Origin of the sequence: Pseudomonas sp. NPDC078700 (assembly GCF_044542375.1) — a bacterium.
In the GTDB taxonomy this organism is placed as follows: domain Bacteria; phylum Pseudomonadota; class Gammaproteobacteria; order Pseudomonadales; family Pseudomonadaceae; genus Aquipseudomonas.
In genome coordinates this window covers 692,060-749,730 of sequence record NZ_JBITUI010000002.1, presented here as the reverse complement: position 1 = coordinate 749,730, position 57,671 = coordinate 692,060, and the positions used below count along the sequence as shown (strand labels likewise).

At 55.2% G+C, this 57,671-nt stretch carries 48 protein-coding genes (2 of these 48 running past the window's edge); 24 read left to right on the top strand and 24 right to left on the bottom strand.

Features of this window, described 5'->3' with window-relative positions; genetic code table 11:
- The 5 genes from ACIGCM_RS09225 to ACIGCM_RS09205 form a co-directional block, all read left to right on the top strand.
- A protein-coding gene (locus tag ACIGCM_RS09225) for an SDR family oxidoreductase (protein WP_397501741.1) crosses the window boundary here: on the top strand, window positions 1-549 show its 3' portion. 138 nt of this gene lie to the left of the window's left edge; 549 of the gene's 687 nt are visible here — the last part of the coding sequence; its start codon lies off the left edge, out of view; the stop codon is at window positions 547-549.
- Window positions 550-693: 144 nt separating this feature from the next.
- Window positions 694-2,049: an 8-oxoguanine deaminase gene (locus tag ACIGCM_RS09220; protein WP_397501740.1), complete on the top strand. Its 1,356-nt coding sequence runs from the start codon at window positions 694-696 to the stop codon at window positions 2,047-2,049.
- A gap of 209 nt (window positions 2,050-2,258) precedes the next feature.
- Window positions 2,259-3,329: a BMP family ABC transporter substrate-binding protein gene (locus ACIGCM_RS09215; RefSeq protein WP_397501739.1), complete on the top strand. Its 1,071-nt coding sequence runs from the start codon at window positions 2,259-2,261 to the stop codon at window positions 3,327-3,329.
- A gap of 62 nt (window positions 3,330-3,391) precedes the next feature.
- On the top strand, window positions 3,392-4,366 hold the full coding sequence (locus ACIGCM_RS09210) for a 2-oxoglutarate and iron-dependent oxygenase domain-containing protein (protein WP_397501738.1): 975 nt from the start codon (window positions 3,392-3,394) through the stop codon (window positions 4,364-4,366).
- Between the two features lie 91 nt (window positions 4,367-4,457).
- The gene (locus ACIGCM_RS09205) at window positions 4,458-5,405 is read left to right on the top strand and encodes an adenosine deaminase (RefSeq protein ID WP_397501737.1); all 948 of its coding nucleotides are present in this window, start codon (window positions 4,458-4,460) and stop codon (window positions 5,403-5,405) included.
- Window positions 5,406-5,534: 129 nt separating this feature from the next.
- Here ACIGCM_RS09205 and ACIGCM_RS09200 read toward each other — a convergent pair whose 3' ends face one another.
- From ACIGCM_RS09200 to ACIGCM_RS09185, 4 genes are all read right to left on the bottom strand, one after another.
- Window positions 5,535-6,002 (bottom strand): copper chaperone PCu(A)C, encoded by a 468-nt coding sequence (locus ACIGCM_RS09200; RefSeq protein WP_397501736.1) that lies wholly within the window; start codon window positions 6,000-6,002, stop codon window positions 5,535-5,537.
- Between the two features lie 59 nt (window positions 6,003-6,061).
- On the bottom strand, window positions 6,062-7,474 hold the full coding sequence (locus ACIGCM_RS09195) for a PepSY-associated TM helix domain-containing protein (protein WP_397501735.1): 1,413 nt from the start codon (window positions 7,472-7,474) through the stop codon (window positions 6,062-6,064).
- Between the two features lie 119 nt (window positions 7,475-7,593).
- Window positions 7,594-7,983 carry a DUF2946 family protein gene (locus tag ACIGCM_RS09190; protein WP_397501734.1) on the bottom strand — a complete coding sequence of 130 codons (390 nt, stop codon included), beginning with the start codon at window positions 7,981-7,983 and terminating at the stop codon, window positions 7,594-7,596.
- Window positions 7,984-8,056: 73 nt separating this feature from the next.
- Window positions 8,057-8,974: a LysR family transcriptional regulator gene (locus ACIGCM_RS09185; RefSeq protein WP_397501733.1), complete on the bottom strand. Its 918-nt coding sequence runs from the start codon at window positions 8,972-8,974 to the stop codon at window positions 8,057-8,059.
- Between the two features lie 125 nt (window positions 8,975-9,099).
- On the opposite strand from ACIGCM_RS09185, the gene ACIGCM_RS09180 reads away from it, so the two are divergent.
- The 3 genes from ACIGCM_RS09180 to ACIGCM_RS09170 all read left to right on the top strand — a co-directional run bounded on the left by ACIGCM_RS09180 (window position 9,100) and on the right by ACIGCM_RS09170 (window position 10,845).
- Window positions 9,100-9,393, top strand: a complete 294-nt coding sequence (locus tag ACIGCM_RS09180; protein ID WP_397501732.1) for a putative quinol monooxygenase — start codon at window positions 9,100-9,102, stop codon at window positions 9,391-9,393.
- 25 nt (window positions 9,394-9,418) lie between these two features.
- On the top strand, window positions 9,419-10,435 hold the full coding sequence (locus tag ACIGCM_RS09175) for a zinc-binding alcohol dehydrogenase family protein (RefSeq protein WP_397501731.1): 1,017 nt from the start codon (window positions 9,419-9,421) through the stop codon (window positions 10,433-10,435).
- Between the two features lie 230 nt (window positions 10,436-10,665).
- Window positions 10,666-10,845, top strand: coding sequence for a hypothetical protein (locus ACIGCM_RS09170; protein WP_397501730.1), 180 nt, complete (start codon window positions 10,666-10,668; stop codon window positions 10,843-10,845).
- Between the two features lie 87 nt (window positions 10,846-10,932).
- Here the strand turns inward: ACIGCM_RS09170 and ACIGCM_RS09165 are convergent, their stop codons facing one another.
- The 3 genes from ACIGCM_RS09165 to ACIGCM_RS09155 all read right to left on the bottom strand — a co-directional run bounded on the left by ACIGCM_RS09165 (window position 10,933) and on the right by ACIGCM_RS09155 (window position 16,525).
- On the bottom strand, window positions 10,933-12,123 hold the full coding sequence (locus ACIGCM_RS09165; protein WP_397501729.1) for a multidrug effflux MFS transporter: 1,191 nt from the start codon (window positions 12,121-12,123) through the stop codon (window positions 10,933-10,935).
- Window positions 12,124-12,218: 95 nt separating this feature from the next.
- On the bottom strand, window positions 12,219-15,368 hold the full coding sequence (locus ACIGCM_RS09160) for an efflux RND transporter permease subunit (protein WP_397501728.1): 3,150 nt from the start codon (window positions 15,366-15,368) through the stop codon (window positions 12,219-12,221).
- An 11-nt stretch (window positions 15,369-15,379) separates the two neighbouring features.
- Window positions 15,380-16,525: an efflux RND transporter periplasmic adaptor subunit gene (locus tag ACIGCM_RS09155; protein WP_397501727.1), complete on the bottom strand. Its 1,146-nt coding sequence runs from the start codon at window positions 16,523-16,525 to the stop codon at window positions 15,380-15,382.
- A 142-nt stretch (window positions 16,526-16,667) separates the two neighbouring features.
- Here ACIGCM_RS09155 and ACIGCM_RS09150 point away from each other — a divergent pair, with 142 nt between their 5' ends.
- Window positions 16,668-17,288 carry a TetR family transcriptional regulator gene (locus ACIGCM_RS09150; RefSeq protein WP_397501726.1) on the top strand — a complete coding sequence of 207 codons (621 nt, stop codon included), beginning with the start codon at window positions 16,668-16,670 and terminating at the stop codon, window positions 17,286-17,288.
- A 72-nt stretch (window positions 17,289-17,360) separates the two neighbouring features.
- Here the strand turns inward: ACIGCM_RS09150 and ACIGCM_RS09145 are convergent, their stop codons facing one another.
- Entirely contained in the window at window positions 17,361-17,915 is a 555-nt protein-coding gene (locus tag ACIGCM_RS09145) for an RrF2 family transcriptional regulator (protein WP_397501725.1), read from the bottom strand.
- A gap of 365 nt (window positions 17,916-18,280) precedes the next feature.
- Between ACIGCM_RS09145 and ACIGCM_RS09140 the strand changes: the two genes are divergently transcribed.
- Window positions 18,281-19,486: an NAD(P)/FAD-dependent oxidoreductase gene (locus ACIGCM_RS09140; protein ID WP_397501724.1), complete on the top strand. Its 1,206-nt coding sequence runs from the start codon at window positions 18,281-18,283 to the stop codon at window positions 19,484-19,486.
- 45 nt (window positions 19,487-19,531) lie between these two features.
- Here ACIGCM_RS09140 and ACIGCM_RS09135 read toward each other — a convergent pair whose 3' ends face one another.
- Window positions 19,532-19,729, bottom strand: coding sequence for a heavy-metal-associated domain-containing protein (locus ACIGCM_RS09135; protein ID WP_397501723.1), 198 nt, complete (start codon window positions 19,727-19,729; stop codon window positions 19,532-19,534).
- Between the two features lie 159 nt (window positions 19,730-19,888).
- On the opposite strand from ACIGCM_RS09135, the gene ACIGCM_RS09130 reads away from it, so the two are divergent.
- The 3 genes from ACIGCM_RS09130 (at window position 19,889) to cueR (ending at window position 23,219) form a co-directional block, all read left to right on the top strand.
- Window positions 19,889-20,281, top strand: coding sequence for a hypothetical protein (locus ACIGCM_RS09130; protein WP_397501722.1), 393 nt, complete (start codon window positions 19,889-19,891; stop codon window positions 20,279-20,281).
- Window positions 20,282-20,368: 87 nt separating this feature from the next.
- Window positions 20,369-22,750 (top strand): heavy metal translocating P-type ATPase, encoded by a 2,382-nt coding sequence (locus ACIGCM_RS09125; protein WP_397501721.1) that lies wholly within the window; start codon window positions 20,369-20,371, stop codon window positions 22,748-22,750.
- Window positions 22,751-22,823: 73 nt separating this feature from the next.
- Window positions 22,824-23,219: a Cu(I)-responsive transcriptional regulator gene (gene cueR / locus ACIGCM_RS09120; RefSeq protein WP_397501720.1), complete on the top strand. Its 396-nt coding sequence runs from the start codon at window positions 22,824-22,826 to the stop codon at window positions 23,217-23,219.
- 34 nt (window positions 23,220-23,253) lie between these two features.
- On the opposite strand, the gene ACIGCM_RS09115 is transcribed toward cueR, so the two are convergent.
- Window positions 23,254-24,705 carry a DASS family sodium-coupled anion symporter gene (locus tag ACIGCM_RS09115; RefSeq protein ID WP_397501719.1) on the bottom strand — a complete coding sequence of 484 codons (1,452 nt, stop codon included), beginning with the start codon at window positions 24,703-24,705 and terminating at the stop codon, window positions 23,254-23,256.
- 265 nt (window positions 24,706-24,970) lie between these two features.
- On the opposite strand from ACIGCM_RS09115, the gene ACIGCM_RS09110 reads away from it, so the two are divergent.
- The 3 genes from ACIGCM_RS09110 (at window position 24,971) to ACIGCM_RS09100 (ending at window position 27,058) form a co-directional block, all read left to right on the top strand.
- Window positions 24,971-25,324 carry a hypothetical protein gene (locus ACIGCM_RS09110; protein ID WP_397501718.1) on the top strand — a complete coding sequence of 118 codons (354 nt, stop codon included), beginning with the start codon at window positions 24,971-24,973 and terminating at the stop codon, window positions 25,322-25,324.
- A 70-nt stretch (window positions 25,325-25,394) separates the two neighbouring features.
- On the top strand, window positions 25,395-25,991 hold the full coding sequence (locus tag ACIGCM_RS09105) for a c-type cytochrome (RefSeq protein WP_397501717.1): 597 nt from the start codon (window positions 25,395-25,397) through the stop codon (window positions 25,989-25,991).
- Between the two features lie 11 nt (window positions 25,992-26,002).
- The gene (locus ACIGCM_RS09100) at window positions 26,003-27,058 is read left to right on the top strand and encodes a c-type cytochrome (protein WP_397501716.1); all 1,056 of its coding nucleotides are present in this window, start codon (window positions 26,003-26,005) and stop codon (window positions 27,056-27,058) included.
- 80 nt (window positions 27,059-27,138) lie between these two features.
- Here the strand turns inward: ACIGCM_RS09100 and hutC are convergent, their stop codons facing one another.
- The 8 genes from hutC to hutI form a co-directional block, all read right to left on the bottom strand.
- Window positions 27,139-27,852: a histidine utilization repressor gene (hutC, locus tag ACIGCM_RS09095; RefSeq protein ID WP_397501715.1), complete on the bottom strand. Its 714-nt coding sequence runs from the start codon at window positions 27,850-27,852 to the stop codon at window positions 27,139-27,141.
- Between the two features lie 341 nt (window positions 27,853-28,193).
- Window positions 28,194-29,729, bottom strand: coding sequence for a histidine ammonia-lyase (hutH, locus tag ACIGCM_RS09090; protein ID WP_397501714.1), 1,536 nt, complete (start codon window positions 29,727-29,729; stop codon window positions 28,194-28,196).
- A gap of 12 nt (window positions 29,730-29,741) precedes the next feature.
- Window positions 29,742-31,280: a histidine ammonia-lyase gene (gene hutH / locus ACIGCM_RS09085; RefSeq protein WP_397501713.1), complete on the bottom strand. Its 1,539-nt coding sequence runs from the start codon at window positions 31,278-31,280 to the stop codon at window positions 29,742-29,744.
- On the bottom strand, window positions 31,261-32,865 hold the full coding sequence (locus ACIGCM_RS09080; protein WP_397501712.1) for a BCCT family transporter: 1,605 nt from the start codon (window positions 32,863-32,865) through the stop codon (window positions 31,261-31,263). The genes hutH (ACIGCM_RS09085) and ACIGCM_RS09080 overlap by 20 nt, the downstream gene beginning before the upstream one ends.
- 77 nt (window positions 32,866-32,942) lie before the next feature.
- Window positions 32,943-34,610, bottom strand: a complete 1,668-nt coding sequence (gene hutU, locus ACIGCM_RS09075) for a urocanate hydratase (RefSeq protein ID WP_397501711.1) — start codon at window positions 34,608-34,610, stop codon at window positions 32,943-32,945.
- A gap of 28 nt (window positions 34,611-34,638) precedes the next feature.
- Window positions 34,639-35,964, bottom strand: a complete 1,326-nt coding sequence (locus ACIGCM_RS09070; RefSeq protein ID WP_397501710.1) for a YjiH family protein — start codon at window positions 35,962-35,964, stop codon at window positions 34,639-34,641.
- A 115-nt stretch (window positions 35,965-36,079) separates the two neighbouring features.
- Window positions 36,080-37,021, bottom strand: coding sequence for a formimidoylglutamase (gene hutG, locus ACIGCM_RS09065; RefSeq protein ID WP_397501709.1), 942 nt, complete (start codon window positions 37,019-37,021; stop codon window positions 36,080-36,082).
- On the bottom strand, window positions 37,011-38,228 hold the full coding sequence (gene hutI, locus ACIGCM_RS09060; protein ID WP_397501708.1) for an imidazolonepropionase: 1,218 nt from the start codon (window positions 38,226-38,228) through the stop codon (window positions 37,011-37,013). Before hutI ends, hutG begins: the two co-directional genes overlap by 11 nt.
- A gap of 276 nt (window positions 38,229-38,504) precedes the next feature.
- Between hutI and ACIGCM_RS09055 the strand changes: the two genes are divergently transcribed.
- The 5 genes from ACIGCM_RS09055 to ACIGCM_RS09035 all read left to right on the top strand — a co-directional run bounded on the left by ACIGCM_RS09055 (window position 38,505) and on the right by ACIGCM_RS09035 (window position 43,949).
- Window positions 38,505-39,107 (top strand): HutD family protein, encoded by a 603-nt coding sequence (locus ACIGCM_RS09055; protein WP_397501707.1) that lies wholly within the window; start codon window positions 38,505-38,507, stop codon window positions 39,105-39,107.
- Window positions 39,108-39,567: 460 nt separating this feature from the next.
- Window positions 39,568-40,407, top strand: coding sequence for a sugar phosphate isomerase/epimerase family protein (locus tag ACIGCM_RS09050; protein ID WP_397501706.1), 840 nt, complete (start codon window positions 39,568-39,570; stop codon window positions 40,405-40,407).
- 13 nt (window positions 40,408-40,420) lie between these two features.
- Entirely contained in the window at window positions 40,421-41,479 is a 1,059-nt protein-coding gene (locus ACIGCM_RS09045; protein WP_397501705.1) for an isopenicillin N synthase family dioxygenase, read from the top strand.
- Window positions 41,480-41,532: 53 nt separating this feature from the next.
- Complete coding sequence (locus ACIGCM_RS09040; RefSeq protein ID WP_397501704.1) at window positions 41,533-42,333, top strand: transporter substrate-binding domain-containing protein; 801 nt, start codon at window positions 41,533-41,535, stop codon at window positions 42,331-42,333.
- Between the two features lie 71 nt (window positions 42,334-42,404).
- Window positions 42,405-43,949 (top strand): amino acid ABC transporter permease/ATP-binding protein, encoded by a 1,545-nt coding sequence (locus ACIGCM_RS09035; protein WP_397501703.1) that lies wholly within the window; start codon window positions 42,405-42,407, stop codon window positions 43,947-43,949.
- Window positions 43,950-44,019: 70 nt separating this feature from the next.
- Here ACIGCM_RS09035 and ACIGCM_RS09030 read toward each other — a convergent pair whose 3' ends face one another.
- The 4 genes from ACIGCM_RS09030 to ettA all read right to left on the bottom strand — a co-directional run bounded on the left by ACIGCM_RS09030 (window position 44,020) and on the right by ettA (window position 49,091).
- Entirely contained in the window at window positions 44,020-45,096 is a 1,077-nt protein-coding gene (locus tag ACIGCM_RS09030; RefSeq protein WP_397501702.1) for a polyamine ABC transporter substrate-binding protein, read from the bottom strand.
- Window positions 45,097-45,126: 30 nt separating this feature from the next.
- Complete coding sequence (locus ACIGCM_RS09025; RefSeq protein WP_397501701.1) at window positions 45,127-45,468, bottom strand: cupin domain-containing protein; 342 nt, start codon at window positions 45,466-45,468, stop codon at window positions 45,127-45,129.
- Window positions 45,469-45,517: 49 nt separating this feature from the next.
- Window positions 45,518-46,924: an NAD(P)/FAD-dependent oxidoreductase gene (locus ACIGCM_RS09020; protein ID WP_397501700.1), complete on the bottom strand. Its 1,407-nt coding sequence runs from the start codon at window positions 46,922-46,924 to the stop codon at window positions 45,518-45,520.
- Window positions 46,925-47,423: 499 nt separating this feature from the next.
- Entirely contained in the window at window positions 47,424-49,091 is a 1,668-nt protein-coding gene (gene ettA, locus ACIGCM_RS09015) for an energy-dependent translational throttle protein EttA (RefSeq protein WP_397501699.1), read from the bottom strand.
- A 539-nt stretch (window positions 49,092-49,630) separates the two neighbouring features.
- Between ettA and ACIGCM_RS09010 the strand changes: the two genes are divergently transcribed.
- Together ACIGCM_RS09010 and glyA are read left to right on the top strand one after the other, a co-directional pair.
- Entirely contained in the window at window positions 49,631-53,800 is a 4,170-nt protein-coding gene (locus ACIGCM_RS09010) for an EAL domain-containing protein (protein WP_397501698.1), read from the top strand.
- A gap of 112 nt (window positions 53,801-53,912) precedes the next feature.
- The gene (glyA, locus tag ACIGCM_RS09005) at window positions 53,913-55,166 is read left to right on the top strand and encodes a serine hydroxymethyltransferase (protein ID WP_397501697.1); all 1,254 of its coding nucleotides are present in this window, start codon (window positions 53,913-53,915) and stop codon (window positions 55,164-55,166) included.
- A gap of 96 nt (window positions 55,167-55,262) precedes the next feature.
- Here the strand turns inward: glyA and ACIGCM_RS09000 are convergent, their stop codons facing one another.
- A complete protein-coding gene (locus tag ACIGCM_RS09000; RefSeq protein ID WP_397501696.1) occupies window positions 55,263-55,769 on the bottom strand; it encodes a DUF3015 domain-containing protein in 507 nt (168 codons plus the stop codon).
- Between the two features lie 243 nt (window positions 55,770-56,012).
- Between ACIGCM_RS09000 and ACIGCM_RS08995 the strand changes: the two genes are divergently transcribed.
- Window positions 56,013-56,384: a PilZ domain-containing protein gene (locus ACIGCM_RS08995; protein ID WP_397501695.1), complete on the top strand. Its 372-nt coding sequence runs from the start codon at window positions 56,013-56,015 to the stop codon at window positions 56,382-56,384.
- A gap of 35 nt (window positions 56,385-56,419) precedes the next feature.
- On the opposite strand, the gene radA is transcribed toward ACIGCM_RS08995, so the two are convergent.
- Window positions 56,420-57,671, bottom strand: the 3' portion of a protein-coding gene (gene radA / locus ACIGCM_RS08990) for a DNA repair protein RadA (protein WP_397501694.1). It continues 113 nt past the right edge of the window; the window shows 1,252 of its 1,365 coding nt (coding positions 114-1,365); the start codon falls outside the window, past its right edge; its stop codon occupies window positions 56,420-56,422.

The window sequence follows — 57,671 nt, the reverse complement described above, 5'->3', positions numbered from 1 at the left end:
GTGACCGGGGTAAAAATCGAAACCCTCGATTTGGACAGTCAGGATTCGCTAACCGCGCTGGCCCAGCGCCTGAGCACTCAGGTCTTTGATCTGATTTTCGTTAACGCAGGTGTATTGGGTCCTGAGCATCAAACAGCCGCCGCCGCGACACAGGAAGAACTGGGTCAGTTATTTATGACCAATGTCACGGCCCCCATTCGCTTGGCTGAGCAGTTTGTCGCGCAACTGCGACCAAACACCGGTGTGCTGGCCTTTATGAGCTCTGTACTGGGCAGCGTAATGAACCCGGAGGGCAATAACTTGGCGCTGTATAAAGCCAGTAAAGCGGCACTAAACTCCTTGACCAACAGTTTTGTGTGCTCGCTACCGGCACCACGTCCGACTGTGCTTTCGCTGCATCCGGGTTGGGTTCGGACAGCCATGGGCGGTCCGAATGGCGAGATTGATGTAGAAACCAGCTGCGCCGGTTTAGTCGCTCAAGTACAGCGTTTTGCCGGTACGGGCGGCCATTATTTTGTGGATTATCAAGGCCAGACCATCGCCTGGTGACAACCGCCTGGCGCGGTTTTGTTGAACAAGACCGCGTTGGCCGTTATCTTATGCAGCAACCGCATTGCATTGCGGTGCACCTGGATCAGCAGACAGGGTTAACACTGAGCTGGCTACCTGAAATCAACTCAGAGGGCCTGCAAGGTGCCTAATTCTTATATCTGGATCAAAAACCCACTCGCCAGTTTCACTGCCAATGGCCTGGATGCCTCAGGCGGTATTGTGGTCGAGCATGGCGTTATCAGCGAAATTCTAAGTGCCGGTCAGCAGCCTGCAAAACCAGGCTATGTGGTCTTCGATGCCCGCGAGCATGTGGTACTGCCGGGCCTGATCAACACCCATCATCACTTTTATCAAACCCTGACCCGTGCATGGGGCCCAGTGGTTAACCAGCCGTTGTTTCCCTGGCTGAAAACCCTGTACCCAGTGTGGGCGCGCCTGACCCCGGAAAAACTTGCCCTGGCCAGTAAAGTGGCGTTGGCTGAGCTACTGCTCTCTGGTTGCAGCACCGCTGCCGACCACCACTATCTGTTCCCGGGTGGTCTGGAAAACGCCATTGATGTGCAGGTCGAAGCCGTTCGCGAGCTGGGCATGCGCGCCATGCTCACCCGTGGCTCCATGAGTCTGGGTGAAGCCGATGGTGGCCTGCCGCCACAGCAAACTGTGCAGCAAGGCCAGGTCATTCTTGAAGACAGCCAACGCTTGATCAATGAATATCACGAACGCGGCGAAGGGGCACAAATCCAGATTGCCCTGGCACCTTGCTCACCCTTTTCGGTGACCCAGGAGATCATGCGAGAAAGTGCTGATCTGGCTGAAAAGCTGGATGTCCGCCTGCACACTCACCTGGCTGAAACCTTGGATGAAGAAGACTTCTGCCTCCAGCGTTTTGGCCTGCGCACCGTGGATTACCTCGACAGTGTTGGCTGGCTCAGCTCGCGTACCTGGCTGGCCCACGGCATTCACTTCAACCCGGACGAAATCGAACGTTTGGGCCAAGCTGGTACAGGGATTTGCCATTGCCCAAGCTCAAACATGCGCTTGGCATCCGGGATCTGCCCAACCATCGACCTCGAAGCCGCCTGCGCGCCCATTGGCCTCGGCGTCGATGGTTCGGCATCCAATGATGCCTCGAATATGATCCTCGAAGCACGTCAGGCCCTGTACATCCAGCGTCTGCGCTACGGCGCCGCCAAGATCACACCGGAATTGGTTCTGGGCTGGGCCAGCAAGGGTTCGGCACGTCTGCTTGGGCGTAGCGACATTGGTGAACTGGCGGTTGGCAAGCAAGCGGACCTGGCATTCTTCAAACTTGATGAGTTGCGCTTCTCCGGTAGCCACGACCCTGTTTCGGCTTTACTGCTGTGTGGGGCAGACCGGGCTGACCGAATGATGATTGGCGGCCAGTGGCGAGTCATCGATGGCCAGATCGAAGGCCTTGATGTCGCGCAATTAATTGCCGATCACCGCCAAGCCGCCAAAGAGTTGATCGCAGGCTAATCAAGCCTTTGCACCACTTGGCAGCACGCAACTGATTTGCGCTTGCACAGTTGCACCAACACAGAACCCTGCTCCGGCAGGGTTTTGTGTTTTAACCGATAAGGAGCCGCCTGAGCACGGGTAATTGTCTAGTTGGTCAGTTTTTTGCAGTTGGCATTGGGACATCTAATAACACGCCAACACCCAACACCTACGGAGCAATACTCGCTATGCAGAAGAATAAACTGCGCGCCCTCGTCGCCGCCCTTGGCTTTAGCGCTGCAATGGGCGCCTCTGCTGCTGACCCATTGAAGGTTGGCTTCGTCTATATCGGCCCTATTGGCGATCACGGCTGGACCTATCAGCATGAGCAAGGCCGCAAAATGATGGCTGAGCAGATGGGCGACAAAGTCGAAACCAGCTTCGTAGAAAACGTACCGGAAGGTGCTGACGCCGAGCGGGTCATTCGCAACATGGCAAAAAGTGGCTATGACCTGATTTTCACCACCTCTTTTGGTTACATGAACCCGACGCTGAAAGTCGCCAAGCAGTTCCCGAAAGTAACCTTTGAACACGCCACCGGTTACAAGCAATCGAAGAACCTCGGCACCTATTTGTCACGTTCTTATGAAGGTCGTTATGTCGGTGGTTACCTGGCCGCCAAGATGACCAAAACCAAGAAAATCGGTTACATCGCCTCCTTCCCGATTCCGGAAGTGATCCGCGATATCAACTCGATCCAACTGGCGCTGGACAAGTACAACCCGGGCACCGAAATCAAAGTGGTCTGGGTCAACTCCTGGTTCGATCCGGGCAAAGAATCTGACGCAGCCAACGCCTTGATCGACCAAGGGGTTGACGTGGTATTCCAGCACACCGACAGCCCAGCCCCTATCCAGACAGCAGAACGTCGTGGGGTTTATGCAGTGGGCTATGCCTCTGACATGCAGCACTTCGGCCCTAAAGCCGTGCTGACGTCCATCGTCAACAACTGGGGCCCGCACTACATCAAATCCGCACAGGCGGTGATTGATGGCACCTGGAAATCTCAGGATTACTGGGGCGGCCTGAACGACGACACCATCCAGCTACCTATCAGCGAGCTGGTGCCAGCCGATGTTAAAGCTGAGGCCGAGAAGATCGAAGCCAGTATCAAAAGCGGCGAGTTCCACCCCTTTACTGGCCCAATCAAAGACCAGTCCGGTGCAGTTAAAATCGCCGACGGTGTTGTCGCCACCAATGCCGAGCTGGCATCGATGAACTACTACGTCGAAAACGTCAAAGCTGAACTGCCGAAGTAACCCTCGGCGTAGTTTGGAACTGCCAACCGTCGCTGGCTGGCAGTTTATTATCAGAGATAATCATGAATCCAAATCAACTGCCCCTGATCGATATCGCCCCGCTCTACAGCGCTGATGAACATGCTTGGCAGCAGGTTGCCAAACAGATTGATCAAGCCTGCCGTGAGTGGGGTTTTTTCTATATCACCGGTCACCCAATCAGCGCCCAGCGGATTACTCAGCTGGCGGATGCGGCGAAGACCTTCTTTGCTCAGCCAGACGCTGAAAAACTTAAAATCGACATCACCCAGACGCAGGTTCACCGGGGCTATGGAGCAATCGCCACCGAGCAACTGGACCCGAGCAAGCCGAGCGACCTGAAAGAAACCTTCGACATGGGTTTCAACATGCCAGCGGATCACCCCGATGTAGTCGCTGGCAAACCTTTACGCGGCACCAATCGCCATCCGCAGCTCAGTGGTTGGAGCGAGTTGATGGAGCAGCATTACAACGACATGCATGAGCTGGCCAAGACCCTGCTGCGCGCGATGAGCATCGCCTTGGGTATTGAACGCGATTTCTTTGATGTGCGTTTTGAAGAGCCGATAAGCGTGTTCCGCATGATTCACTACCCCCCGCGTCATACGGCCAGCAGCGCCGAGCAACAAGGGGCCGGTGCCCACACAGATTACGGCTGCGTGACCTTGCTGTATCAAGACAGTGCAGGCGGTTTACAGGTGCAAAACGTCAACGGCGAGTGGATTGATGCGCCACCGATAGAAGGCAGCTTTGTGGTTAATATCGGCGACATGATGGCGCGCTGGAGCAACGACCGCTACAAGTCGACGCCGCACCGGGTAATCAGCCCTTTGGGGGTTGATCGTTACTCGATGCCGTTTTTCGCCGAGCCACACCCAGACACCGTGATCAGTTGCCTGCCGGGATGTTCGGATGCGGATAACCCCGCCAAATATGCAGCGACCACCAGCGCTGAGTACCTACTCTCACGCTTCGCAGACACCTACGCCTACCGGCGCACCGAGGACGTTGCAAGCTAGGGCGCAGGCGAGGATGAAACGGAGCGCCCTCGCCGATTCCTGACTCAGTGGTTAAACTAGGCCCTGACTACACAGCTGACGAGAATTGAATATGTACGATTGGCTAAACGCCCTGCCCAAAGCCGAACTCCACCTGCACCTTGAGGGTTCGCTTGAGCCTGAGTTGCTGTTTGCACTGGCTGAGCGCAATAAAATCGCGCTGCCGTGGAATGACGTTGAAGCGTTACGCGCAGCCTATGCCTTTAACAATCTGCAGGAATTTCTCGACCTCTACTATCGCGGTGCCGACGTACTGCGCACCGAGCAAGATTTCTACGACCTGACCTGGGCCTACCTGGCGCGTTGCAAAGCGCAGAATGTGATTCACACTGAACCCTTCTTTGATCCGCAGACCCACACCGACCGCGGCATTCCGTTTGAAGTGGTGATCAGGGGCATCAAGCAGGCGCTGGATGACGGACAAAAACAACTGGGGATCAGCCATGGCTTGATTCTCAGCTTCTTGCGCCACTTGTCAGAAGAAGAGGCATTCAAAACCCTTGAACAAGCTGCGCCGTTTCGCGATGCCTTTGTTGCTGTCGGCCTCGACAGTTCAGAAATGGGCCACCCGCCCAGCAAATTCCAACGGGTGTTCGATAAGGCCCGCAGCGAAGGCTATTTGACCGTGGCCCACGCCGGTGAAGAAGGCCCGCCAGAATACATTTGGGAAGCCCTCGACTTGCTGAAAATCGAGCGTATCGACCACGGTGTCCGGGCGATTGAAGACGAACGTCTGATGCAGCGCATCATTGATGAGCAGATTCCGCTGACCGTTTGCCCACTGTCCAATACCAAGCTTTGTGTATTTGACGATATGGCCCAGCACAACATTCTGGAAATGCTTGAGCGAGGCGTTAAGGTCACGGTGAACTCAGATGATCCCGCCTACTTTGGTGGCTACGTCACCGAGAACTTTGCAGCGCTGCATGCCAGCCTTGGCATGACGGAAGACCAAGCCAAGCGCCTCGCGCAAAATAGCCTCGACGCCCGCTTGGCTTAAGCCTCGAACAGCCCCAAAGGGTGGGTGACGCTTTTTTCACCCACCGCTAACAACCAATAACGTCCGGGTTAATGGCTCCAGCGCTTGAAGTTCGCGGGACGAGCTCAAGCGGGCCCACCCCCTTTTCGATTAATGCTTGTGCGCCTCGCCTGCAACTGGCGCATCCTTTTGCACATTCACTTGCACCTCAACATCACCGGCCTTTTCAAAGGTTAAGGTCATGGGGAAGTGCTCACCCGCTTTCATCTGCTGCTCCAGGCCAAACAACATCACGTGATAGCTTTTAGGCTCGAATCGAACCTGACCGCCAGCGGGAACATCGACGCCTTGAACTTGCTGCATCTTCATCACATCACCGGCCTTCACATGCTCATGCATCTCGGCTTTTTCGGCGACCGGCGTATGAACGGCAATTAAACGATCAGCTTCCTTGCCGTTATTATCCACCACAAAATAAGCAGCAGCGGTGGGCGCAACCGGCGGCATTTCGCGCGACCACGGGTGCTCGATGTGCAGGTTGCCCAGATCAAACTCGTGGGCATTGGCAACAACAGCAGAACTCATAAGCGCAGCGATCAACAGGATTTTATTTAACATTCAGGTTCTCCAGTGACAGTAAACAGGGCGAGCAGACCCGCCCTTTAAGACGTAGCACTTCAACTGGTCTGCAATTGAGCGCGACCTTGACGTCGGGTTAGCAACCAGTCGAGCGGCGCAACCAACAATAACGAAGCGCCAACCAAGGGGAATAAACAGCCTACCAGCAACATGATCACCACAGCACCGCGCCAAACCGGTAGATCGTGACGCAGTGGCGGCACGCCAAAACGACCCTGCGGACGGCGTTTCCACCACAATACCAAACCACTGACGCTGCTCAGCAGAATCATCAGGCACACCAGCAGCATAAGCAGTTGATTCGCCAAACCAAACATCTTGCCTTCGTGCAGCATGACTCCGGTTTCCACGGTTCTGGCGACCAGGCCGTAATCTTTCCAGCCAATATCTGCGAGGACCTTTCCACTGTATTGGTCGATATGCATCGTGGCATCGTTACGCGGGTCATCAGCAAACACAGCCACGGTGTACACCCCAAGCTCACCTTTAGGCAGGGTCACACTAAAACCAGGATTCACCCCACGCCCCTGCGCGCTATCGACCACCTGCTGCAAGGTCACCAACGCTGACGACTCAGATGACTGCATGTGCGCCATGCCTTTATGGGCGGCGTGAGGGTCAGATTCTGGCATTGGTGTAACTTCGGCGGCCCAAGGCACCGTCTGGCTGGTGCTGGTATTGAGGCTGCCGGCCAACTTGTCGGACTGCGGTACGTCATTCCACATCGCGGCGGGGAAGTGATTCCAAGCACCGGCGAATTTATCCCCCCAGAAGCCCGTCCAGGTCATGCCGGTCAGTAGCATAAACAGCAACAACAGCGATCCCCAGAAACCAACGACAGAATGAATGTCACGCCAAAACAGTCGACCACGATTTGCCAGGCGCGGCCAAAACAGTGCGGTTTTACTCGTTCCCCGCGGCCACCACAGGTACAAACCTGAAAGCACCAGGACAATTCCCCAACCAGCGGCCAGCTCCACCAAACGATCACCGACAGTGCCAATCATCAGCTCGCCATGCAGCTTGCGGGCGATGGCTTGCAAGTTATCTTCTGCGTCTTGGGTGCCGAGGATTTCACCGTTATATGGATTCACAAAGACATTGAGCGTGGCGTCTGCCGTGGCAACAACAAACTGCGCACTGCCTTGCTTATCCACGGGTGGCAGGTACTGGCTAATGCTGGCTTGAGGATAAGCCTGCTTGACCAATGCCATTTGCTGATCGGCGCTAATGCGCTGTTCAGCCACCGGTACCTGCAGCAGATCGCCGTACATCAGCGAATCCAGTTGCGGCTTGAACAGGTAAATAATCCCGGTGACCGAAAGCATGATCAAAAATGGGATAACCAACAATCCGGCATAAAAGTGCCAACGCCAAGCCAGGTTATAAAACGACGGTTTTGCCGAGTTTGCAGCCGTAACCGGCTGCCCAGAAATGCTTATATCGCCCATCACCTTTCCCCTACTCTTCAACATGCTTGCTCGCCCAAGCGATAGGCAAGCGCAAGCAAGTGCAATGCTAATGTTGTGATTGTGTCCGCTGGAGCAAACCAAACGGCAGGTATTGATGTTTAAGCGAGGAAAGGTGAGGCGCGAGGGTTCGCCGATGGCCATAAATAACGCACTGGCCGGCCCATTAAGGGCGGCGGCACGACTAATTTACGCCGAGGGCTGAAGAATAAACCAAGTATGCCGAAGAAGGCCGCAAGCGTGATGCCGACAAATGCCGAGCCCATAAAACAACCGAAACCGGTTGCTGGGTTAAACAATGGCGTGCCTGAACCGGCAATGTCCAACGGGCCATTGCTAGTGCTTTGAGCAGAACAGTACACGCCGTCGATGCCGCTTAGCTGCAAGCCAGTGGTCTGGCCATGGCTAATACTGCAGGCGAGCGCACTGAAAAGGATACTGGCATATAGCACCCATGCAATCAGCGAACGATCAGCTCTGGTCATTTTCATCGCGGGCGACTCTATCACGAAGCGTTCAGGGCATCTGTGCGGATACCTGATACATTTTGACGCATGGATAAGCTTAATCGGCCCAAGGCGCTTTCGCCAGTAACTCAGCGCAGCGTTCCTGAACAAACTCGCGTAATAAATGCACCGGCTTACTCAGTTGTGAGCGATGGGCGCAGATTAGATTAAGCGGCGTCAGCTCCCCGAGGTAGTCAGGCATCAGCACTCGCAAGCGCCCTGCCTGAACATCGCCTGCAACATCCAGCCAAGACTTATAGACCAAGCCTTGACCTGCAACCGCCCAGCGGCGCACCACGTCGGCATCATCACTCTGACGGTCGCCCTGGACCGTAATGCTTTGCTGGCGCTTACCCATACTGAATTGCCAGCGCTCATGCATGCGGCCACTGAGCATGTACAACAGGCAATTATGCTCGGTTAACTGCTCGAGGGTTTGTGGCTCTCCATGACGCGCAATATAGGCCGGGGACGCGCATAGCACCCGGCGGTTAGCGGAGGCAACAGGCAAGGCAACCAGGGTTGAATCCTCTGGCGCGCCATAGCGCAATGCGATATCCACCGGCTCACGGAAAAGATCAGTGATGCGATCCCCCAGCAGCAGGCGCATCTGCAGTTGAGGATGGGCCTGCTGAAACTCATCAAGCCAGGGAAGCAAGGTGTTGCGACCAAAGTCAGAAGGCGCGCAAAGCTGCATCAAACCACTAATGCCCACTTTGTTACCGGCCAATTGCAAACGACCTGCTTCAATGTTCTGTAACGCCTGACGGGCATGACCAAGAAAAGCCTGCCCTTGGGCAGTCAACCGCAAGCTGCGGGTAGAACGGGCAAATAAGCGCGCATCAAGTTGTTGCTCGAGTCGCTTCAACGCCGCACTGGCAACAGCTGGAGAGATATCAAGCACACGTGCAGCGGCGGACAGACTGCCTGTTTCAGCGGTGCGAACAAACAACTGTAAGTCATCGAAACGGAGCATTTACACGGCCTATTATCAAAATAATATTGAAATAGACTTTAGTTTCTCTGGGTTTTTCTAAAGGATCAATTAATTCAGCATGGCTCCATCACGGGTCAACCACTCTACACATTGAGGCTTTAACCATGAGCACAGCTCTGACATTAGTCGCCACCATCACTGCAATTGCCCAACATCAAGCGGCTGTGCAAACCCACTTGCGCACACTGGTTGCTGCCAGCCGTGAAGAAGCCGCCTGCATTCAATACGACCTGCACCAAGAGCAGGATGCACCGCATGTATTTATCATGATTGAGCAATGGCGCGATGCGGCCGCCCTTGCCGAACACAAACAAACCGCCCACTACCAAGCATTCACGAATACCTGCGGCCCACTGCTGCAGGGCGTTGAGCTTAAGCTCATGACAAAAATTGCCTAACCCGCTATCGACTAAGGAGCCCTCCATGAAAGCTGTTGCTTACTACCAGTCATTACCGGCTGACAATCAACAATCACTGGTTGATATCGAACTTGAAGCGCCAACACCCGGCCCGCGGGACGTACTGGTTGAGGTCAAGGCCATTTCAGTCAACCCGGTGGACACCAAGATCCGCAGAAATGTCGCCCCGGAAAATGATCAGGCCAAAGTACTTGGCTGGGATGCCGCAGGCATTGTCAAAGCAGTCGGCGCTGAGGTCAGCCTGTTCAAGCCCGGCGACGAAGTGTTTTATGCCGGTGCGATCAACCGTGCCGGAGCCAACAGTGAGCTGCATATTGTTGATGAACGTATTGTCGGGCACAAACCCAAGAGCTTGGCTTTCGCCGAAGCGGCGGCAATGCCATTAACCACAATTACTGCATGGGAATTATTGTTTGACCGCCTGCAGGTTGCCCAAGGCAAGATGGATCAAGGCCAGAGCCTGCTGATTGTTGGTGGCGCTGGCGGGGTTGGCTCGATGTTGATCCAGCTCGCTCGTAAACTCACTGGCCTGACCGTAATTGCCACTGCTTCCCGGCCGGAAACCGAAGCCTGGGTGCGTGAGCTTGGCGCACATCATGTGCTCGACCATAGCAAACCACTGCATCAGGAGCTGCAACGTGTGGGCCTTGAGAGTGTCACCCATGTTGCAAGCCTGACTCAGACTGACCAACACTTTGCCCAGTTGGTTGAATCACTCGCACCGCAAGGTCGTCTGGCCTTGATCGACGATCCGGTTGAGCCGCTGGACATCATGCAACTCAAGCGCAAAAGCCTGTCACTGCACTGGGAGCTGATGTTCACCCGCTCACTGTTTGGTACGGCCGATATGATCGAACAAGGCCGCCTGCTCAATAAGGTCTCAGAGTTGGTTGATACCCATGTAGTCAAAACCACATTGGGTGAACATTTCGGCCAGATCAATGCTGAAAACCTGCGCCGCGCACATGCACTTCTAGAGTCAGGCAGCGCCAAGGGCAAGATCGTTCTTGAGGGCTTCTAGGCCCGTTCAAGCCAGCAAACCATTGGCTCGTAGAGCACAATGAAACCTTCAAACCGGTGGCTTCTAGCTGCCGGTTTTTTACGTTTGTGTGGCTTAAAGCAGATAAGCCCAAACCCGCAGAAACATTCCGAAATATGGATTTTAACCACTAATCGCGAAATTGATTTGTGTCAGTGAAAATTCATATTCGGGGTCTAAACTGGCTTGACCACTCATAGGAGGCGAACCAAATGAACATCCGGATTAGCCCACTAAGTAAAGCCCAAGGCTCACGTTGGCAAGTCAGTTTTGCAGGTCAACAGGTGTCATTCGCCAGTGAGGCCGAGGCGCGTAGTTTCGTCTCAACCCTGCAAGCACGCCTGCAAGCGCCCCACCATCTACCCACAGAAGCACAGCGCCTGGCAGGCTAGAGCACACCAAGGTGAATACGCTTCACCTTGTCGCACCCGAGGAACGGCTGCCAGAAAGGTTGGTAAAAAATACCAAGCTGCGCGCACTTATATGGCCGGATAACCTGCGCGGCGTTCAGCCCACACGGTAAAGCGTGAACAAACCGCCGCGAGCAGCGCGCAACCAAAAATCACTAAAGCCATTGGCCATGCAGTGCCATTATGCAGGTAGCTGACCAGGGCTGCGGCACTGGCTGCAATCGAGAACTGCAAACTGCCCAACAGCGCTGAGGCACTGCCGGCATGGCGCCCTTGACCTGCCATGGCACAGGCTGAAGCGTTGGGTAGCAACACGCCCAAACTGGCAATACAGCCAAATAGCGGAATGAGCAACGGCCACAAATGCGCAGGCTTGTTCAGCGCAATGGTCAGCAGTGCTGCGCCGCATGCTAGATAAAACCAGACAATTCGACGCAACCAGAAACTGGGGCCATGTCTTGCGACCAACCAGGCATTGACTTGCGCCATCAGAATAAAACCGGCGGCATTACTGCCAAAGACCCAGCCGTAGTGCTCCGCAGGCACACCATAAAGCTCAATAAAGACAAAGGGTGAGCCAGCGATATAGGCAAACATACCCGCTACAGCCAGACCGCCCGTCAGTGCATGGCCGATAAATGGCCAGTCAGAAAACAAGCGCAGATAAGCCCTGGGCGCACCCAGCAGCGGCGGCCCGGGGACAGTGGTATCCAAGGTTTCCGGCAGACCGCGCCAAACAGCAATTGTGCACAACACACTGAAAATAGTCAGGCACACAAAAATTGATTGCCAGCCAAATGTCCCCAGCAACATACCGCCAAACACCGGAGCAAGAATCGGCGCCAGGCCCATCACCAGCATTAACTGCGAGAATACTTTGGCCGAAGCAATAGGGTCACAGAGGTCGCGCACCACGGCCCGCGAAATAACCATACCGGCACAACCGCCTAGTGCTTGAACAAACCGCGCCGCAATCAGCCACTCAAGACTGGGTGCCAATGCACATGCAAGCGAGCCCAATGCAAACAGAATCACGCCGACCAGCAATGGCTTGCGTCGTCCAAATCGATCCGCCAATGGACCGTAAGCTAATTGACCAATGGCCAAGCCTAGAAAGTACACCGCCAGCGATTGCTGTACATGCTCGACATCGGTGGCAAACGCACTGGCAATGGCTGGGAAGCTGGGCAAATAAAAGTCGATCGCTAAGGGCCCAAAAGCACTTAGGGAGCCGAGAATGAGTAAGGTTGATAATTTCATCAGAGTCTCTGCCAAGCACCTAAATTAAACATAAATATGCCACAAACGACAACGCCGCCACTCTTGCGAATGACGGCGTTGGTATTGCTCAGACGTTAAACCGAGTCGCTGTGCGCGGGCAGGTCTTTATCGTCTTTCTTGCTTTTTTTGCCGATCTTCTCGCCAAGCGATTCAACCAGCATAAAGAACATCGGGATCATGAAAGTCGCCAGCAGCGTTGCCGCCAGCATACCGCCGATTACACCCGTACCAATCGAGTGACGGCTGGCAGAACCAGCACCACTGCTGATCGCCAATGGCACAACACCGAGGATGAACGCCAACGAGGTCATCACGATTGGACGGAAACGCAAGCGCGCGGCCTCTAGCGCTGACTCGAAGATGCCCATGCCGTCTTTACGCAGCATCACCGCGAACTCAACAATCAGAATCGCGTTCTTCGCCGCCAGACCAATCAGGGTAATCAGGCCAACCTGGAAGTACACATCGTTCTCAATGCCGCGCAGCCAAACAGCGAGAATGGCACCGAATACCGCAAAGGGTACAGCGGTGACTACCGCCAGCGGCAAGGTCCAGCGCTCGTACTGAGCAGCCAGAATCAGGAACACCATGATCAGGCCGAAGACAAACGCCATGCTGCCCGAGCCCTGAGTCTCCAGTTCCTGGTAAGCCGAGCCGGTCCAACCGATGCTGTAGTCGCTGCCGAGTACTTCATTAGCAACTTCCTGAATCGCTTGCAACGACTGACCCGAGCTATAGCCGGGCGCAGGCCCACCGAGGATTTTCGCCGATGGATAGACGTTGAAGCGCGCATAGGTGTCTGGGCCAAGAATACGTTCAACCTTGACCAAGGACGCCAGTGAAACCAGATCCCCAGATGCCGAGCGCACATAGACTTGTGACAAGTCAGATGGCTTACGGCGGAACTCAGGCTCTGATTGCAAACTCACCTGCCAGGTACGGCCATAGAGGTTGAAGTCGTTGACGTAGTAGCTGCCGAAAGTCGACTGCATCGCGGTAAACACATCGCTGATCGCAACCCCGAGCGAACGGGCTTTGGTGCGATCCAGGTCAATGTAGTACTGCGGCACATCGGCGTTGAAGGTGGTCTGTAAACCCGCCAGTTCAGGACGCTTACGTGCGGCGTCGAGGAACTCCTGAACCTTGGTCGAGAGCTGCTCAGTGGTGCCGCCGCTACGGTCCTGAATATAACCTTCAAAACCACCAGTGGTGCTCATACCGGTAATCGGTGGCGGGTTAAAGGTCATCACCACGCCGTCTTTCTGCGACGCGCCCATGCCCATGAACTCTTGGGTCAGGTTGCGTGCATCCAGTTCAGGGGTTTTGCGCTCGCTCCAGTCTTTCAACGGAACAAAAGACACACCGGCGTTACTGCGAGTACCGAAGGTCAAAATGTCGAAACCGGCAAAGGTCACCACATCTTCAACCGCTGGGTGCTTCATCAACTGCTGGGTCACGTCACCGGTCAGCTTCTCGGTACGGGTCAGCGATGCTGCTGGCGGCAAGAAGTAGGCATTGATCACATAGCCCTGGTCTTCGTCAGGTACCAAGGAGCTAGGTACACGGCCAAACAACAGCACCATCAGCACGATCATGCCGCCAAACAGCAGCAAGCCGATGGCCGAGCGCTTGAGGAAGAAGCGTACACCCGAGGTATAACCGCTGGTGAACTTATCAAAGCCACGGTTAAACCAGCGGAACGGCGCGGCGGGCTCTTGATGACCTGGCTTGAGCAACAAGGCGCAGAGCGCCGGGCTCAAGGTCAAGGCGACGATACCCGAGATCACCACCGATACGGCAATGGTGACCGCAAACTGTTTATACATCTCCCCCGCAAGTCCGCCGAGGAAGCCCACGGGTACGAACACCGCACACAGTACCAGGACGATAGCGACGATCGGTCCCGTCACCTCCTCCATGGCTTTGATAGTGGCTTCTTTCGGACCAATCTTGTCGGTGGCCATCACCCGCTCGACGTTCTCCAGTACCACAATCGCATCGTCCACCACGATACCGATTGCCAGCACCAAGCCGAACAGGGTCAGCAGGTTGATCGAGAAGCCCAGGGCGTACATACCGGCAAAGGTACCGATCAGGGACACTGGAATAGCCAGTACCGGAATCAGCGTTGCGCGCCAGTTCTGCAGGAAGATGAACACCACCAGAATAACCAGAACCAATGCTTCGAAGAAGGTGTGGATTACTTCTTCAATCGATACTTTTACGAACTTGGTGGTGTCATACGGAATCTTGTATGTCACACCGTCCGGGAAGTTCTTCGATACACGCTCCATGGTCGCCTGAACCGCCTCAGCAGTGTCCAGTGCGTTAGCCCCCGGTTGCAGGTAAACACCGAATGCAGCGTTTTGCTGACCGTTCATGGAGGTCATCAGGGAGTAGTCTTGAGCCCCCAGTTCAACGCGCGCAACGTCTTTCAAACGCAGGCTGGCACCTGTCGCATCAGAGCGCAGAATGACGTTATCAAACTCTTCAGGCGTGGAAAAACGCCCTTGAGTGGTCACGGTATAGGTGAAATCCTGCTCTTTCTTCAGCGGTTGCTGACCAAAGCTACCCGCCGCGAACTGCGAGTTTTGTTCACGGATCGCATTGACCACATCCGTCGGCGTCAGGTTGAACTGAGCCAACTTGTCCGGCCGCAGCCAGATACGCATCGAGTAGTCTTTGGAGCCAAACTGGCTGACGTCACCCACACCCGGTAAGCGCTTGAGCTCATCGATCACGTTAATCAGTGCATAGTTACTGATAAACACCGGATCACGTGAGTCGTCCGGGGAGAACAGGGTCACCACCTGAAGGATGTCAGAAGACTTCTTCTCGACCTTAACGCCCTGACGACGAACCTCTTCAGGCAGTTTGGCCAGAGCGGCTTGTACCCGGTTGTTGACGTCAATGGTGGCTTGGTCAGGGTCACTGCCGACTTTAAAATAAATCGACAAACTCATGGTGTTACCACCAGAGTTCGACTGCTGGTAAATCATGCCCTCAACGCCGTTGATCTCTTGTTCGAGCGGCGCAGCTACTGTCTCAGCAATAACCTGCGCGCTCGCCCCTGAGTAGGTTGCGGTCACCGACACCTGTGGCGGTAGAATTTGTGGGTATTGGGCGATAGGCAAAGACCGCATGGCCATGAGGCCGGCGAGCACTATCACCACCGAAATAACCGTTGAGAAAACCGGCCGTTCAATAAAGAAACGAGAAATCACTCAGATACTCCTCAGGACTTCTTGTCAGCGGCGGGCGCTTGCGACGCGACTTTAACCGGTGTATCCGGACGAACTTTAGTCAGGCCTTCAACAATGACCTTATCGCCCTCGCTGATGCCTGACGAAATCACCCAGCGACCATTTGAAGTGCGCCCAGTGGTGACTTGACGAACCCGTGCAACGCCTTTGTCATCAACCACATAGACAAATGTGCCCTTAGGACCTTGCGCAACTGCCCGCTCAGCAACAGTGAGGGCCTTTGGCAGCGAAATCCCTTTGATCTGCACACGAACGAACTGCCCCGGAAGCAAGGTTTGCTTCGGGTTTGGCACCACGGCGCGGGTGCTTACAGTGCCGGTACTGCGGTCGATCAAGCTGTCGGTAAAGTTGACCTTGCCCTCTAACGGGTAGGTAGAGCCATCACCGTAGGTAATACCAACACGGACTGCGTCGCCATCGAGTACCAAGGAGCCATCAGCCAAACCATTGCGCATGCTTTCGACATCGCTGTCAGGGGCGGCAAAGTTGACGTAGATCGGGTCCAGTTGGGTAATCTTGGTTAGCAAGCTGGCGTTCGGATCACCGGCGACCATCAAGCTACCTTCAGACACGGTTTCCTTACTGGTGATGCCGGAAATTGGCGCGGTAACTGTGGTGTAGTCGAAGTCGATCTGCTTGGACTGCACTTCCGCTTTTGCTGCCTGAATATTGGCTTTGCTTTGCTCGAAGTTGGAGACGGCATTGTCCAGCTCACTTTCACTGGCAAAGCCTTTCTTTTGCAGCTCGCGGATACGGCGCAGATCGCGCTCTGTCTGGCGATAACGCGCCTGCTCTTGGGCCAAAGCCCCTTTTGCGCGAGCCAGAGCAGCTTGGTAGGTGCGTGAGTCAATGCGGAACATCAACTGACCTTGTTTAACGCTGCTGCCTTCCAGGTAGGTACGTTCCTGCAGAATTCCGCTCACTTGGGCGCGCACTTCAATTTCACGGAAACCGGCAGTCCGCGCTGGATACTCCAGCATCAGCGGCAGTGGCGCTACTTTTACTGTTTCAACTGAAACTTCAGGTGCGGGTGGTGCATCTTCGGCACGCAGGGGTGCGCTCAAGGTGCAAAAAACCATAAATCCCAGGGCAACCGGGAACGAACGTGCAAAAAACATAGGTGTCTCCGAGACAACGCAGCGCGCAAACAAAGGCGAGAATGCTAATTACATACAGGTGTGTTTGTAAATAGAACTATGCAGCTAATTTATCTACAATCATTTCCATAACCTGAGCCTAGCTATAAATAACTAATCCGACATGCGCCGAACCAAAGAAGAAGCTGAAAAAACCCGTGCCGCCATTCTACTGGCAGCCGAAACGCTGTTCCTCGAACATGGGGTGGCCAAAACCAGCCTTGAGCACATTGCCAGACACGCCGGCGTAACCCGTGGCGCGGTCTATTGGCACTTCGAGAATAAAGCCCATTTGTTTCATGAAATGCTCAACCAGGTACGTTTACCAATTGAGCAACTTACCGAGCAGTTGTGCATTGGCTTTGAAAACAACCCAACACTGGCACTTTGTGAACTTTGCGTTGAAGTGCTCCAGAGCTTAGCCCTTGATCAACAAAAGCAGCGTATTTTTACGATTTTGTTACATCGTTGCGAGCTGACTGAAGAATTGCAGGAGGCCCTTGACCGCCATACCGAGTTCGTCAATCAGTTCATTTCATTATGTGAGCAATATTTTAGCCAAGATCCTGTTTCAGTGCATTTACAGCCAGGTATGACGCCGCGACTCGCAGCCAGAGCACTTAATGCCCTGATAGTCGGCCTACTCAGCGACTGGCTGCGCGACCCGACTTTGCTGGTGCCCGAGCAAGATATCAGACCGATTTTCGCCGCCTTTTTCAATGGCCTGCTCAAGCAACCGGCTTAAACCAATTGCGTCGGTTCCGGCCGATTCAATCCAGGGCACCCCGCAGGCGGATGCCCTAACAAGGCGCAGGGCTCAACTGATCTGCTTGTGATCTATGGCTTTTTCCGCGGGGCCATCTTTCTTGGCCTCACGGCGCTGGTTCATCCATTGGCCAACCTGACTGGCGAACTCGTTTGGCACTGCACGCCCAACACGTTTGGCCATATCGAGAATTGTTTGCGCCTTCAGGGCCTCCTCCATACGTTTCTGTGCCGTCAGCATGACCCCATGAACGGTACAGGTACCGGCCTGCGCCCAGCTCGGTGGTGAACCCTCGAACAACGCGCAGCGGCTGCGAATTTCCCGGCAGTCAAAAATATCCTTGCGCCCATCAATCGCGATCACGATATCCAGCACACTGATTGCGTCTGCTCCACGCGCCAGCTTAAAGCCGCCTTTAACCCCTTCGGTCGAGACCACCAATCCAGCCTTGGCCAGTTTGGTAAACACCTTGGCCAAGTACTCCTGCGGCACCCCTTGCAGCTCAGCAAGGTCACGCACACTGGCCTCACGGGGGCGGCCTTGCTCATCCACTAAAAACAGCAGGCAATGAATACCGTACTCAACGCCCGCACTGTAAAAAGACATCACAATCTCCGACTAATCTGGTCGCAAATCTAACAAATCGCCGTGACAGCAACAAGCAAAGCGGATGTGCGGCAACCCGCAAACAATTTTTTCTGTCGTTCGCGTGATTCTTTGCAGGCTAGGCAATCCCTGGCCGTTGCCTGTCTGTGCACACCTATTTCGCCCCTTGACCGGGCACTAACCAGACAAAAGGCACCAAGGAATACTTGCCGAAATAAACTACGATCAATATAGTCGTAGTTATCGAGCGCTGATTACAGATCTTTTACGGATCGCAATTATCAGCGATCCGCTTTGACCAACCGGAGCGGCTTGAAGCCGCTCCAGCGCAGTTTTTTGAACTTACCTATCTTTTGGAGTTAGCCATGAAACAACAGATTTTGATCCTGGGTGCCGGCTTTTCGGGCATGTGGAGTGCATTGAGCGCAGCGCGCTTGTTGGATATGCATAATCGCAGCGACGTGGCCGTCAGCGTACTTGCGCCTCAAGCCGAACTGCGTGTGCGTCCGCGCTTCTATGAACCTGAAGTGCACAGCATGAAAGCACCACTGGCTGAACTTTTTGCGGCCGTTGGTGTGACCTTCATCAAAGGCGCAGCGCAAAGCATAGACACCACGAATAAATGCATCGGCTACACCGACGGCCATGGCCAACACAACCAAATCCGCTATGACCGGCTAATCCTGGCAACCGGCAGCAGCGTTGCCCGGCCAGCGCTACCCGGGGTGAACGAGTTTGCATTCGATGTTGATCAGATTGAGCAAGCGCAAAAGCTGGAGTCGCATATCAAGGCACTGGCGCAGTTGCCAGACAGTGAAGCGCGCAACACCGTGGTTGTCGCCGGTGGCGGCTTCACTGGAATTGAAACAGCAACCGAAATGCCTGCACGCTTGCGCGCTGCGCTGGGTGCCGATGCTAAAACCCGGGTCATCATTGTTGATCGCGGCCAAACGATTGGCGCAGCACTGGGAGAAAACATCAGCCCGATCATTGCCCAAGCCACTGACGAGCTCGGCGTTGAGTGGCTGCTAGACACGGCGGTAACGGGTATCGACGCCGAGGGCGTGAGTCTATCCAACGGGCAGCGTATCGCGGCCAAAACAGTGGTCTGGACTGTTGGTGTTCGGGCCAGCGCCCTGGCCGAGCAAATCGAGGGTGAGCGTGATAACCATGGCCGCCTGCACGTCGACGCGAACCTCAAGGTCATTGGTCAAACCGATATTTTTGCCACAGGCGATGTGGCCTACGCGGCCACCGACGATCAAGGAAACTTCGCCCTGATGACCTGCCAGCATGCGATTGCACTCGGCCGCAGCGCAGGTAATAACACGGCTGCGAGCCTGCTCGATGTCGCCCCAATTCCGTACCGTCAGGAGAAGTACGTCACCTGCCTGGACCTTGGACAATGGGGCGCGGTGTATACCGAAGGTTGGGACCGCCAAGTCAAGCTGGTTAAAGAAGAAGGCAAGCAGCTTAAAACCCAAATCAATACCCAGTGGATTTACCCACCCGCAGCAGATCGCGCGACCGCCTTGGCAGCGGCAGACCCACTGATTCCAGTGGTTGCCTGATAAAACCTGGGGGCACGCTTGGCGTTGCCCCTGCCTCTAACCGTGCTACTGCGCTTGCGCGGGGTAGCCTGCCTTATTGATTAGCGCAGTCAATTGCGCTGCATCCAATACACTGCTCACCCTGACTTCAGCTGCGCCTAGATCGACCTCGACCTGAGCCTGCGCATCGGCAGCTTGAATCGCCTGAGCGACAGTTTTTACACAATGCCCACAACTCATCCCCTCGACTTTGAATACGTGCATGCTCGACCTCCAAAAGTGAACAATAAAGGGCGGTATTTGCCCGGTTGAGTGAGTATCAAGCTTCCTATGCTGGGAAGGTCAACCCCTTGCGGCTATGCTATTGAGCAACGTCCGGCAACGCCAAACTACCCTGCTCCGCTCCTGACTCTGGGGATTAACATGCGTCGATTAGCCATACCCTTGATTTGCAGTGCCCTCGCAGCCAGCTGCTTAACCAGCGCTGTGCAGGCCGCTGACTATGGCCTCGATGAGGGCTATGCGGTTTTAATTATTTCTCGTGAGCGTCTGCAAGTGTCTACCCAATGTGAGATTGGCCTGTATTTGCAAGACGAACTGACCGCCCGCTTGGATCAAGGTCAGTCCGCCTCATTTAATTTGCCACCGGGCGTCGTCACTGTTCGCCTAGCAACCGTGGGCAACAAAACCTGCCAACCGGGCATTAACCAACTGGATGGCCAGCAGCTAACGCTCAGCGCTGGGGTTATCAGCCGCTACCGCATCAGCCAAACCAACGCCGGTTATAAACTGATTCCTGCGCCGCCCATAAATTAAACCCGCGCTCAGCCAAATCGCCCAAACACTTGACCTTCCCCAGATGGCAAGGTTGATCATGTCGGTGAACTTCAAGGAGATCGCCCCATGTCTGCCACTCGCACATTTGACCTACCCATCGCCGGCATGACCTGCGCCAGCTGTGCCGGACGTGTAGAGCGTGCCTTGCGCCAATTGCCTGAGGTCAGCGCCGCCAACGTTAACCTGGCCACCGAACAAGCCCGCATTCAAGCCCCGCCAGATAGCGTGGCCAAGCTGGTCGCCACTATTCAAGACGCGGGTTATGAAGTCCCTGGCGAGCGCGTAGAAATGGCGATTCAAGGCATGACCTGCGCCAGTTGTACAGGTCGTATCGAGCGAGCACTGGCAAAGCAACCGGGGGTATTGGAGGTCAGCGTCAACCTTGCCACCGAGCAGGCACAACTTAGGGTTGCCCAAGGTACCGATGCTAAAACCCTGCTCAGCGCCGTCAGCGAGGCCGGTTACAGCGCGACGTTATTAACAGAGCAGACGGATCAACCAGACAATGCCGAAAAAAGCCTTCAACGTGAACGTTGGTTAGTCATCACCGCGCTGGTGCTGGCTGCGCCGCTAGTGCTGCCCATGTTACTGGCACCCTTTGGGGTGCATTGGATGCTTCCGGCTTGGGCACAGTTTGTGATCGCCACGCCGGTGCAATTTATCCTGGGTGCACGTTTTTATCGCGCAGCCTGGAAGGCGCTGCGCGCAGGTGCTGGCAATATGGATCAACTGGTAGCCATTGGCACCAGTGCTGGCTACGGTTTGAGTGTTTACCAGTGGCTGGTCACGCCAACCGGGCAAACCCCGCACCTTTACTTTGAAGCGTCGGCGGTCATTATCGCCCTGATTATGCTCGGCAAATACATGGAAAGCCGGGCCAAGCGCCAAACCACAAGCGCCATTCGTGCCCTGCAAGCACTGCGCCCCGATCAGGCACTGCGCCTGAAAGACGGCGAGGAGCAATTGGTTGCATTAAGCGAACTCACTTTGGGCGATCAGGTGGTGGTCAAACCGGGTGAACGCTTCCCGGTGGATGGCAAGGTGATTGAAGGTCAGAGCCATGCCGATGAAGCCTTGATCAGCGGCGAAAGCGTCCCGCAGGCCAAACAACCGGGCGACTCAGTCACCGCGGGGGCGATTAACGGCGAGGGACGCCTGTTAATCGAAACGACGGCTCTGGGCAGCGAGACCGTACTGGCGAAGATCATTCGCTTGGTCGAAGACGCACAGGCGGCCAAAGCGCCTATTCAAAAGCTGGTAGACAAAGTCAGCCAGGTATTTGTGCCCGCCGTTCTAGCCATTGCCTTGATCACCCTGATTGGCTGGCTAATAGCAGGCGTGGGGATGCAAGTTGCCCTGCTCAACGCCGTGGCGGTATTGGTGATTGCCTGCCCCTGTGCGCTGGGTTTGGCAACCCCCACGGCGATTATGGCGGGTACTGGCGTCGCAGCGCGCCACGGTATTTTGATCAAGGATGCCGAAGCCCTGGAGGTTGCGCACAAGGTCAATATTGTCGCCTTCGACAAGACGGGCACCCTCACCTCCGGCACACCGCAAATCGCTGACATGCAAGCCGTTGATGGCGATACCAAGCAACTGCTGCAACTGGCGGGCAGTTTGCAGCGCGGCAGCGAACACCCACTGGCAAAAGCGGTGCTCGATGCCTGCGCCGAACAAGGTATTGCGCCTGCGCAGGCCATCTCCAGTAAAGCACTGAGCGGCCGGGGTATTGCTGGGCAAGTCGGTGAGCGCAGCCTGGCCCTGGGCAATCGACGCATGCTTGATGAGCATGATTTAAACCCGGCTGACTTAGCGGCCAAGGCCGAGGAACTCGAAGCACAAGGACGCACCTTGTCCTGGTTGATCGAACAAAAGCCTCAGCCGCAGATACTCGGCTTATTTGCCTTTGGCGACACGCTCAAGGTCGGTGCTCAAGAGGCCATCAGCCGTTTGCGAGCGCTGGATATCGAAGCGCACCTGATCAGTGGTGATAACCGTGGCAGCGTCGAGAAAGTTGCCCGTGAGCTGGCAATCGATTCGACCCACGCCAATGTATTGCCCGCTGATAAAGCGGCGATCATCAATGAGTTGAAGAAACACGGCGTGGTCGCCATGGTCGGCGATGGCATTAATGATGCACCTGCTCTAGCCTCGGCGGATGTAGGTATCGCCATGGGCGGCGGTACTGATGTTGCCATGCATGCAGCGGGTATCACCTTGATGCGTGGCGACCCGCGCTTGGTGGCTGCTGCGCTGGATATCAGCAACCGCACCTTCAACAAGATTCGCCAGAACCTGTTTTGGGCTTTTGCATACAACATGGTGGGCATCCCCTTAGCGGCCTTGGGTTACTTGAGCCCGATGGTGGCTGGTGCCGCCATGGCGCTATCCAGTGTTAGCGTCGTGGCCAATGCGTTGCTGTTAAAACGCTGGAAACCCTCTGAGTAAGGGCTACAACTGCTGCACTGAGTCGTTATTAGCGGCGCAATTACTGAGCAACCCTTGTGAATGGAGACCTGAAGTGAATATTGGCCAAGCGGCGAAGAAAACGGGGCTTAGCGCGAAGATGATTCGCTATTACGAGTCGATCGACCTGCTCCCCGAAGCTGGGCGCAGTGACAGTGGCTATCGCATTTACAGTGCACAAGATCTGCATCGCCTGGCCTTTATCAAACGGGCCAGAGACTTGGGCTTTTCATTAGCGGAAGTCGCCAAGCTACTGGCCCTGTGGCAAGACCGAGCGCGCGCCAGTGCTGATGTGAAGAAACTGGCGGGTGAGCACATTGCGCAGCTCAATCAAAAAATCGCTGAACTGACGGGCTTGCGCGATACCCTGCAAGAGCTGAGTGATCACTGCCACGGCGACCACCGGCCAGACTGCCCGATCATTAAAGCCCTAGAGCCGAGCGCTACATAGAACTTATAGGGTGCGGCAACGCGTAGCTCGTCCGTTACCAATACCCCAGAACTTTCCACCAAAACGCGCCCACGCCTGCCCAGATCACCAAATTGGCGACGCTCATAACAAGCCCGGCTATCCACCAGCGCCCGAGCGTCACGTAACCCGAGCCGAATACGATTGGCGCAGTTCCGGTGGCATAGTGAGTCAGCGACATCATCAGTGATGACGAGAACGCCAAGATCAACGCCAACAGCAATGGCGGCGCGCCCAAGGCGATCCCTGCGGCCAGAAATGCTGCGTACATCGCGGTGATATGCGCAGTGGTGCTGGCAAAGAAGTAATGTGAGTAAAAATACACCAGCACCAGCATGGCAATCACCCCGGCCCAGCCCAAGCCGAACGAACCAATTTCCTGTTGGATAACCCCTGAGAACCAGCCGATCAGGCCCAGCTTTCCAAGAAAGCTGGCCATCATGACCAATGCAGCAAACCAGGTAATGGTGTCCCAGGCGGTCTTTTCCTTGAGAATGTCCTCCCAGGTTAAAACGCCGGTCACCAGCAGGATCGAAAGCCCCAAAAGAGCAACCGTGGTGGCATCGAACTTCCATGCATCGCCAAAAAGCATGGCGGGCACCCCTGCCCACAGCAACAGCAGCAAGGCAAACACGCCAAGCATGATCTGTTCTGGCCGTTTAAAACCACCCAGCTCTTCGAGCTTTTGTTTGGCGAACAACGTGGCATTCGGGGTTTGCTTGAGTGAGGGAGGGAAGCAGACATAGAGAATCAGCGGCATCAGTAAAATCGCGACCAACCCCGGCAACAGAGCGGCCAACGCCCACATCGCCCAGGAAATTTCGATGTGGCTCCCAGTGCCTTTAGCGATCAGGCTGACAATCAAGGGGTTAGGTGCTGTAGCGGTAATAAACATCGCCGAGGTAATAGGGTTGGCGTTGTAGTTGACCAAGGCCAAATACTCGCCCACTTTCTTTTCGGTACCCTGCTCCGCCGAGGAACCAAAGCTACTGGCAATGGCACGCATGATTGGATGCATAATAGCGCCGCCTCGCGCCGTATTGCTGGGCGTGATGGGTGCCAGGGTCAATTCCGAGAGCGCCAGTGCGTAGCCGATACCCAAGGTTCGCTTACCGAATATCGAGATAAAGTAATAGGCAATGCGGTTACCCAGCCCCGTCTTGATCAGCCCCCGCGAGATCATGATGGCGATACCAATCAGCCAGATCAGCGAGTTAGAAAACCCGCTCAAAGCATCCTTGATGGCAACGCTCGGCTTATCGCTGGTCACACCGGTAATGGCCACCAACATGATGCCAATCATCGCCAGCGCGCCTATCGGCATTGCTTTGCCGATGATACCGGCAATAGTGCCAATAAAGATCGCCAGCAAATGCCACGCCTCAGGTGTTACGCCTTGGGGAACTGGAATAACAAACCAGATCAGTAAAGCAATGGCCAAGGCAATTAACGCCGGTATTGGTTTCATGGGTTTTCCTTAACGAGTCGGGCAAATACCTGTACTACCCGTCAAAATATAGCTGCTGAGCCCAAGTCCGCTGTCACAAAACCGATTACGCGCCTTGGCAAAGTAAATCAATTATCAGCACTTTTGCTGACCCCCTTACTGCTCCAGGTCAACGGTGTCGCCCGCTAGGGCAATGATTTCATCACTTTCATTTGACGAATTCTTAACCGATAGCGCAGCACACTTAATCCTGAGCAAGTTGCTCAGGATTAAGTGAGTCTGTGTAATGTGGCGTCTATTAAGTCTATGTATCCTCGCGGGGCTGGTTGGCTGCCAATCAACCCGTGAAGCCTTGCTTGAGCAAAACTACCCTCCCGCCTATGCCGACGGTTTTGCCCAAGGCTGCAACAGTGGCCATCAAGCTGGCGGCTCGATCAACGGCAGCTTCAAGAAGGACGTACCGCGCTATCTGAACGAAGCCCTGTACAGCGCCGGCTGGGATGATGGTTTCCGCCAATGCCAAGCCATGCAACAAAACGACGAGCAACGCGACTGGCAGGCCTACATCAAGGATGAACGCGAGCAAGACTGGCAGCGGCATAAAGATCAGGCAATGGCACAAGCGCTGCGTAAGCATTAACAAAGATGGGTGGCGAGGCTTTTGAAACGGCCTATGATTAACCCATACCCATGCTCGCCTGAAGGATCGTATGCGCAGACTCTTACCGATCAGCATGTTGCTAACACTAATTGTCATTAACGATGCCCATGCCGCAGAAATACCCGAGGCGGCGCAAACCTGCGTTGCTTGCCACGGCGCTGATGGTCAAGGAACACCGCAAGCGCCCAAGCTCGCCGGACTTTCGAGTCGTTATATGAACGCTCAAATCGAGCACTTTATTTCGGGTGATCGCAACAATGTGATCATGACGCTTATGGCGCAAAGCTTGGTTGACCTCAATGTTCGCCAACAAGCCTTGGACTATTACGCCGCGCAAGGCACCACACCGACGCTACAAAAACGCGGCGATGTGCTTAATCAATCCGGTGCAGAAAAACTGTATTACCAAGGTGACCTGCATCGCTCATTGCCTGCGTGCTATAGCTGTCATGGTCCATCGGCGGTTGGTGGCGAACACTTTCCACGCTTAGCCGGCCAACAGAGCAGCTATCTCAAAGAACAGCTGATCGCATGGCAAAAGAATGAGCGCAAGGGAGACCCGGACAACACCATGGGTCACATCGCCGGTAAGCTCAAAGACACCGAAATTCAAGCCTTGGCTGACTACCTGTCAGCCATCAAGTAAGGGATCAACCTATGCCTATAAACAAAGCGTGGCTGTTCCTGTTACTGGTTGGCAGCAGCGCTGCCAACGCTGAAGGCTTAATCGCTGACATGCAGGATGAAATCCCAGCACAACAAAAAGCAGCCAATGTTCATTACTTCGAACCCCGCGACCTGAGCACCATTCCTAAAGACGCCTTTGGTGACAAAGTCCGCAAAGGCTACGAGCTTTTCGTCAACACTCAGCAACTCAGCGGCAAGTACGTCGGCAATCAACTCAACTGCACCAACTGCCACTTGGATGCAGGCAGCAAAGCCTATGCATCACCAATGTGGGCAGCGTTTCTGGCGTACCCTGAGTTTCGCAAGAAGAACAACAAAATCAGCAGCTTTGCCGAGCGCATTCAAGGCTGCTTCAGTTTTTCAATGAACGGCAAAGCACCTGAAATTGACTCGCCCGAGTTAGTCGCCATGTCGGCTTACTCCTACTGGCTGCTAATGGGCGGGCTGCTCGACATGTTCGGCATGCAAGATAAAGCTGTGCCCGAACTGAGTGACAAAGCCTTGCAGCAAGGTGGCAACGTAGACACATTCAAACTACCCGGGCCGTTGACTGACAAAGTCAAACTTGATGCCCGAGGGCATATGCCTGGGCGTGCATTTGCTACTCTGGAAAAGCCCGCAGAGGCCCCGTCACCTGAACGTGGTGCCAAGGTCTACAGCGAGCATTGCGCGCTATGTCACGGCGCTGAGGGGCAAGGCACGGTGATGGCTGATGTGCCAGTAATTCCAGCATTGTGGGGAGCTCAGTCGTTTAACTGGGGGGCAGGCATGCACCGGGTCAACACCGCCGCGACCTTCATCTTCGAGAACATGCCCCTGGGCAAAGCTGTACAGCTTAAACCCCAGCAAGCCTGGGATGTCGCGGCCTATATGAATAGCCGTGAACGCCCACAAGACCCACGATTTAAAGACGATGTAGCGACCACAGCAAAACAGTTTCACGCCGACGATGACGGCTATTACGGAAAAGAAGTGGATGGCAGCACATTGGGCAGCGCGGCATTCCCGGCAACCACGGTGAAATAAACCTTAGTGCTGACTGAAAATGCCGGATCGCAAAGCAGTTCCGGCATTTTTTATAGCTAGAAAAGTTCGTTGCAAGGCCGTCAGCTACGCCGACTTGAGCGTGAGCGCAGCTTGTAGCGATCGCCCGGATGAATCAGCCGAGCGTAGCTGATCAGGTGTTCATCCGACCAGGTGCGGCGAACCATGCTTAGGCATGGCGCACAGGTGTCGATATCCAGCCACTGCGCGGTTTGACTGTCGACCAGCAAGGCTTCAACTACATGTTCCACATCGGATATCGGGCAGTTGGCGACCAGCACTTCGTTGGGGGTCTTTTGCGAGAAGTCAGTCTCCAGGTAATCCGGCACCCAGCGCGGGTTAACAAAACGATCCTCGAGCTGAATCGGTACGCCGCTTTCACGGTGCACCAATATTGTGTGAAACACCTCAGTGCCCAGTCGCACGCCCAAGCGCAGCGCCACTTCATCATCTGCTTCTATTGCCTCACAGCGGATCACGTCATTGCTGTAAGCATGGCCACGGCTGATGACTTCGGTGGCGATATTCAAGACTTCATGCAGCGAGGATTCGGCCTTACGGTCGGTCACAAAAGTACCCAGCCCGGCCTGACGAATCAGATAACCTTTTTGCACCAAATCACGAATGGCCTTGTTCGCCGTCATGCGGCTCACGCCAAAGTCACGGGCCAATTGCTCTTCAGGAGGGATCTGGTGATGAACGGGGTATGCACCGCTGCTAATGCGCTCTAGCAGGTGTTCTTCAATGACACGATAACGTGGGGTCGTGCTGGCCACGTAAATTCCTTTGTGTGGGTGCGACGCACTAATAATACAGGCCGCGGCAGATTTGGACGAGCAACAAGCACCGCTTCGTGGGAGAACGGCCAATTTCCCACGCCATGGCAGGCAAGCTTCGCATTGCCACACCCGACAACAGCCACCACCGAGCCCATACGGCTGACGCCCTCGGGTGGTCGAGGCCATTTTCGGCCACCATTAACGGCCACAAACACCTGCAACCTTTAAAACCATGGTGGGCAAGCTTCGCGTTGCCGCACCCTACAAAAGCCACCATCGAGACTCAGATGCTGACCCTAACGTAGGGTGGTCGACGCTCTTTTCGGCCACCATTAACCTTAACCGTGCGACGGCAATACCTTCGCAGGTATTAAGCCGGACAGCACACGCTGCTTAAGCAACTCATCTGCTGCGGCGATATCCGGTGCGAAGAAGCGATCCTCTACATAATATGGCACCACATCACGCAGGACCTTACGCGCCTGCTCCAGCACCTCAGAGCTTTTCAGGCCTGAGCGAAAATCCAAGCCCTGACAAGCCCCCAACCACTCAACGGCCAGTACGCCACGGGTATTGGCCGCCATTTCCCACAAGCGTTTGCCTGCTGCGGGTGCCATCGACACGTGGTCTTCTTGGTTTGCCGAAGTTGGCAAGCTGTCGACACTGTGCGGATGGGCCAATGCCTTATTCTCACTGGCAAGTGCGGCAGCAGTCACCTGCGCGATCATAAAGCCTGAGTTCACCCCGCCATTGGCCACCAGAAATGGTGGCAGCTGCGACATGTGTTTATCCATCATCAGCGAGATACGTCTTTCACTGAGCGCGCCGATTTCAGCTATCGCCAAAGCCAGATTGTCTGCTGCCATCGCCACAGGCTCAGCATGGAAGTTACCGCCCGAGATCACGTCGCCCTCAGCGGCGAACACCAGCGGGTTATCCGAAACAGCGTTAGCCTCAATCGCGAGTACCTCGGCGGCTTGGCGCAACTGCGTCAGGCAAGCCCCCATCACCTGTGGCTGACAACGCAGTGAATAGGGGTCCTGTACTTTGTCACAGTCCTCATGGGAGCGGCCTACTTCGCTGCTTGCTTCAAGCAGATAACGATAGACCGCTGCGGCATCAATCTGCCCGCGCTGACCGCGCGCGTCGTGAATACGTGCATCAAAGGGCGAGCGAGAACCGAGCATGGCCTCAACGCTCAACGCCCCACAGACCGAGGCGGCGGCGTACAAATCTTCGGCTTCAAACAGACCACGCAGCGCATAAGCAGTGGAAACCTGAGTGCCATTAAGCAATGCCAGCCCTTCTTTTGCCGCCAGCGTCAGTGGCTCCAGCCCAGCAATTGCCAGTGCTCCTTTGGCCGGCAGCCATTCGCCGCGATGACGCGCCTGGCTTTCACCCAGCAACAGCAAAGACATATGGGCTAAAGGTGCCAAATCGCCTGATGCACCCACTGACCCCTTAAGCGGGATATGCGGGTAAACCTCGGCATTGATCAAGGCTAACAAGGCATCAATAACCTCGCGACGAATACCCGAGAAACCACGGGACAAGCTGTTGACCTTGAGCAGCATGATCAAACGCACCATGGCGTCATCCAGCGGCTCGCCAATACCGGCAGCGTGGGACAGCACAAGCGAACGCTGCAGGTTTTCCAGGTCATCGGTGGCGATACGCGTCTGCGCCAGCAAACCAAAACCAGTGTTGATTCCGTATGCGGTACGACCTTGGTCAAGAATTCCCTGCACACAGGCAACGCTATTTTCGATGCCTTGGTCAGCACTGCTATCAAGCTCAATCTGTTGGGCTTGCTGATAAAAACTGCGCAGCTGGGTTAGGTTTAAACGGCCCGGTATCAAGTTCAAAACAGACATAATGGTCTCAACTCAAAGATCGAAATTCGGCAGCGCCTGACGCAACGCGAACAACGTGTTCGCATCGCGCAGCACTTCATAGGTGTGGCGAATATCCTGATACAACGGATGCTCTTCTTCATAACTGGCAACCAGTTCGCGCAGCAGCCCCCATGCGCACCCAGTGCCCTGACCAAACGGCCTGACATCAATAAAGTCAAACGCCTGCGCGGCCAACAAGTACTCAATAGCCAGCACGTAGAAGGCATTTTCAATGGCCTTATCCAACTTCAACGCGGCGCTCTCCCCCAAACTCAGGTGATCTTCTTGCAGCCCGGACGTGAGGAAGTTGTCAGTCACGGCAGGCAAGGCCAACCGTTTGTTATCGGCCACCAAAGAAGCCGCACTGTATTGCGCAATCATCATCCCTGATTTGACCCCACCGCCCTTGGTCAAAAACGGCGGTAGCTTGTTGGTCTGCGGGGTGACTAGACGATAAGCCCTGCGCTCGGAAATACTGCTCCACTCGCACACAGCAATCGTCAGGAGATCACAGGCCATGGCCACCGACTCACCGTGGGGGTTGGCCTGCGAAATGATCCGGTATTCGCTGCCATCCTTGACCACTAATGGGTTATCAGTCGCGGAGTTGAGCTCATCACTGACCTGTCGCGCAGCATGCTCCAGTTGGTCACGGCAAGCGCCATGCACCTGCGGAATGGCGCGCAGGCTCAAGGCATCTTGCAGGTGTGTGCCCTGGCTTTTGGCGACCACTTGACTGCCGGCTAACAACTGATGCAGGTTGGCCGTGGTCCGCTGCATACCGGCGTGGGTTTTACGCTCAATCGCCGCCAAACTGATGGCATCGAGCTGACACCCCAAAGCCTCGAAGCTCATGGCCGCAACCACATCCGCGCAACTCGCCAGATGGTAAGTGTCAGCCAGTGTCAAACAGGCCAGCCCGGTCATCGCAGGCGTACCGTTAACCAGACACAAGCCATCCTTGGGACCGAGTTCCACCGGCTGCATCTCAATACTCGCCAGCGCTTGGCTGGCCGTCACAATCTGCCCGGCAAACTCAACATCGCCAATGCCCAACAGCGCCAAACCAATGTGCGCCATGTGCGATAAATAACCGACCGAACCCTGGCCCGGAACTACCGGCGTGACGCCTTGGTTGAGCAGATTCAACAGGCCCTTGACCACCTCACCACTAACCCCGGAATAGCCGTGACTGTAGTTAACCACCGCGCAGCACATAATTGCCCGCACCTGCTCGCTGCGCAGCGGTGAGCTGACACCACATGCATGGCTCATCAGCGTATGCCGGGAAAGCTTACTCAGCTCACTTGGCGCAAATACCACATCGCATAATGCGCCAAGTCCAGTGTTGATGCCGTAATGCGGCTTGCTTGAACGCGCAATCGTCAACACCGCCTCTCGGGCATCGTTCACCCGCATCCAGCGGTAGGCAGACAGCTCCATGCGCGCGCCATTACGCGCCACATTGACAACATCAAGCCAAGTGACCGGCGCTTCGCTCAGCAGCACATCAGGCAATAGGTTGTTCATTAACGGCCCCTAACTGCTCGCGACTTTCGATCAGGTTTGTGCTCAAGGTTTCCTTTTTGAAAACGAACACACGCGCTGCTGATGCCGCGATAAGGATAAACAGAAACAGCACGGTGAAACCGCCTGCTGCGGCAAGGTATTTGATGCCATCAACACCCTGCGCACCACCACCGAAGGCAACCATGATGAAGGCAATGGCACTGATAGAAAGGCCCCAGATAATCTTCTGCGACTTTGGCGATTCTTCGTCTGCACGGATGTTCTTGGTGCAAATCGAAGCGATAGTCGAGGTCATCGAATCCGCTGCCGTGGCGAAAGAGATAATCAAGGTAAAAATCGCCAACGGCACCAACAGTCCCGACATCGGCAGGTGCTGCAAGAAGCCCCACAAGCCTGCCACAGCGCCGTGATCGGTAATCACTTTGATCAAATCAAGGCTGCCATCGAGCTGCCACTTGATTGCAGAAGCGCCCCAGATTGCGAACCAGACCATGCCAAACACTGAGGGCAGAATCCAGTTGATCAACAGAAACTGACGCAGGGTACGCCCGTAGGAAATGCGCGCCAAAAACAGACCCATTAGCGGCGCATAAGCGATCCAGATAGACCAGTCATACATGGTCCACCAGGTAACCAATGCTTCACCACCAGATTCCTTGGTATCGAATGACCAGAGGAAGAAATTATCCAGCCAATAACCAATCGACGTCACCGACAGGTTGAAGATGTAACTCAACGGCCCCACGAGAAGCAGAATGATCACAAAGGCGTAGAAAATATAGGCATTGATTGAGGACAAAAACTGAATACCGCGTTTAAGCCCTGACAACGCTGAAGTGACAAACACAGCTGTAATCAGCAATGACAACAACAACCACGTCATTGGGCTTGATTCAATACCGTACTGCGCTTCAATCCCAGAACTGATGAGTGCCAGTCCCGCACCCAATGACGAGGCCAAGCCCAGCGCGATGGCCAGAACAGAAACAACGTCGATCAATGATTTAACCAATGGCCGCTGGTTATGTGCACCGATTACCGGTGACAAGGTGGCCGCGATGGAGAAGTCCTTTTTCCGGTTGTAGTGCATGTAAGCGATCATCAAACCGACAATCGAATACATCGCATAAGGAATAAAACTCCAGTTGTGAAAGCAGCGCGCCAACGCAAAAATCGCGGCTTCTGCACTGCTGGGCGCAAAGGATTGATTAGCGATTTCGCCGTAGATATTACCCAAGTAAATGATCGGTTCATTAACGGAGTAAGTCACCACGCCAGTAGCAATACCACCGGTCAAGGCCATGGCAAAGTTTGAGGCCATTGAAAATGTCGGCTTGGCATTTGCGCCGCCAAGGCGGATATCACCGGCCTTAGAGAAAAAGATATAAACCACCAGCCCCAACACTGATATCGCCAACAACTGGTACAGCCAAGCAAAATCAGAGAGTGAAAAGTAAAAGACATCCTTGGCCACTCGGACCAACATTTCATTGTTCAACAACCCGACGGCTACGGCGATCAGGACCACCAGGAATGTTGGAATAAATACACTTCGGTTCAGGCTTTTTTGACTGTTGGAGTTCATTGTTGTCTGCCCACTTGGGTGTTGCGTGCGATGCACAACCATTCACAACCGAGGCTGCGAATGGTCGTACCCTTTGATTAGCGCTCGCCTAACATCGGCAGATCCAGCCCCTGCTCCCGTGCGCAATCAGCGGCAATATCATAACCAGCATCGGCATGACGCATGACCCCTGTGCCCGGATCATTGCGTAAAACCCGGCCCAAACGTGCGCGCGCTTCAGGCGTACCGTCTGCAACTATCACCACACCTGAGTGCTGCGAATACCCCATACCCACACCACCACCGTGGTGCAGTGACACCCAAGTTGCGCCACCAGCGGTGTTGAGCAGCGCATTAAGAAGCGGCCAGTCAGACACGGCATCGGAGCCATCGAGCATGCTTTCGGTTTCACGATTCGGGCTGGCAACCGAGCCTGAATCAAGGTGATCACGACCAATCACCACAGGGGCTTTCAGCTCGCCACTGGCGACCATGTCATTAAAGGCTTGGGCCAGACGGGCACGGTCTTTCAAGCCGACCCAGCAAATACGTGCAGGCAGACCTTGGAAGCTGATGCGCTCACGGGCCATATCCAGCCAGTTGTGCAGGTGCTTGTCATCCGGGATCAGCTCTTTGACCTTGGCATCGGTTTTGTAGATATCTTCCGGGTCACCGGACAGCGCCACCCAGCGGAACGGGCCGATGCCCTGACAGAACAGCGGGCGGATATAGGCAGGCACAAAGCCCGGGAAATCAAAGGCGTTGTCGACCCCCTCTTCCAACGCCATCTGGCGGATGTTGTTGCCGTAGTCGAACGTTGGGACGCCCATTTGCTGGAACGCCAACATGGCGCTGACGTGCTCGGCCATCGACTGCTTAGCCGCTTTGACCACTGCATCGGCATCGGTCTGTGCACGGTCGCGGTACTCTTCCCAGCTCCAGCCTTTTGGCAGGTAACCGTTGAGCGGGTCATGGGCGCTGGTTTGGTCGGTAACCATGTCGGGTCGCACACCCCGACGCACCAACTCCGGCAAAATTTCAGCCGCGTTGCCACACAAGGCAATCGAGATGGCTTTGCCTTCTGTGGTGTATTTGCTGATGCGCGCCAATGCATCGTCAAGGTCAGCGGCTTGCTCATCGACATAGCGCGTTTTCAAACGGAAATCGATCCGGCTCTGCTGGCATTCGATGTTCAGCGAGCAAGCGCCGGCCAGGGTTGCCGCTAGTGGTTGAGCTCCACCCATGCCACCCAAACCTGCGGTGAGCACCCAGCGGCCGATGAGGTTGCCGTCGTAGTGCTGACGACCGGCCTCGACGAAGGTTTCGTAAGTGCCCTGAACAATGCCTTGCGAGCCGATGTAGATCCAGCTGCCAGCAGTCATCTGGCCGTACATGGCCAAGCCCTTGGCATCGAGCTCATTGAAATGCTTCCAGGTTGCCCAATGCGGCACCAAGTTGGAGTTGGCGAGCAATACGCGGGGGGCATTGGCGTGGGTTTCAAAGACGCCGACCGGCTTGCCGGATTGGATCAACAAGGTTTGATTGTCTTCAAGACGAGTCAGCACCTCCACGATCTTGTCGTAGCATTCCCAGTTACGCGCTGCACGGCCAATACCACCGTAGACCACCAGCTCATTCGGGTTCTCGGCCACTTCCGGGTCGAGGTTATTCATCAGCATGCGCAGTGGCGCTTCGGTCAACCAGCTTTTAGCGGTCAGTTTGCTGCCACGTGCAGCACGGATTTCAGTATCACGAAAGAGGCTCATAACAGGCTCCTGGAAATAGCGACAAGGCTTAAATAAGGTTGAGTGAGTGCGCCAGGTACGCCAGCGGAATGCTGAATACCAGACTTAGAACAGTGCGTTGCAACCAGACCACTAACAGGTCGCGCAAACGCAAGGGGATCCGCGTGGCAAGCACGCAGGGAATAGAGGCAGAGAGAAACAACACGCTGCTGACCGAGACAATGGCCACGACAAACTTGACCATGACCTCGGCATCCTTAAGCAGAATCGCGGGCAAGAACATTTCTGCCAGACCCGAGGCGATAGCACCGCCCACTTGCATTGGATCACTGACACCAAGCAGCCAGGTCAAGGGGTAGAACAGCACACCCAGGGCATCAAAAATTGGCGTGTATTTGGCGGCCAGCAAACCCAGCAAGCCAACTGCCAAGATGCTGGGCAAAATAGCGGCGGTCATGCGCAAACCATCGACAAAGGTTTCGCGCAAAGACGCCCACAAAGCCGGGGCTTGGCTGGCCTGGGTGAGCCCGGCATGCCAGGCACTGGCGATACGGCTTTCACCCGCTTTCAACGCGGGTTCTGGCGTGCTTTCGCTTGGCAACTTCGACAGCGGATAAATACGCGCACTGACCGCTGTCACGCTGAAGGTGACCAGCATTGCGCTCCAGAAATACAGGTTCCAGCTGTCCATCAGGCCGAGGGTCTTGGCGATGATGACCATAAAGGGTGCCGAAACTGTAGAGAAGCCGGTGGCGATAATGGCTGCTTCACGCAGGCTATAGTGACCCTGCTGGTACATGCGGTCAGTAATCAACAGCCCGACTGAGTAGCTACCGACAAAAGAGGCCACCGCATCAATCGCGGACTTGCCCGGGGTGCGCCAGATAGGTCGCATCACCGGTTGCATCAATACGCCGATCAGTTCGAGCAAGCCAAAGCCGATCAAGAACACCAATGCCAGCGCGCCCAGCGGCACAATCAAGGCAAGGCTCAATACCAGCTTGTCGAACAAAAACGGCAGCATACCCGGTGCATAAAGTGCTTCGGGGCCGATATGCAGCAGGTAAGCCACACCGACCAACAAGCCAAATACCTTGAGCACGCTGAATACGGTGGTGGTGAGGTCTTTGCGCCAGCTGCCACTGAACCAAGGCTGCGCCGCGCCATAGAGCATAAACAGCAGCGCGATCGCGATAACCAGTGGCCGCGCGTTGGTTTGCAGGGCACTGGCTGCGTGGTCGAGCAAAATGGTGGAGCGGCCCCCAATAGTGAATGGCACAAAAAAGATCAGCAGACCGATCAGGCTGTAGCCCAACAAACGCACCAACGCTCTGGGCTTAGAGACGCCAGCGGTTAAAGAGAGTTGCTCACTCATGACAAGACTCCTGCCTTAAAGAGGCAGGCTGGCTTCGCTTGGTTGGCGAAATCGCTCATTGGGGTTATTCCTCACTGTTGTTTTTGTTGGAGAAATCGCTGCGCTACTAGGTCGCTTAGCCCGTCAACGTCAGCAGGTGAATAAGCCGCGCAGCCACGCGTGCGGTGCGACTGTCGATGTCATGACTCGGGTTCAGCTCAGCCAGATCAGCAAGACGCAATTTGCCGCTGTCACGGACCTGCTCCAGCAGAGGTTCAAGCAACGCCAATGGCACGCCCCGCGGTGCTGGAGCACTGACACCCGGTGCTTCACAAGCAGGCAAGACGTCGATATCGATGGTCAGGTAGATCAGGTCGCAGTCATCAAGAAATGCCTGCAGGTCCGCACTGATGTCATTGATGCTGTCCGCGCGAATCTGCCGGTCTTCGCGGACCAGCACATCCAGCGCCTCGGCACGCTTAAACAATGCACGGGTATTGCTCGCCCGGCTGATACCGAGGCAGGCGTAGCGAAATGGCCAGTTGCGTTGCGCGCACTGCTCGGCGATTTGCGCAAATGGCGTGCCCGATGAGCGCACAAATGCAGGGTCGCGCAGGTCAAAGTGAGCATCGAAATTGATGATGCCAATGCGCGGCGCAGCAGCGTTTGTCAGATGCTGGGCGATGCCTTGCCAGCTGCCAAAAGCGACTTCATGGCCACCACCAAGGACAATGGGTAAGTGCCCAGCGTCAAGCAACTGCGCCACATTAGCGCCAAGGCGGGCTTGGGCCGCTTCCAGATTGTCATCTGCGCAGACCACATCACCGGCATCAAATGCAGGCCCATTGCGATGCCAAGCTAAGTTAGCCAACGCCTTGCGGATGGCTTCAGGGCCTGCAGCCGCACCGATGCGACCATGGTTGCGACGCACGCCTTCATCACTGGCAAAACCGATCAGCGCCACACCGGGCTGAGTGTCTCGGCCAAGTGGCTGAATACGTTGATGCCAACGCGGGCTGTCTTCCTCAGGGTCGGTTCGCCCTGCCCAAAGCTGCATTGAGTGACGATCAACGGTCATGGGTGAGTACTCCGGCAAAAACGCGCTGGAGTAAACGACCCGGCTGAACCGCATAGGCCAGTTCCGCAGCCTGTTGCACATCCCAGACGCAAAGATTGGCAGGTGCACCCACCTGGATACGTCCAAGGTCTTTGCGCCCAATCGCCGTTGCCGCATGCGCCGTCATCCCAGCCAATGCTTCACGGGGAGTCAGGCGGAATAAGGTGCAGGCCAGATTGAGCATCAAGGTTGGGAAGCAGATCGGTGATGTACCGGGATTGGCATCACTGGCCAAGGCCATTGGCACGCCGTAATCGCGTAGCAGTTGAATGGGCGGTAGCTGGGTTTCACGCAAGGTATGGAAGGCACCCGGCAACAGGGTTGCAACAGTGCCCGCCTCGGCCATGGCTTTAACCCCAGCCTCATCGAGATACTCAATGTGATCCGCCGAAAGCCCACCGTGGCGCGCAGCCAAAGCACTACCGCCTTGATTGGATAACTGTTCAGCATGTATTTTTATTGCCAACCCATGGGCTTTGGCGGCAACAAATACCCGCTCAGTCTGCTCCGTGCTGAAGGCAATGTTTTCACAGAACACATCCACTGCATCGGCTAAGCCTTCACGGGCAGCCGCTGGGATCATTTGTTCACAGACCAGGCGAATGTAACCGTCACTGTCATCCGCGAACTCAGGCGGCAAGGCATGGGCACCCAGCAGGGTGGTGGTGATATGAACGGGAAGCTGCTCGCCCAGACGCCGGGCGACGCGCAACATCTTTAACTCATCGGCAACGGTCAAACCGTAGCCAGACTTGATCTCAACGCTGGTCACACCGTCATCAATCAGGGCTTGCAAACGCGGCAGTGCCTGCGCCAGCAATTCATCTTCGCTAGCGGCCCGCACACCGCGCACGGAGCTAATAATCCCGCCACCGGCACGGGCAATTTCAGCGTAACTGGCACCTTCAAGGCGCAGCTCAAATTCAGCGGCACGGTTACCGGCGAATACAAGGTGGGTGTGGCAATCAACCAGGCCCGGCGTCATCACGCCACCGCGGCCTACTTCGACAGCCCCCTGCGCATCCTGCAAAGCGAACCCGGATTCTGGCCACAACCCTGCAACTACATCACCTTTGACCAAAACAGCCATAGGTTCGGGGAGGGTTTGCAAGCCATCAAATACACTGACATCACGCCAGAGCTTGGCATCTTGGCTGGATAACGGCATGGGTATGCTCCTTGACTCTTATTCTTCAACCTTCTTGTATATACATTATGATTGATAATTGAGCAGGTCAAGCCCCTTTCCGTCAGTTTTGTTTGCAGCAAAAACCTGCATACCCAGCGCTTAAAGCCAGCCAGCGCCCTTGAATATGCCTTGAGAACAGTGTTGAATCCCTAACCTTATGCATTTAGCGCTGAGCGTTCCAGGGCTTTCAGAATATAATTTTCTAATTGAAATATTTAACCCTTATTTGTATATACATTAAAAGAGATCGTCTTCATGAGCATCCGCAGATTCGACCTTGCCAGCGCAAAGCACATGCCTTGGAAGAACGGCACAGGTAGCACCGCCGAATTGGTCATTTTCCCGGCCGGCGCTAGCCTTGAGGACTTCGCCTGGCGCATCAGCAGCGCCACCGTTGGCGGCCATGGCAGCTTTTCCAGCTTTGCCGGGTTAGACCGTAGCTTGGCAATATTGAGTGGTGAAGGCTTGCGCCTGCATACCCAGGATGCTGCCCCATTGGTGCTGACAGCAAGGTCCCAGCCTTGGGCGTTTCGCGGTGAAACCACTGTGTATGCAGAGTTGATGGATGGCGAAGTCACGGACTTCAATCTGATGAGCCGACGCGCTGACTGGACTCATCAACTTGAGATGCTGGATATCAGTGGCTGCCAGACCTTAGCGACTGTAGATCACGCAACAGTGGTGATGCTCTACTGCCAGTCTGGCGGGCCCTTAACCTGCCGGGGGCAACAGGTGTTAACTGCGGGCCAAGGGTTATTACTGGATGAGGACGACGCCAACCAAACCATCGAACTTAACGCGCAAACGCCTAGCAAGTTGTTCCTCGCACGGCTGCAACACCACACAAGCCAGAGCTGATACAGGCTAAAAACACCGGCACAGAGCGGTGCATTAGGTTTTGCCTTGCTTAAACAACAGCTGCTAAATAGTGGCCTTGAGGCTTTTATTAGTTTAGAAAATTCAAAACTAATTATTTGGCCAACGCTATTCTTTTGCGCGCCAAACGCTCCCCATAATCGAGACAAATCTGCACACCACGCGTGATGCATTGGACTGGCCCTAAAGAGGCTGGCCAGATGAAACCTTTGACTGCCAAATGCTGCGCTCGCGTAGCAACACTATAAAAAACGGCGCAGGCATGCCTAACGATGCCCGTTGCCAAGCGTTTCAAAGGAACCGTTATGCACTCTCATCAAGTTGCTTCAAACATAGATTCAAACCCCAAGGCATTACTGCGCTAACGCTCAGCAGTTGATCATCACGCCAGGCCCTTGCGCCCGGCTGCGAGCAACCCACGTCTGGCTTGGGAAGACAATCTATGCAACTCGAACTGTTTCGTACCCTATGGGGTTATCCCGGCAGCAAAGCTCAAGCCTATGCAGAGCTTAAAGCCGCAGGTTTTGATGGCATGGAAGCGCGCTTGCCGCTCGATGCCACTGAACGTAAAGCCTTTGCTGGATTTCTCAGCGCCGAGCAACTGGCCTATATCTGCATTGTCTTCACCGCCTACGATGTTTTACCCGATCAATCGGCGACGCCTGCAATGCACCTCGACGACTTGGCGCGCAAGCTGGATTTAGCCAGTGAACTGCAGCCACGTTTCGTCAATGTGTTGGCCGGCAATGATCGCTGGTCATTAGCGCAACAGGTCGACTTCTTCGGCGGCGCAATGGACGTTGCCAAGCGTAATGGCCTGCTCTGTAGCTTTGAAACACATCGTGCTCGTTCGCTTTTCAACCCCTGGATCACGCTCGATCTGATCCGGCAGTTACCTGAGATGCTGTTCACCAGCGACATCAGCCACTGGGTGGTGACCTGTGAGCGCCTGCTCAACGACCCGGCTGATGATCTCAGCGCCTTTGTTGAGCGTGTGCACCACATTCAAGCCCGTGTCGGTTATGACCAAGGGCCACAAGTGCCGCACCCAGCGGCCCCCGAATACGCCAATGCGCTGGCGTTTCACCAGTCTCACTGGGAAACCATATGGCAAGCACAACAAGCGCGGGGCTATCAGGTCAGCACCATGACCCCAGAGTTCGGCCCGGACGGCTATTTGCATCACTTGCCCTTTACCAATGTGCCGGTGGCTGATCTGTGGTCCCTCAACCGCTGGATTGGCGACACCGAACGCCAACACTTCAATCGCGTTTTTGCCTGAGCTGGAGCCACCAATGCATTGTTCTGATAACCCAACCAAAAGCCGTGATGCCTTCACCTCAATTCCGGTGGTGGATATAGCAGGGCTCTTCAGTCCTGATCTCAACCAACGCATGGCGGTAGCCGAAGCATTAGGCCAGGCAGCACGCGATGTGGGTTTTCTGTACATCCGCAATCACGGTATCTGCGCCGAGCGCATCGAAAGCTTAAGAGCCGCTGCGCGTGACTACTTCGCCCAACCGATGGACACCAAGATGGGTCACTACATCGGCACCTCAGAAAGTCACAAAGGCTATGTACCCGAAGGTGAAGAGGTTTACTCGCAAGGTAAACCCGACCACAAAGAAGCCTTTGATATTGGCTTTGAAGTCTCCCGTGACGATCCTTTGTTCACTGCAGGCACACCGTTGCTTGGCCCAAATGCCTGGCCGCAGTTAGCGGGCTTTCAAAGCTCGGTGCAAAACTACTACCGCGATGTATTCGCCCTTGGGCGCGTGTTGTTTCAGGGTTTTGCCCTGGCGTTAGGTCTTGATGAGAACTACTTCGATGCGCTGGTCAGTCGTCCACCGTCAAAGCTGCGCTTGATTCATTACCCATTCGACGGCGAAGCTCAGGATGCACCAGGTATTGGTGCGCATACCGATTACGAATGCTTCACCATCCTGCTCGCCGACAAGCCCGGCCTTGAAGTCATGAACGAGCGTGGTGAGTGGATTGACGCCCCGCCGATTGATGACGCCTTTGTGGTCAACATCGGCGACATGCTCGAAGTGATGACTGCTGGTGCATTTGTCGCCACCGCGCACCGCGTTCGCACAGTGCGTGAGGAGCGTTATTCGTTCCCGCTGTTTTATGCCTGCGACTTCCATACGCAAATCCGCCCGCTGCCGCAGTTCGCCAGCGCTGATCAGACGTATCAGCCGATTGCCATCGGCGAGCACATGTGGGCCCAAGCTTTGCAGACCTATCAATACCTGCGCCAGCGCGTAGCTGATGGGACGTTGAACCTACCGGAGCAGGCCCGTAAACCCTCAAGTTTTGGCCATTTAAAAAACCAGACGCAGCCCTCTTAAGCTGCGCGCTTTAACACCTCTTACCAGCAATTAACTGATACTGGGAGCACACCATGAAATTAGCCAACGCTCTACGCATGACAGGCCTGACAGCTGCACTGGTTGCATCCGGCCTTAGCTACGCCGATGTAACCACCACAACTCCCGGCCAGTTTAAGGTCGGCATGGATATCACCTACCCGCCTTTTGAATCCTATGACGGCGACAAAGTGGTCGGCTCCGACCCAGACCTGTCAGCGGCACTGGCCAAACAACTCAATCTTGATGTTGCCTACGTCAACACCAAGTTTTCCGGCTTGATCCTCGGGCTTAACGCCAAGCATTACGACGCAGTTATATCCGGCATGTACATCACCCCTGAACGCACCCAACAGGCGATGGCAATCCCTTACGCGCAAACCGGCGCATCCATCATGGTCAAGGCCGGCAGCGAAGCGCAGCCCAAAACCGAAAAAGACCTGTGTGGCATGAAGGTCGGCCTGCAGCAAGGCACCAACTGGGTGAAACAACTGCAAGAGTTGTCCGAAAGCTACTGCAAAACCAATGGTAAGGAAGCCATTACCGTCAGCGAGTACCCGTCTGCACCTGAAGCCACTCAAGCCATGCTCTCTGGCCACATTCAGGCACAAATCGAAATCGCCGGCGCTGCCAAACAGATCGCCGAGCGTTCAAAGCAACGCGTCGAAATCAGCAGCCCAGGGCTGATCTACAAACAAACCCTGGGTATCTACGTCCAGAAAGACAATCAGGCCTTGCTTGATGCTTTGGCCAAAGCCTTAGAAGCGACCAAAGCCAATGGCGAATACACCGCCATGCTTGAAAAGTACAGCTTGGAAGCACCAGCAGCCAACTGAGTCTTAGCCAGCGGCAGTCGCGCTGGCTGAACCTGGCCCTGAGCCAAGGCTCAGGGCCAATGGAGATACCCATGCAATATGATTGGTCGTATTTTTTCTCGTTATTTTCAATGACGAGCTTCTGGAAAGCCTGTATCACCGTGATCGAACTCAGTACCTTGGCGTGGCTGATTGGCATGGTACTGGGTTTCTTTCTGGCCTCTGCCAAACTCTCGACCAAAGCGTATCTGCGCATTCCTGTAGGCATCTACATCTGGTTTTTCCGCAGCGTTCCTTTACTGGTTCTGGTGGTTTTCGTTTACAACCTGCCGCAGTTAATCCCTGCCACCAGCAGCGTATTATCTAATCCCTTTCTCGCCGGACTCTTTGCCCTGGTGCTGACTGAAGCGGCCTACATGGCCGAGATTCATCGAGGCGGTCTGATTTCAGTAGCCAAAGGCCAAAAGGAAGCAGGCCGTGCCTTGGCCATTGGCGGAATGAGCATTCAACGGTTGATCGTAATACCGCAGGCGTTTCGCATCTCCTTGCCAACGCTGATCAATGAATACATCACCGTGGTAAAGCTGACCTCACTGGTATCAGTCATCTCGCTGACTGAATTGCTGATGGTTGGCCAGCGCCTGTATGCGCAGAACTTTCTGGTTATGGAGACGCTTTCAGCGGTGGCGGTGTATTACGTCATGATCGTCACTGTATTCGGCTTTCTGCTGCAATATCTGGAGCGCAAACTCGACCTTAACCTGCGCAAGCCACAAACCCTGACCGACGTGGCGCTCGAAAAGCTACGCAGCCTGGCCAGTAATATCAGTGGCAAGCCTCGTGTCCAGCAAGGTCCAGGCACAGCGCCAGCACTGCAACTGAAGAATATCCATAAAAGCTACGGCCAGCATGAAGTGCTCAAAGGCATCGACCTCAATGTAGCCAGTGGTGAAGTGATTTCAATCATTGGTCCTTCCGGTTCGGGCAAGACATCGCTGATCCGCACCATCAACGGGCTTGAATCGATTGATCAGGGCGAAATCATTTTGTTTGGCCATGATTTCATCACCGCGAAGGACAAGCCCAATAACCTGCGCATGCGCAAAGGTGTGCAGCACATCGGCATGGTGTTTCAGAACTTCAACCTGTTCCCGCACCGCACCATCGTGGACAACATCACCATGGCGCCGCGCTTTCACGGCAAGGTCGACCGTGTCGAATCCGAGGCACAGGCCTATGCCCTGCTCGACAAGGTTGGCTTGCTGGCCCACGCGCACAAGTATCCTCACCAACTGTCTGGCGGTCAGCAACAGCGAGTCGCCATTGCTCGTGCCTTAGCCATGAACCCGGACATCATGTTGTTTGATGAACCGACCTCTGCACTTGACCCGGAACTGGTCGGCGAAGTGCTCAAGGTAATCCGCGATCTGGCAGGCGAAGGCATGACCATGGTCATCGTCACCCACGAGATGGAGTTCGCGCTGTCCATCTCGGATCGGGTGATCCTGATGGAAAACGGCGTGGTACAGGCCGATGCAAGCCCTTGCGACATCCGCAAAGACAATGCCGGCGAGCGCATCAAACAGTTTATGGGGGTTGAAACCACGCAAGCAGAGCGCGAACTGGCTAGCGCCTAACGAGCGTGCAAGGGGCTTTACGAACACAAAAAATCCCGGAATATCCGGGATTTTTTGTGTCTGTTAGCGCTTAGATTCCGCTTTTGACCCTGCTCCAGATCCGCGTGCGGAGGCGATCTATTTTCAGCGGCATGGCCTCCAGCGTATACAGCTTATCCATAACCTCTTGCGGTGGATAAACCTTGTTATCCGCCTTCAGCGCCGGATCGACCAGACTGTCCGCCGCCCCATTACCGTTGGCGTAATGCACAAAGTTTGTGATGTTAGCCATGACTTCGGGTTGCAGCAGGTAGTTCATGAATGCATAGCCTGCGGCTTCGTTTTTGCTATCTGCGGGCATGGCAACCATATCGAACCACAGCGGCGCGCCTTCCTTCGGCACGATGTATTCGATATTCACCCCATTGTTCGCTTCAGCAGCGCGACTAGCAGACTGCATGATGTCACCGGAAAAACCTACAGCAACGCAGATATCACCATTGGCCAGGCCACTGACGTACTTCGATGAGTGGAAATACGCCACGTTTTCACGCATTTTCAGCAGCAGAGCTTCGGCCTTTTTGTAATCCGCCGGGTCTTTACTGTGATGCGGCAACCCCAAATAGTGCAACGCAATCGGCAACAGTTCAGGGCCATTATCCAGCACAGCAACACCACACTGGCTTAGCTTCTTCATGTTTTCTGGCTTGAAGACAAGATCCCAGGAATCCAACGGCACGTCAGGCCCCAATACGGCCTTAACCTTGTCGACGTTAAATCCAATACCCGTGGTGCCCCAAAGGTAGGGAAAGCCGTGTTGGTTGCCTGGGTCATTGGTTTGCAAGGCTTTAAGCAATGCCGGGTTAAGGTTTTTCCAATTGGGCAACTTGCTCTTATCTAAAGTCTTTAACGCACCGCCTTGAATCTGCCTCGCCATGAAGTGATCGGATGGAAACACCACGTCATAACCGGAATGCCCAGCCATCAGCTTGGCGTCCAGAGTCTCGTTGCTGTCATAAACGTCATAGTGATTGCCAATACCCGTGGCCTTCTGAAAATTTGCCATGGTGTCGGGAGCAATGTACTCAGACCAGTTGTAGATACGCACTGTCTCGCTAGCCTGACAAGTTGAAGCCAGCAACAGTATTGGGATGAGTTTCTTTAGCATGAGATGCCCTCGATTAATTGGCTGTTATTGTTAGAAAATCAACACGTAGCTCTTGCGCAGGGTTTCCTGGATATCCCAAACCCCCATTGAGTTAGCGGGGAGCAAAATTGCATCACCGGCCTCGAGCAATACAGGCTCGCCGCCATCCGGGGTGAAGGTGGCGCGCCCGGCAATAAAGTGACAAAACTCCTGCTGCACAATCTGCCGCCGCCAGCGCCCCGGGGTGCATTCCCAAACGCCGGTTTCAACTCCGTCGGCGCGTTCAACGCTGTGGGTCGAAGCAATCGCGACGGGCTCACCAAGTGGCACTGCAACGGGGTTGAACTCATCCAGTTGCAGGGTTGCGGTCTGTTTGAAGTGAGTGATGCTCATTGCTGTGCTCCGTTTATATGAGTTGTTCTGCAGATAGCTGCTGATGCGCTCAGCGCATCAGGTCCTCCATAAATCCGGCCAAACGCTGGGCAAGCTGACGCCGCCAAGGTGCAGTTGCAGGGTTGGCCAGCACTTGGTCTTCGTGGGTAAAGCTTTTGATGATGGCGTTGTAACCGAGCCAGCGGCAGGGCTCGGGCTCCCAGCCGGACAAGCTTCGCAGCGGCGTATCACCCAAAACCCAAGGCTGTTGAGTCAGCTGATTGTCCTGGCCAAGAATCAGCGCAGCCAGGGTTCGCCCGCCGAGGTTGCTGGCACCGACACCTTCGCCGCCGTAACCACCAGACAAGGCAATACCGGCCTTGCGGTCGATCAACATATGCGGACGAAAACGTCGTGCCACACCAAGATTCCCGCCCCAGGAGTGAGTCAAACGCACATTACGCAACTGCGGGAACAGCTCACCAAACAGATATCGGCGCAGCTCAAGTTCATTTCCATTCAGGTTGAAATCGCTGCGTAAACGACCGCCAAACTGATAACCGCCGCGGGCACCAAACACCAGTCGATCATCCGCACTGCGCTGACCATAGGTGACCTGCTTACTGTTCTCGCTGAATGCCTGGCCGCGCTCCAAGCCGATTTGTGCCCAGGTATCGGCAGAAAGCGGCTCTGTGGCGACAATCAAACTTTGCACCGGTAACTGATAACGACCCAGTGGTGGCAGTGACCCGGCATAGCCTTCAACGGCCGGCACCAGCCAGTCCGCTTTTACCGAGCCCTGGGCCGTGCGCAGCAGCCCGTTTTCCCAATGGGTGACACGGCTCTGCTCAAAGATTTTCACGCCCATACGCTCGACGCACTCAGCCAGGCCGCGAGCCAAACGCGCAGGCTGAATGGTTGCGCAATGCGGGCTGAACAACGCACCGTATGGGTTGGCAATACGCAATTGACCCGCCAATTCAGAAGGCGTCAGCCAGCGGTAATCCTCTTCACCCATACCTTGAGCGCGAGCGGCCTGTAACTGCGCCCGCAGCGCAACTTCCTGCTCTGGGTAGCGAGCAGCACAATAAAGCACACCGCCCTTGCGGTAATCACAGTTGATTGACTCGCGCGCCAGCACTTCGGCGACCTCGTCCGGGATGCCGTGCAGCAGGCTATGTGAGGCGCGGCGCGCTTCAGGGGTAAGCCCTGCAAGCAGTCGATCACTGCCGAGCAAATCACCAATCAGCCAGCCGCCATTACGTCCTGATGCGCCGTAACCCGCTGTTTCAGCCTCGACAATGACAATCTTCAGGTTTGGCGCTTGGCGCTTGAGGTAATAGGCGGTCCACAGCCCGGTATAACCGGCACCAATGATGGCGACATCTGCTTGCAAGTCCTCGCCCAACCCAGGGCGGGCTTGCAAAGGCTCTTCTAGCTGATCCATCCACAGGCTGATGTTGCGCCAGTTGCTCACGGTGATGCTCCGCTCAAAATTGAAGTTGAGCGCAGACTATTGATTGAACCCATGATTTGTCTTGCGTGCGGGCACGCAAGGAAAAATGGCGGACCGAAGGTGCTACGAGAAAAAGCTTATGCACAATGACGAGTGCACACAGGGTGAGTATTCGAGACCGGCGTGGTGGCCGAAAAGGCGTCGACCACTCGTGAGCGTCAGGCACGGATACGAATCTGCGGTGGCCGTTGTAGGGTGCGTCAACGCGAAGCTTGGCCACCGATATCAGCGTGCACACACTGAATATCCGAGACTGAAATGATGGCCGCAAAGAGCGTCGCCCCCCCCCTTGGATCGGCCACTCGGGTGCGAATGATGGCGCTTGCTAAGCTCGTCTACCTTTCGTAGAACTGCGCCATGGGCACAATGACGGACAGCTAGGCGTAGCTCACCCGACAAAATCCGAACATAAAAAAACCGGTCGCGACGGCGACCGGTTTTTATTCACGCCAGCAAAGAGCTACTGAGCGAGCTTCTTGTGACGCACCCGGTGCGGCTGAGCAGCTGCATCGCCAAGGCGCTTCTTACGATCGGCTTCGTACTCGGTGTAGTTACCTTCGAAGAACTCAATGTGCGAGTCGTCTTCGTACGCCAGAATGTGTGTAGCAACGCGGTCCAGGAACCAGCGATCGTGCGAGATCACAATGGCGGCGCCAGGGAAGTCGAGCAACGCTTCTTCCAGCGAGCGCAGGGTTTCTACGTCGAGGTCGTTTGACGGTTCATCGAGCAGCAAGACGTTAGCGCCCTCTTTCAGGGTCAGCGCCAAGTGCAAACGGCCACGCTCACCACCTGAGAGGTCTTTAACGAACTTCTGCTGATCGCCACCTTTGAAGTTGAAGCGACCGACATAGGTACGCGACGGCACTTCATAGTTACCGATCTTGATCATGTCGGAGCCGTCAGACACGGCTTCCCACACGGTCTTGCTGCCGTCGAGATCTTCACGGCTCTGGTCAACGCAGGCCATCTGCACGGTTTCACCGACTTCGATGCTGCCCGAATCTGGCTGCTCTTTGCCCATCAGCATGCGGAACAGGGTCGACTTACCGGCACCGTTACCACCGATCACGCCGACAATCGCACCTTTCGGCATGCTGAACGACAGATTGTCGATCAAGGCGCGGTCGCCGTAGCCTTTGCTAACGTTAACGAAGTCGATGACTTTGTCACCCAGACGCGAGCCAGCCGGAATGTAGATTTCGTTGGTTTCGCTGCGCTTCTGGAATTCCTGCGACTGCATTTCCTCGAAGCGCTGCAGACGTGCCTTGGACTTCGACTGACGAGCTTTAGCGCCTTTGCGCACCCACTCCAGTTCGTCCTTCATGGCTTTTTCATGGGCTGACTGCTGCTTGGACTCTTGGGCCAAACGGTCCGACTTGGCTTCAAGCCAACCCGAATAGTTGCCTTCGTATGGGATACCCGCGCCACGGTCGAGCTCGAGAATCCAACCGGCTACGTTGTCGAGGAAGTAACGGTCGTGGGTAATCGCAACCACGGTGCCCGGGAAGTCGTGCAAGAAGTGCTCAAGCCAGGCCACCGAATCAGCATCAAGGTGGTTGGTTGGCTCATCAAGCAGCAACATGTCTGGTGCCGACAACAGCAAACGGCAAAGGGCTACACGGCGTTTTTCACCACCCGACAGGTGCTCAACCTTGGCATCCCATGCTGGCAGGCGCAATGCATCAGCAGCCACTTCAAGCTGGCGCTCAAGATTGTGGCCGTCAGACGTTTGCAAAATGGCTTCAAGCTTGGCCTGTTCGGCTGCCAGCTTGTCGAAATCAGCATCGGGCTCGGCATAGGCGGCATAGACTTCATCAAGGCGTGCTTGTGCATCCTTGATCACGCTGACCGCTTCTTCAACCACTTCGCGCACGGTCTTGCTTGGGTCCAATACAGGCTCCTGCGGCAGGTAACCCACATTCAGCTCAGGCATTGGTCGCGCCTCACCATCAAACTCGGTGTCGACACCCGCCATGATTTTCAGCAGCGTGGACTTACCCGAGCCGTTCAGACCGAGCACGCCGATTTTGGCGCCCGGAAAAAACGACAGCGATATATTCTTGAGAATTTCCCGCTTCGGCGGCACAACTTTGCTCAGCCGATGCATGGTATAGACGTATTGGGCCATGGATAACCTTGATACTTAGACTGGAGACTGGGACAGGAGCATGTCGCGCAACATGCCTCACTGAGGCGAAACAATTCGCCTTACGGATAGAGCACTACGATACGCTCGCAGCCACTGCTGACTCCGTGAATTTTGAGAACGCGTAACGATTCCGAGGACCGGCTTTAAATACCCTGCAAATAATTATGAAGGTCGATTTACCTTAGCAAATAAACGCTTCAAGCTATTCAGGCTGGCTTAAACCGTTACACATAGAATCTGTTTACAGGTTCTTAAGAGCATGAAGTGCTCGCGCGTGAGTGGCAAAGCTACCGGAATGCAGGCTGCAGGGCAAATTACACTCGTCGGACGGACTGGCACTTTGCCACAATTGTGGCATTCTTGCGTGCCGCGCACGCGATAAGCTGTTTGCTTTAGGCAAACGCCCGTGTGGAGTCAAAGGTTCAGCGTCTTTTGTAGTTGCCAGGTTTATAAATTAAGTGCCTTCTATCGCTCCATCAAAACCTCCGCTCACTCCGCCAGAGCCTCAAGCTACGCCTATGCGCAGCTCGCTTAAGCGTAGCTTGGTGGTTTTGGTGCTGGTCATGCTGGCTTTATCGTTATGGCAGTTGACGCTTGAGTCGCGCAACCTGCAGCAGACTCAACGCCAGCTCGGGCTGGTATTCAGCGGCCAACTGGCCAATACCCTCAGCACCAACATGTCGATCAAGGCGCAGTCGGCGCAAGCCTTGTTACGCGCCAAAACGCTACGCCACGACGCCCCTGATGACGCACAAAGTCTAGTTGACACCCTGGCCGGTATTTACCCTGCCATCGAAAGTATTGCCCGCTTGTCTGTGGACGGCGAGGTGGTTGCTGACAGCGCAACCTATACGACGGATGCACATTTTATTGCCAGCCTGGTCAGTCGCCCCCATGGCCAGCCTTACTATTACGCATTTACTGCCGAACCGGACGGGCGTTTTTACCTGCTGCTGACGAAGAACAACGGCTATTGGCTGCTACGTTTTAGCGGCAGCGCCATCGCCAGCTGGCTACATGACCAGCGGCTGAATGCGTACCAGTGGTTATTGGAAGACCGGCTGACCCAGCGCGCTATTGTCGGCCCGCATAGCAAACCCGAGACTGACAACCGAATTTTCCCGCCGGTAACCGCCACTGACCTGGCGCAGACGACCCACATTTCGCCGATAGAAAACAGCGACTGGCAATTGCGTGCGTTGTTCGATGAGGATTTGGTCCGCGCCCAACAATTGCCAATGCTCGCTGGGAAGTTCCTGCTTTTTATTCTGTGCTCGATCCTCACATTGGTAGCGCTGTACCGCCTGTTGCTCGACCAAAGCCAGTTGCACAAGGCGAATGCCGACTCAAAGCGTTCTCTTGGCCAGGCAGCCAGTGCCCTTGGCGCGATTGAAGAGCGGGTTTTAGTGACGGACGCCCAAGGCTATATCGATTACTTAAACCCTCAGGCACAAAGCCTATTTGGATTGACAGAGAACGCCTGTGGCCGGCATATTTTTGAAGTGCTGCCCCAGCTTGACCCGCTACTGCTACAGGGCAGTGCGTTCAGCAATGAGGTCAGCCCCGAACCGCTGGAAATTGAATTCCAGGGTCATAAGCGCTTATTCAATATCAATCGAAGCAATCTCAGTGATGGCGCAAACCGCAATGGTTACGCCTGGGTACTGCGCGATGTTACAGACGAGCAACATGCCACCCGCGTATTGCTGAGTGCACGCCGACGTTACCAAGACATATTCGATGGCACAGGCACTGCCCTTTGTGTGCTCGATCTTTCAGCGCTTGCGCAATACCTCTGCGACCAACAAGTCACCTCGCCGGCCGAACTCACACAATGGCTGCAAGAGAACCCCGAGCAAAACCAGCAATTGCCGCAGCTTATGCGCGTCAGTGAGACCAATCATGTGGCCCTGCGCCTGTTGAAAGTCAGCTCTCCAATCGAGGTCTGGGAGCTGCTGTTCAACCAGGGCGAACCAAGCCTTAATGACTACCGTGGCGAGTTGCTGAATGCCCTGCTGGCACACAAAACACAGTTCGACCAAGAAATCTGCATACTCACGCCGGATGATCAGGAGCACCACTTGTGGTTGCAGATCAACCTGCCTGAGGACTACGAAGACCTCAATTCGGTGACACTGAGCATCACCGACATTACCAGCCGTAAGCACACTGAGCTGTCACTGATCGAGCGTGAGCGCTTCTGGTCAAGCGTGGTACAGGCTGTACCTGACACGCTCTACGTGCACGACTTGAGCAATAAGTCAGTCCTTTTTAGCAATCACCACCTTGGCTTGCAGCTTGGCTATACCAGCCAAGAGCTGAAGGAGTTTGGCGAGCACTTCTGGGAGCATCTGCTGCACCCTGACGATGGCGATTACTACCACCGAATTCGCAGCATGCAACACGTTGTCGGCAACGGTATTCTATTGGAGTCTCAGGTGCGCTGGCGTCACCGCAACGGCGTCTGGCATTGGTTCAGCATCCGCGAACAAGCCTTGTCGCGAAACGCCGCTGGCCATGTTGACCGGCTAATTGGCGTGGCCAAGGATATTTCAGATCAGATAGAGCACAGTGAGTCCCTGCGTGACAGCGAGCAGCGCTATCGCTTGCTCGCCGAAAGCACCTCCGATGTCATTTACTCAACGGACAATTCGCTGCAAGTCGACTACATCAGCCCGTCTATCAAGACCTTGCTCGGCCATGAGCCTGAGCAGATTATACAGCAGGGGCTGTTCAGCCTGGTCGCCAAGCCGGAGCAACTTAAAGAACTCAAAGATGTTGTTGATGAGTTGCGCAACGCCTTGGATGATCCGCTGCGCATGGCCGAGTTGACTGACAAACTGCAGCCGCGCCTGTTTATGTTTGATTGCCTGCGTAGCGATGAGCGCAAAGTCCCGATGGAGTTGCGGTTGGTCGCCATGTGGGATGAAAATAACCGATTCAAAGGCCTGCATGGTGTGGCGCGTGACATTAGCCAGCACCGCCGTGTAGAAAACGAATTGCGCATGGCAGCCACGGTTTTCGAGCACTCAACCGCCGCCATTTTGGTCACCGACCCGGCAGGCTATATCGTGCAGACCAACGAAGCCTTCAGCCATGTGACAGGTTACAGTTCGGCGCAGGTGATTGACCAACTACCAAGCAGGCTCACAGCTGACCGGCAACAGGCCAACCAACTGAACTTCATCGTCTCGCAGCTCAACCAGCGCGGTAGCTGGGAAGGTGAAGTGTGGCTCAAGCGGCGCGACGGCGAAAACTTCCCGGCGTGGGTAGGCATTACCGCAGTGCAGGATGATGAAGGCGACCTCGTCAGCTACGTCTGTTTCTTCAGCGATATCAGTGAACGCAAAGCCAGCGAACAGCGTATCCACCGCCTGGCCTACTACGACCCCCTGACTCTGCTGCCGAATCGAACCTTGTTTCAGGATCGCTTGCACACCTCACTGCACCAGGCCGAGCGTCAGGGTGAGTGGGTGGTGCTGATGTTCCTCGACCTTGACCGCTTTAAGCCGATCAACGACTCGCTCGGCCACGCGGCCGGTGACCGCATGCTCAAAGACGTTGCAACCCGTCTGGCAGCCTGTGTAAACGACGATGATACCGTTGCGCGCATGGGCGGCGATGAGTTCACCCTGTTATTGAAATCTCACTCCAGCCGCAATAATGCGCTGAACCGTGCGATCCACGTAGCCGAGCAAATTCTAGCCAGCCTGGCCCGTGCCTTTGTTCTTGAGGGACGCGAGTTCTTTGTGACTGCCAGTATTGGTATTGCCCTTAGCCCGCAAGACGGCAAAGAGCTAAGCCAATTGATGAAGAACGCCGATACTGCGATGTATCACGCCAAAGAACGCGGCAAGAACAATTTCCAGTTCTACCAAAGCGATATGAACGCCCGCGCCTTGGAGCGTATCGAGCTTGAAAGTGATCTGCGCCATGCCCTTGAACAGCGTGAGTTGGTGCTGTTTTACCAACCGCAGTTTTCCTGCAATGGCCAACGCCTCACCGGTGTTGAAGCGCTGCTGCGCTGGCAGCATCCGAAACGGGGACTGGTCTCTCCCGATGAGTTCATCCCCGTACTGGAAGAGCTTGGCTTGGTGGTTGATGTCGGCGACTGGGTGATAACTCAGGCCTGCCGCCAGCTAAAGGCCTGGCAAGATGACGATATCCGCATCCCGAAAATCTCGGTCAATTTGTCAGCCCGACAGTTTGCTGACGGCGACCTCGACAAACGCATTACGCGGATTCTCGCAGAGACCGAAGTCGATGCGGCATGCCTTGAGCTTGAGTTGACCGAAAGCATCCTGATGAACGATGTGGCAAACGCGCTGCGCACCCTGACAAGCCTAAAGCGCTTGGGCTTGAGCCTTGCTATTGATGACTTTGGCACCGGTTACTCATCGCTGAACTACCTCAAGCAATTCCCTATCGACGTGTTGAAAATTGACCGCAGCTTCGTCGATGGCTTGCCCCAAGGCGAACAAGATGGGCAGATTGCCAGGGCAATTATTGCCATGGCTCACAGCCTGAACCTGGCAGTGATCGCCGAGGGTGTTGAAACCCAAGCCCAGCTGGACTTCTTACGCCGCTACAACTGCGATGAAATCCAGGGTTTCCTGCTGGGCAAGCCCATGCCCGCTCACCAATTGCGAGCCCAGTTCACTGGCACAGCCCTGTTTATGCTGAGCTGACATGAGCCCCACTTGTCAGTCACATGACCGCCATTCATACCCGCACGCTTGCAGTATGAGGTAGAATCCGCACCCTATTTCTTCAGCCCAGCTGTTTTCTCAGGGGATTGCTATGTTCAGCCGTGATTTGAATCTTGCCCGTTTTGATGCCGAATTGTTTGCCGCGATGGAGCAAGAAGCCCAACGCCAAGAAGAACACATCGAACTGATCGCCTCGGAAAACTACACCAGCCCAGCGGTGATGGAAGCCCAAGGCTCTGTGCTGACCAACAAGTATGCTGAAGGCTATCCAGGCAAGCGCTACTACGGCGGCTGCGAGTACGTTGATATCGTTGAGCAGGTCGCCATTGACCGTGCCAAAGAACTGTTCGGCGCTGACTATGCCAACGTTCAACCGCACTCCGGCTCACAGGCCAACAGCGCCGTGTACATGGCCCTGCTTGAGGCCGGCGACACCGTTCTGGGCATGAGCCTGGCTCACGGTGGTCACCTGACTCACGGTGCGAGCGTCAGCTTCTCCGGCAAGATCTACAACGCGGTACAGTACGGCATCAACGATGATGGCCTGATCGACTACGACGAAGTTGAGCGCCTGGCCGTTGAGCACAAGCCAAAAATGATCATCGCGGGCTTCTCGGCCTACTCGCAGATCCTCGACTTCCCACGCTTCCGTGAAATCGCAGACAAAGTGGGTGCTTACCTGTTTGTCGACATGGCTCACGTTGCCGGTTTGGTTGCAGCAGGCGTGTATCCTAACCCGGTGCCTTTCGCAGACGTTGTCACCACCACCACCCACAAGACGCTGCGTGGTCCACGTGGCGGCCTGATTCTGGCGCGCAGCAACGAAGCGCTGGAAAAGAAATTCAACTCGGCGGTATTCCCAGGTGGCCAAGGTGGCCCACTGGAGCACGTGATTGCAGCCAAAGCGGTGTGCTTCAAAGAAGCCCTGCTGCCTGAATTCAAGACTTACCAGCAGCAAGTGATCAAGAACGCCCAGACCATGGCCAGCGTGTTTATGGAAAACGGCTATGACGTGGTGTCTGGCGGGACTGAAAACCACTTGTTCCTGCTCAGCCTGATCAAGCAAGACATCACCGGCAAAGATGCGGATGCAGCACTGGGTCGTGCCTTTATCACCGTGAACAAAAACTCGGTACCAAACGATCCACGCTCACCGTTCGTAACCTCTGGCCTGCGTATCGGCACCCCAGCGGTGACCACTCGTGGCTTCAAAGAGGACGAGTGCCGTCAACTGGCAGGCTGGATCTGCGAAGTCCTCGCCAACATCGGCAATGACGCAGTAGAAACCAAGGTCCGCGAGCAGGTTAAAGCACTGTGCGCGCGCTTCCCGGTCTACGGTGCGTGAACCCAAGCAAGCACCCATAGCGTTGTAGCAACGCTATGGGTGGTTAAACGAAAAAGCCCGCACCATATGGCGCGGGCTTTTTTATAGCGGGTGGTTTTACGCAGGTGTTTTCGCGTAAGGAGCCAGTTTGCTGTCTTGGCTCATGACATTCAGAGTCGAAGCCAATACTTGCTCGCTGGTGACATCTGCAGAAGAGAAGATAGTGTTGAAGTTCTCGTGAGTAACCTTTGCGAATTGCGCACGGTCACTTGCAGGAATACCCAGCAGCACAGCGTAGGCATCCAGTGCCTCACCCTGGCCTTGGGCCATGTCTTCAGCAATCGAGTCGAGCATGCCGTTCATAGCCAACATCGAACGGCCACCGTAGGTGAGTTTACCGCTGGTGCTACAGCCGTTAGTGCCTGAGGTCATACCAAATGTGGCGTTACCGGACGTACCGTTGGTTGTACTCGCTAGAAAGTGCGGTGCAAGGCCACGCTGACCATCAAACAGCATGTTACCCCAACCGCACGCCGGGCCACCTGGCGCTTCGGCATAAGCCCCAACGCTGGCAACAGTCAACAAACCGAAAATCAAGCCTTTGCTCAGCAATCGCTTTTCCATTTTTCTTGTGCTCCGCCAAAATATAATTATAAAGCTGCACTAGCAGCTTTGGTGAAACTTGCAAAACTGTCAAATAAGAGGCTTGAGCTGGAGCAAATATTTCTAACAGCAATCACAGTATTGCCCAACGATTAAAGGGGTTTGCTCAAAAATAGCCAAGCAAAAATATTTTTCTGGGCAAACAAACATATTCTGCTGTGCAGGCTTGGCTATAGTGTTGAGAACGCAAATCAGGAGTTGAACATGAGCGACAAAAACACGGAACGTAGACGCTTTCAGCGAATCGCCTTTGATGCACCGACTGAGATATCCCAAGGCGTGCAGCGCTGGGAGGTGAAACTGCATGACATTTCGCTCAAAGGACTGATGGTCGAGCGTCCCACTGACTGGCAGGCAAACCCAGAACAGCTGTTTGATGTACAGATCAGCCTAAGCGAAGTCGCCAAAGTGCGTATGGAAGTGACTGAAACCCGCGATGACGACGGCCTGCTCGGCTTTGCCTGCGAGCACATTGACTTGGAATCGATTAGCCACTTACGCCGCTTGGTCGAGCTCAATCTGGGTGATGAATCACTGCTTGAGCGTGAACTCAGTGCGCTCGGTGAAGACGACTAAGCCACGCTCATTTACTCAGGGTCAATCTAGCCTTGTTAGTCAAACAAGGCGTCCAGCGCTTGCTCAAGGCGAGTGACGGCTATCACTTCAAGTCCGGCTGGAGATTCTTTGGGGGCGTTGCCCTTAGGCACAATGGCACGCTTGAAGCCGTGTTTGGCGGCCTCCTTCAAACGCTCCTGACCGCTGGGCACCGGACGAATTTCACCCGACAACCCCACCTCCCCAAACACCAGCAGATCATTCGCCAAGGGCCGGTTGCGCAAGCTTGAGATAACCGCGGCCATCAAGGCTAGATCCGATGCGGTTTCCAACACTTTGACGCCACCCACGACGTTAAGAAATACATCCTGATCATAGGTCGGGATGCCGCCATGTCGGTGCAACACCGCCAGCAACATGGCCAAGCGGTTCTGATCAAGCCCCAGCGTCACCCGCCGCGGATTGCCCAGATGGCTGGTATCAACCAAGGCTTGCACCTCAACCAACATCGGCCGTGTGCCCTCCCAAGTGGCCATCACCACACTGCCCGGCACCTCTTCTTGCGCCCGCGTGAGGAAGATGGCTGAAGGATTGGTCACCTCTTTGAGGCCTTTATCGGTCATGCCAAACACGCCGAGTTCGTTGATCGCGCCAAAGCGGTTCTTCACCGCACGCAGCAAGCGCAAGCGCCCGTCTGACTCGCCCTCAAAATACAGCACGGTATCGACCATGTGCTCAAGCACCCGCGGCCCCGCCAACGCACCTTCTTTAGTGACATGGCCAACCAGGAAGATCGCCGTACCGGTTTGTTTAGCAAAGCGCACCAGCAACGCGGCACTTTCGCGCACTTGCGCCACACCACCAGGCGCTGATTGCAACTGCTCGGTAAAGATGGTCTGAATCGAATCGATCACCATCACCTTCGGCTGCTCTTGCCGCGCCGTGGCAATGATGCTTTCAATACAGGTTTCGGTCATGACCTTGAGCTTGTCTTCCGGCAATCCCAAACGCCTGGCGCGCATGGCCACCTGTTGCTGAGACTCCTCGCCCGTCACATACAAGGCAGGGAAACGGGTGGCGATATTGCACAAGGTCTGCAGCAAGATAGTCGACTTTCCAATGCCCGGGTCGCCCCCGATCAGCACCACTGAGCCGTCTACCAAACCACCACCCAACACCCGATCAAGCTCGCCGGATGCAGTTGAGAATCGCGGCATTTCTTCAACGCTAACTTCAGCCAGGGTTTTGAGCGGCGTCTGCTGTCCAGCCCAACCGCTGCGCCCGCTCGGCGCAGAGGCGTTGGCGTCG

Excerpts from the sequence above, each read along its gene's own strand:
- ACIGCM_RS09000 (WP_397501696.1), bottom strand. The coding sequence starts at position 55,769 with ATGGAAAAGCGATTGCTGAGCAAAGGCTTGATTTTCGGTTTGTTGACT.
- hutH (WP_397501714.1), bottom strand. The coding sequence starts at position 29,729 with ATGTCTGTTTTGAACTTGATACCGGGCCGTTTAAACCTAACCCAGCTG.
- ACIGCM_RS09050 (WP_397501706.1), top strand. The coding sequence starts at position 39,568 with ATGCAACTCGAACTGTTTCGTACCCTATGGGGTTATCCCGGCAGCAAA.
- ACIGCM_RS09030 (WP_397501702.1), bottom strand. The coding sequence starts at position 45,096 with ATGCTAAAGAAACTCATCCCAATACTGTTGCTGGCTTCAACTTGTCAG.
- ACIGCM_RS09130 (WP_397501722.1), top strand. The coding sequence starts at position 19,889 with ATGCGTCGATTAGCCATACCCTTGATTTGCAGTGCCCTCGCAGCCAGC.
- ACIGCM_RS09180 (WP_397501732.1), top strand. The coding sequence starts at position 9,100 with ATGAGCACAGCTCTGACATTAGTCGCCACCATCACTGCAATTGCCCAA.
- ACIGCM_RS09185 (WP_397501733.1), bottom strand. The coding sequence starts at position 8,974 with ATGCTCCGTTTCGATGACTTACAGTTGTTTGTTCGCACCGCTGAAACA.
- ACIGCM_RS09140 (WP_397501724.1), top strand. The coding sequence starts at position 18,281 with ATGAAACAACAGATTTTGATCCTGGGTGCCGGCTTTTCGGGCATGTGG.
- ACIGCM_RS09110 (WP_397501718.1), top strand. The coding sequence starts at position 24,971 with ATGTGGCGTCTATTAAGTCTATGTATCCTCGCGGGGCTGGTTGGCTGC.
- ACIGCM_RS09035 (WP_397501703.1), top strand. The coding sequence starts at position 42,405 with ATGCAATATGATTGGTCGTATTTTTTCTCGTTATTTTCAATGACGAGC.
- ACIGCM_RS09080 (WP_397501712.1), bottom strand. The coding sequence starts at position 32,865 with ATGAACTCCAACAGTCAAAAAAGCCTGAACCGAAGTGTATTTATTCCA.
- ACIGCM_RS09200 (WP_397501736.1), bottom strand. The coding sequence starts at position 6,002 with ATGTTAAATAAAATCCTGTTGATCGCTGCGCTTATGAGTTCTGCTGTT.
- ACIGCM_RS09040 (WP_397501704.1), top strand. The coding sequence starts at position 41,533 with ATGAAATTAGCCAACGCTCTACGCATGACAGGCCTGACAGCTGCACTG.
- ACIGCM_RS09170 (WP_397501730.1), top strand. The coding sequence starts at position 10,666 with ATGAACATCCGGATTAGCCCACTAAGTAAAGCCCAAGGCTCACGTTGG.
- hutU (WP_397501711.1), bottom strand. The coding sequence starts at position 34,610 with ATGAGCCTCTTTCGTGATACTGAAATCCGTGCTGCACGTGGCAGCAAA.
- ACIGCM_RS09070 (WP_397501710.1), bottom strand. The coding sequence starts at position 35,964 with ATGAGTGAGCAACTCTCTTTAACCGCTGGCGTCTCTAAGCCCAGAGCG.
- ACIGCM_RS09045 (WP_397501705.1), top strand. The coding sequence starts at position 40,421 with ATGCATTGTTCTGATAACCCAACCAAAAGCCGTGATGCCTTCACCTCA.
- ACIGCM_RS09215 (WP_397501739.1), top strand. The coding sequence starts at position 2,259 with ATGCAGAAGAATAAACTGCGCGCCCTCGTCGCCGCCCTTGGCTTTAGC.
- ACIGCM_RS09105 (WP_397501717.1), top strand. The coding sequence starts at position 25,395 with ATGCGCAGACTCTTACCGATCAGCATGTTGCTAACACTAATTGTCATT.
- glyA (WP_397501697.1), top strand. The coding sequence starts at position 53,913 with ATGTTCAGCCGTGATTTGAATCTTGCCCGTTTTGATGCCGAATTGTTT.
- ACIGCM_RS09115 (WP_397501719.1), bottom strand. The coding sequence starts at position 24,705 with ATGAAACCAATACCGGCGTTAATTGCCTTGGCCATTGCTTTACTGATC.
- ACIGCM_RS09195 (WP_397501735.1), bottom strand. The coding sequence starts at position 7,474 with ATGGGCGATATAAGCATTTCTGGGCAGCCGGTTACGGCTGCAAACTCG.
- ettA (WP_397501699.1), bottom strand. The coding sequence starts at position 49,091 with ATGGCCCAATACGTCTATACCATGCATCGGCTGAGCAAAGTTGTGCCG.
- hutG (WP_397501709.1), bottom strand. The coding sequence starts at position 37,021 with ATGACCGTTGATCGTCACTCAATGCAGCTTTGGGCAGGGCGAACCGAC.
- hutH (WP_397501713.1), bottom strand. The coding sequence starts at position 31,280 with ATGAACAACCTATTGCCTGATGTGCTGCTGAGCGAAGCGCCGGTCACT.
- ACIGCM_RS09165 (WP_397501729.1), bottom strand. The coding sequence starts at position 12,123 with ATGAAATTATCAACCTTACTCATTCTCGGCTCCCTAAGTGCTTTTGGG.
- ACIGCM_RS09010 (WP_397501698.1), top strand. The coding sequence starts at position 49,631 with ATGCGCAGCTCGCTTAAGCGTAGCTTGGTGGTTTTGGTGCTGGTCATG.
- ACIGCM_RS09100 (WP_397501716.1), top strand. The coding sequence starts at position 26,003 with ATGCCTATAAACAAAGCGTGGCTGTTCCTGTTACTGGTTGGCAGCAGC.
- ACIGCM_RS09210 (WP_397501738.1), top strand. The coding sequence starts at position 3,392 with ATGAATCCAAATCAACTGCCCCTGATCGATATCGCCCCGCTCTACAGC.
- ACIGCM_RS09025 (WP_397501701.1), bottom strand. The coding sequence starts at position 45,468 with ATGAGCATCACTCACTTCAAACAGACCGCAACCCTGCAACTGGATGAG.
- ACIGCM_RS09055 (WP_397501707.1), top strand. The coding sequence starts at position 38,505 with ATGAGCATCCGCAGATTCGACCTTGCCAGCGCAAAGCACATGCCTTGG.
- ACIGCM_RS09135 (WP_397501723.1), bottom strand. The coding sequence starts at position 19,729 with ATGCACGTATTCAAAGTCGAGGGGATGAGTTGTGGGCATTGTGTAAAA.
- ACIGCM_RS09175 (WP_397501731.1), top strand. The coding sequence starts at position 9,419 with ATGAAAGCTGTTGCTTACTACCAGTCATTACCGGCTGACAATCAACAA.
- hutI (WP_397501708.1), bottom strand. The coding sequence starts at position 38,228 with ATGCCGTTATCCAGCCAAGATGCCAAGCTCTGGCGTGATGTCAGTGTA.
- ACIGCM_RS09190 (WP_397501734.1), bottom strand. The coding sequence starts at position 7,983 with ATGAAAATGACCAGAGCTGATCGTTCGCTGATTGCATGGGTGCTATAT.
- ACIGCM_RS09150 (WP_397501726.1), top strand. The coding sequence starts at position 16,668 with ATGCGCCGAACCAAAGAAGAAGCTGAAAAAACCCGTGCCGCCATTCTA.
- ACIGCM_RS09145 (WP_397501725.1), bottom strand. The coding sequence starts at position 17,915 with ATGTCTTTTTACAGTGCGGGCGTTGAGTACGGTATTCATTGCCTGCTG.
- ACIGCM_RS08995 (WP_397501695.1), top strand. The coding sequence starts at position 56,013 with ATGAGCGACAAAAACACGGAACGTAGACGCTTTCAGCGAATCGCCTTT.
- ACIGCM_RS09155 (WP_397501727.1), bottom strand. The coding sequence starts at position 16,525 with ATGTTTTTTGCACGTTCGTTCCCGGTTGCCCTGGGATTTATGGTTTTT.
- ACIGCM_RS09125 (WP_397501721.1), top strand. The coding sequence starts at position 20,369 with ATGTCTGCCACTCGCACATTTGACCTACCCATCGCCGGCATGACCTGC.
- ACIGCM_RS09205 (WP_397501737.1), top strand. The coding sequence starts at position 4,458 with ATGTACGATTGGCTAAACGCCCTGCCCAAAGCCGAACTCCACCTGCAC.